Annotated in this window: 49 protein-coding genes, 1 tRNA gene, 3 pseudogenes and 1 riboswitch (2 of these 54 only partly in view); of the genes and pseudogenes, 20 read left to right on the plus strand and 33 right to left on the minus strand. The window is 70.4% G+C overall.

The annotated features are described in order from the left end of the window. On the plus strand, positions 1-572 hold the 3' portion of the coding sequence (locus BN940_RS17405; RefSeq protein ID WP_242404230.1) for an AraC family transcriptional regulator. It extends 322 nt beyond the left edge of the window; 572 of the gene's 894 nt are visible here — the last part of the coding sequence; its start codon lies off the left edge, out of view; the stop codon is at positions 570-572. Positions 573-633: 61 nt separating this feature from the next. On the opposite strand, the gene BN940_RS17410 is transcribed toward BN940_RS17405, so the two are convergent. The 3 genes and pseudogenes from BN940_RS17410 to metX form a co-directional block, all read right to left on the minus strand. Then, a complete protein-coding gene (locus BN940_RS17410; protein WP_084330767.1) occupies positions 634-1923 on the minus strand; it encodes a muropeptide transporter in 1290 nt (429 codons plus the stop codon). Then, positions 1920-2582: a methionine biosynthesis protein MetW gene (metW, locus tag BN940_RS17415; protein WP_084330768.1), complete on the minus strand. Its 663-nt coding sequence runs from the start codon at positions 2580-2582 to the stop codon at positions 1920-1922. The genes BN940_RS17410 and metW overlap by 4 nt, the downstream gene beginning before the upstream one ends. A 197-nt stretch (positions 2583-2779) precedes the next feature. Then, positions 2780-3994: pseudogene (metX, locus tag BN940_RS17420) on the minus strand (homoserine O-succinyltransferase MetX); the annotation flags it as partial. Next, positions 3983-4061: riboswitch (SAM riboswitch) on the minus strand. Its footprint overlaps the pseudogene before it by 12 nt. A 458-nt stretch (positions 4062-4519) precedes the next feature. On the opposite strand from metX, the pseudogene BN940_RS20035 reads away from it, so the two are divergent. Beyond that, positions 4520-4630, plus strand: a pseudogene (locus BN940_RS20035) (helix-turn-helix domain-containing protein); the annotation flags it as partial. 52 nt (positions 4631-4682) lie between these two features. On the opposite strand, the gene BN940_RS20040 reads toward BN940_RS20035, so the two are convergent. Further along, positions 4683-5231 (minus strand): hypothetical protein, encoded by a 549-nt coding sequence (locus BN940_RS20040; protein ID WP_242404346.1) that lies wholly within the window; start codon positions 5229-5231, stop codon positions 4683-4685. A gap of 278 nt (positions 5232-5509) precedes the next feature. Between BN940_RS20040 and gshA the strand changes: the two genes are divergently transcribed. Further along, positions 5510-7087, plus strand: coding sequence for a glutamate--cysteine ligase (gshA, locus tag BN940_RS17430; RefSeq protein WP_420864857.1), 1578 nt, complete (start codon positions 5510-5512; stop codon positions 7085-7087). 73 nt (positions 7088-7160) lie between these two features. On the opposite strand, the gene BN940_RS19140 is transcribed toward gshA, so the two are convergent. Continuing rightward, a complete protein-coding gene (locus BN940_RS19140; protein ID WP_148305004.1) occupies positions 7161-7397 on the minus strand; it encodes a hypothetical protein in 237 nt (78 codons plus the stop codon). Between the two features lie 186 nt (positions 7398-7583). After that, a tRNA-Arg gene (locus BN940_RS17435) sits at positions 7584-7658 on the minus strand. A 292-nt stretch (positions 7659-7950) separates the two neighbouring features. On the opposite strand from BN940_RS17435, the pseudogene BN940_RS17440 reads away from it, so the two are divergent. The 4 genes and pseudogenes from BN940_RS17440 to BN940_RS17455 all read left to right on the plus strand — a co-directional run bounded on the left by BN940_RS17440 (position 7951) and on the right by BN940_RS17455 (position 11453). Next, positions 7951-8855: pseudogene (locus BN940_RS17440) on the plus strand (c-type cytochrome). A gap of 467 nt (positions 8856-9322) precedes the next feature. Next, positions 9323-10300, plus strand: a complete 978-nt coding sequence (locus BN940_RS17445; RefSeq protein ID WP_043685178.1) for an NAD(P)H-dependent flavin oxidoreductase — start codon at positions 9323-9325, stop codon at positions 10298-10300. Further along, positions 10297-11025, plus strand: a complete 729-nt coding sequence (locus tag BN940_RS17450) for an enoyl-CoA hydratase-related protein (protein WP_043685180.1) — start codon at positions 10297-10299, stop codon at positions 11023-11025. Before BN940_RS17445 ends, BN940_RS17450 begins: the two co-directional genes overlap by 4 nt. Before the next feature lie 197 nt (positions 11026-11222). After that, positions 11223-11453, plus strand: coding sequence for a hypothetical protein (locus tag BN940_RS17455; protein WP_043685183.1), 231 nt, complete (start codon positions 11223-11225; stop codon positions 11451-11453). Here the strand turns inward: BN940_RS17455 and BN940_RS18130 are convergent, their stop codons facing one another. The 13 genes from BN940_RS18130 to BN940_RS17520 form a co-directional block, all read right to left on the minus strand. Further along, on the minus strand, positions 11454-13763 hold the full coding sequence (locus BN940_RS18130; RefSeq protein WP_052355996.1) for a UvrD-helicase domain-containing protein: 2310 nt from the start codon (positions 13761-13763) through the stop codon (positions 11454-11456). It lies immediately after the preceding gene. Positions 13764-13788: 25 nt separating this feature from the next. Further along, on the minus strand, positions 13789-16038 hold the full coding sequence (locus BN940_RS17465; protein ID WP_420864858.1) for a primosomal protein N': 2250 nt from the start codon (positions 16036-16038) through the stop codon (positions 13789-13791). Positions 16039-16547: 509 nt separating this feature from the next. Further along, positions 16548-17618, minus strand: coding sequence for a uroporphyrinogen decarboxylase (hemE, locus tag BN940_RS17470; protein ID WP_043685186.1), 1071 nt, complete (start codon positions 17616-17618; stop codon positions 16548-16550). 113 nt (positions 17619-17731) lie between these two features. Further along, entirely contained in the window at positions 17732-19000 is a 1269-nt protein-coding gene (locus BN940_RS17475) for an NnrS family protein (protein WP_043685192.1), read from the minus strand. Further along, positions 18997-19782, minus strand: a complete 786-nt coding sequence (locus tag BN940_RS17480; RefSeq protein ID WP_043685195.1) for an ABC transporter ATP-binding protein — start codon at positions 19780-19782, stop codon at positions 18997-18999. Before BN940_RS17480 ends, BN940_RS17475 begins: the two co-directional genes overlap by 4 nt. Beyond that, positions 19779-20606, minus strand: coding sequence for an ABC transporter permease (locus tag BN940_RS17485; protein WP_242404231.1), 828 nt, complete (start codon positions 20604-20606; stop codon positions 19779-19781). Before BN940_RS17485 ends, BN940_RS17480 begins: the two co-directional genes overlap by 4 nt. A gap of 46 nt (positions 20607-20652) precedes the next feature. Next, positions 20653-21726 carry an ABC transporter substrate-binding protein gene (locus BN940_RS17490; RefSeq protein WP_198408278.1) on the minus strand — a complete coding sequence of 358 codons (1074 nt, stop codon included), beginning with the start codon at positions 21724-21726 and terminating at the stop codon, positions 20653-20655. A gap of 66 nt (positions 21727-21792) precedes the next feature. Next, positions 21793-22233 carry a MarR family winged helix-turn-helix transcriptional regulator gene (locus BN940_RS20050; protein WP_242404232.1) on the minus strand — a complete coding sequence of 147 codons (441 nt, stop codon included), beginning with the start codon at positions 22231-22233 and terminating at the stop codon, positions 21793-21795. Between the two features lie 154 nt (positions 22234-22387). After that, the gene (locus BN940_RS17500; protein WP_052355997.1) at positions 22388-23488 is read right to left on the minus strand and encodes a porin; all 1101 of its coding nucleotides are present in this window, start codon (positions 23486-23488) and stop codon (positions 22388-22390) included. Beyond that, the gene (locus BN940_RS17505) at positions 23485-25248 is read right to left on the minus strand and encodes an acyl-CoA dehydrogenase (protein WP_043685198.1); all 1764 of its coding nucleotides are present in this window, start codon (positions 25246-25248) and stop codon (positions 23485-23487) included. The genes BN940_RS17500 and BN940_RS17505 overlap by 4 nt, the downstream gene beginning before the upstream one ends. Beyond that, positions 25245-26627 carry a spinster family MFS transporter gene (locus BN940_RS17510; RefSeq protein WP_043685201.1) on the minus strand — a complete coding sequence of 461 codons (1383 nt, stop codon included), beginning with the start codon at positions 26625-26627 and terminating at the stop codon, positions 25245-25247. The genes BN940_RS17505 and BN940_RS17510 overlap by 4 nt, the downstream gene beginning before the upstream one ends. Before the next feature lie 29 nt (positions 26628-26656). After that, complete coding sequence (locus tag BN940_RS17515; protein WP_043685203.1) at positions 26657-28792, minus strand: acetate--CoA ligase family protein; 2136 nt, start codon at positions 28790-28792, stop codon at positions 26657-26659. Between the two features lie 42 nt (positions 28793-28834). Then, complete coding sequence (locus BN940_RS17520) at positions 28835-29677, minus strand: p-hydroxycinnamoyl CoA hydratase/lyase (RefSeq protein WP_043685206.1); 843 nt, start codon at positions 29675-29677, stop codon at positions 28835-28837. A 272-nt stretch (positions 29678-29949) separates the two neighbouring features. On the opposite strand from BN940_RS17520, the gene BN940_RS17525 reads away from it, so the two are divergent. Continuing rightward, positions 29950-31401 (plus strand): aldehyde dehydrogenase, encoded by a 1452-nt coding sequence (locus BN940_RS17525; RefSeq protein WP_043685209.1) that lies wholly within the window; start codon positions 29950-29952, stop codon positions 31399-31401. Positions 31402-31526: 125 nt separating this feature from the next. Here BN940_RS17525 and BN940_RS17530 read toward each other — a convergent pair whose 3' ends face one another. Next, complete coding sequence (locus BN940_RS17530) at positions 31527-32366, minus strand: helix-turn-helix domain-containing protein (protein ID WP_043685212.1); 840 nt, start codon at positions 32364-32366, stop codon at positions 31527-31529. A gap of 347 nt (positions 32367-32713) precedes the next feature. Between BN940_RS17530 and BN940_RS17535 the strand changes: the two genes are divergently transcribed. The 4 genes from BN940_RS17535 (at position 32714) to BN940_RS17550 (ending at position 38743) form a co-directional block, all read left to right on the plus strand. Beyond that, positions 32714-34744, plus strand: coding sequence for an autotransporter outer membrane beta-barrel domain-containing protein (locus BN940_RS17535; RefSeq protein ID WP_148305006.1), 2031 nt, complete (start codon positions 32714-32716; stop codon positions 34742-34744). Positions 34745-34959: 215 nt separating this feature from the next. Beyond that, complete coding sequence (locus BN940_RS17540) at positions 34960-36315, plus strand: alanine/glycine:cation symporter family protein (RefSeq protein ID WP_043685218.1); 1356 nt, start codon at positions 34960-34962, stop codon at positions 36313-36315. 191 nt (positions 36316-36506) lie between these two features. After that, entirely contained in the window at positions 36507-37721 is a 1215-nt protein-coding gene (locus BN940_RS17545; RefSeq protein ID WP_043685221.1) for an ATP-binding protein, read from the plus strand. After that, complete coding sequence (locus tag BN940_RS17550) at positions 37718-38743, plus strand: ParA family protein (RefSeq protein WP_043685224.1); 1026 nt, start codon at positions 37718-37720, stop codon at positions 38741-38743. Before BN940_RS17545 ends, BN940_RS17550 begins: the two co-directional genes overlap by 4 nt. Here BN940_RS17550 and BN940_RS17555 read toward each other — a convergent pair. The 6 genes from BN940_RS17555 to ddpX all read right to left on the minus strand — a co-directional run bounded on the left by BN940_RS17555 (position 38722) and on the right by ddpX (position 45115). After that, positions 38722-39864 (minus strand): oligopeptide/dipeptide ABC transporter ATP-binding protein, encoded by a 1143-nt coding sequence (locus BN940_RS17555; RefSeq protein WP_242404233.1) that lies wholly within the window; start codon positions 39862-39864, stop codon positions 38722-38724. The genes BN940_RS17550 and BN940_RS17555 overlap by 22 nt on opposite strands. Further along, on the minus strand, positions 39861-40970 hold the full coding sequence (locus tag BN940_RS17560) for an ABC transporter ATP-binding protein (RefSeq protein ID WP_084330775.1): 1110 nt from the start codon (positions 40968-40970) through the stop codon (positions 39861-39863). The genes BN940_RS17555 and BN940_RS17560 overlap by 4 nt, the downstream gene beginning before the upstream one ends. Further along, entirely contained in the window at positions 40967-41800 is an 834-nt protein-coding gene (gene ddpC / locus BN940_RS17565) for a D,D-dipeptide ABC transporter permease (protein WP_043685227.1), read from the minus strand. Before ddpC ends, BN940_RS17560 begins: the two co-directional genes overlap by 4 nt. Further along, positions 41800-42822: an ABC transporter permease gene (locus BN940_RS17570; protein ID WP_043685230.1), complete on the minus strand. Its 1023-nt coding sequence runs from the start codon at positions 42820-42822 to the stop codon at positions 41800-41802. The genes ddpC and BN940_RS17570 overlap by 1 nt, the downstream gene beginning before the upstream one ends. Positions 42823-42895: 73 nt before the next feature. Further along, positions 42896-44458 (minus strand): ABC transporter substrate-binding protein, encoded by a 1563-nt coding sequence (locus BN940_RS17575; protein WP_043685233.1) that lies wholly within the window; start codon positions 44456-44458, stop codon positions 42896-42898. Positions 44459-44557: 99 nt separating this feature from the next. Then, entirely contained in the window at positions 44558-45115 is a 558-nt protein-coding gene (gene ddpX, locus BN940_RS17580) for a D-alanyl-D-alanine dipeptidase (protein WP_043685236.1), read from the minus strand. Positions 45116-45189: 74 nt separating this feature from the next. Between ddpX and BN940_RS17585 the strand changes: the two genes are divergently transcribed. The 6 genes from BN940_RS17585 to BN940_RS17610 all read left to right on the plus strand — a co-directional run bounded on the left by BN940_RS17585 (position 45190) and on the right by BN940_RS17610 (position 51893). Then, positions 45190-45585, plus strand: a complete 396-nt coding sequence (locus BN940_RS17585; protein WP_198408279.1) for an aldehyde dehydrogenase family protein — start codon at positions 45190-45192, stop codon at positions 45583-45585. Positions 45586-45941: 356 nt separating this feature from the next. Continuing rightward, positions 45942-46853, plus strand: a complete 912-nt coding sequence (locus BN940_RS17590; RefSeq protein ID WP_084330776.1) for a formate/nitrite transporter family protein — start codon at positions 45942-45944, stop codon at positions 46851-46853. Positions 46854-46909: 56 nt separating this feature from the next. Next, entirely contained in the window at positions 46910-49474 is a 2565-nt protein-coding gene (gene nirB / locus BN940_RS17595; RefSeq protein ID WP_052355999.1) for a nitrite reductase large subunit NirB, read from the plus strand. Between the two features lie 22 nt (positions 49475-49496). Further along, positions 49497-50006 carry a nitrite reductase small subunit NirD gene (gene nirD, locus BN940_RS17600; protein ID WP_084330777.1) on the plus strand — a complete coding sequence of 170 codons (510 nt, stop codon included), beginning with the start codon at positions 49497-49499 and terminating at the stop codon, positions 50004-50006. Further along, positions 49984-50949 carry a uroporphyrinogen-III C-methyltransferase gene (gene cobA, locus BN940_RS17605; RefSeq protein WP_084330778.1) on the plus strand — a complete coding sequence of 322 codons (966 nt, stop codon included), beginning with the start codon at positions 49984-49986 and terminating at the stop codon, positions 50947-50949. The genes nirD and cobA overlap by 23 nt, the downstream gene beginning before the upstream one ends. Beyond that, positions 50946-51893 (plus strand): precorrin-2 dehydrogenase/sirohydrochlorin ferrochelatase family protein, encoded by a 948-nt coding sequence (locus BN940_RS17610; RefSeq protein ID WP_052356000.1) that lies wholly within the window; start codon positions 50946-50948, stop codon positions 51891-51893. Before cobA ends, BN940_RS17610 begins: the two co-directional genes overlap by 4 nt. On the opposite strand, the gene BN940_RS17615 is transcribed toward BN940_RS17610, so the two are convergent. Genes BN940_RS17615 through BN940_RS17625 form a run of 3 tightly spaced genes read right to left on the minus strand, consistent with a single transcriptional unit; the run spans position 51844 to position 52941 of the window. Then, complete coding sequence (locus BN940_RS17615) at positions 51844-52383, minus strand: cupin domain-containing protein (RefSeq protein ID WP_338075598.1); 540 nt, start codon at positions 52381-52383, stop codon at positions 51844-51846. The genes BN940_RS17610 and BN940_RS17615 overlap by 50 nt on opposite strands. Then, positions 52376-52570 (minus strand): YqaE/Pmp3 family membrane protein, encoded by a 195-nt coding sequence (locus tag BN940_RS17620; RefSeq protein WP_043685241.1) that lies wholly within the window; start codon positions 52568-52570, stop codon positions 52376-52378. Before BN940_RS17620 ends, BN940_RS17615 begins: the two co-directional genes overlap by 8 nt. A gap of 32 nt (positions 52571-52602) precedes the next feature. Continuing rightward, the gene (locus BN940_RS17625) at positions 52603-52941 is read right to left on the minus strand and encodes a hypothetical protein (RefSeq protein ID WP_043685243.1); all 339 of its coding nucleotides are present in this window, start codon (positions 52939-52941) and stop codon (positions 52603-52605) included. A gap of 196 nt (positions 52942-53137) precedes the next feature. Between BN940_RS17625 and BN940_RS17630 the strand changes: the two genes are divergently transcribed. Together BN940_RS17630 and BN940_RS17635 are read left to right on the plus strand one after the other, a co-directional pair. Further along, positions 53138-54694, plus strand: coding sequence for a M10 family metallopeptidase C-terminal domain-containing protein (locus tag BN940_RS17630; RefSeq protein WP_043685245.1), 1557 nt, complete (start codon positions 53138-53140; stop codon positions 54692-54694). A 148-nt stretch (positions 54695-54842) separates the two neighbouring features. Further along, complete coding sequence (locus tag BN940_RS17635; RefSeq protein WP_158386319.1) at positions 54843-55265, plus strand: BON domain-containing protein; 423 nt, start codon at positions 54843-54845, stop codon at positions 55263-55265. A 7-nt stretch (positions 55266-55272) separates the two neighbouring features. On the opposite strand, the gene BN940_RS17640 is transcribed toward BN940_RS17635, so the two are convergent. The 4 genes from BN940_RS17640 to BN940_RS18730 form a co-directional block, all read right to left on the minus strand. Beyond that, on the minus strand, positions 55273-55872 hold the full coding sequence (locus BN940_RS17640) for a hypothetical protein (RefSeq protein WP_043685251.1): 600 nt from the start codon (positions 55870-55872) through the stop codon (positions 55273-55275). A 1-nt stretch (position 55873) separates the two neighbouring features. After that, entirely contained in the window at positions 55874-56059 is a 186-nt protein-coding gene (locus BN940_RS17645) for a DUF3008 family protein (protein WP_043685254.1), read from the minus strand. A 225-nt stretch (positions 56060-56284) separates the two neighbouring features. Continuing rightward, on the minus strand, positions 56285-56737 hold the full coding sequence (locus BN940_RS17650; RefSeq protein WP_043685256.1) for an Hsp20/alpha crystallin family protein: 453 nt from the start codon (positions 56735-56737) through the stop codon (positions 56285-56287). Positions 56738-56891: 154 nt separating this feature from the next. Then, on the minus strand, positions 56892-57102 hold the 3' end of the coding sequence (locus BN940_RS18730; protein ID WP_158386321.1) for a DUF4351 domain-containing protein. Its footprint extends 905 nt past the window's final position; only the last 211 of its 1116 coding nucleotides appear in the window; its start codon lies off the right edge, out of view — the gene reads right to left on this strand; it ends in the stop codon at positions 56892-56894.

Raw genomic sequence — 57102 nt, forward strand, 5'->3', positions numbered from 1 at the left:
AATCGTCGCACACCGTCATCCGCAGCCTGTACCTGGACGCCGACGCTCTGGGCCTGGACTGGCCCGCCTGCCGGGTGCTGGCCGTCAGCCCCCTGCTGCACGAACTGATCCGGCGCTTCAGCACCCTGCCCATCGAATACGACCCCGACGGCCCGGACGGCCGCCTCGCCCGGGTGCTGGTGGACCAGCTGGCCGTCAGCCCGGACGCCGGACTGATCCTGCCCTGGCCCACCGACCCGCGCCTGCAATCCGTCTGCCGCCAGCTGCAGAGCCATCCCGACAGCGCCCTGGACCTGGGCGCGTTCAGCCGCCGCCTGGGCGTGTCGGACAAGACCCTGACGCGCCTGTTCCAGCGGCAGACGGGGCTGGGATTCCGCCTGTGGCGCCAGCGCGCCCGGCTGGTGCACGCCCTGCCGCTGCTGGAACGCGGCGAGCGCATCACCGACGTGGCGCTGGCCTGCGGCTACGACAGCCTGTCGTCCTTCATCGCGGCCTTTCGCGCGCACACCGGCGTCACGCCCCGGGCGTTCGCCGCCGGCGCGCGGGAAGACGACCCGCCCCTACCCGGCTGAACCGCCGGAACACAGCGACCGGGCAGGATGAGAACCGCCCGGAAGCATGCCCGGCGCGGCCTCAGGCCGACGCATCCAGCTCCCGGATCCGGCCGCGCATCCACCACAGCAGGCCCAGCCCCGGCAGGGCGATCGCCACGGTCAGGACGAAGAAGACCGGCCAGCCGAACGCGGCCACCAGCACCGGCGTCAGCGGCCCGGCCAGATAGGTGCGGCCCACGGCCGAAAGCGCCGACAGCAGCGCGAACTGCGTCGCGGAGAATTGCGCCTGGCACAGGGCCATGAGCAGCGCCACGAAAGCCGCCGTGCCCAGGCCGCCGCACAGGTTTTCGACCGCCACCACCACCGCCATCGAATACAGGTGCGGCGGCGTCACGGCCAGCAGCCAGTAGCCGAGGTTCGAGACCGCCTGCAGCAAGCCGAAGGCCATCAGGGCGCGGTACAGGCCCAGGCGCGTCATCAGCGCGCCGCCGGCCAGCGCGCCGACGATGGTGGCGACCAGGCCGAAGACCTTGTTGACCATGCCGACCTCGGTGACGTCGAAGCCGGCGCCCCGGATAAGGAAGGTGGTGGACAGCGCGCCCGCGAACGCATCGCCCAGCTTGTAGAGCACGATGAGCAGCAGGATGGCCCAGGCCCCCCGCCGGCCGAAGAATTCCTTCAGCGGCTCGGCCACGGCTTCGCGCAGGGTGCGCGGCGGCAGGGCGGCGCGCTCGGGCTCCGGCGCCCACAGGGTCGCCAGGGACGCCAGCGCCATCAATCCGCCCATCAGCATGTACATGGCGCCCCAGCCCAGCCACTGGTCGGCCAGGATCAGCGCCAGGCCGCCGGACACCACCATCGCCAGCCGGTAGCCCATGACCTTCAGCGCCGCGCCCGCGGCGCGCTCGTCCTGGCGCAGCACGTCGGTGCTGTAGGCGTCGAAGGCGATGTCCTGGGTCGCGGACAGGAAGGCCACCCAGACCGCCAGCAAGGCCAGCACCCGCAGTTCCGAACCGGGGTCGAACAAGCCCATGGCGGCGATCGAGGCCGCCAGCAGCCACTGCGTCAGGAAGACCCAGCCGCGCCGCCGCCCCAGCCAGGGAGGCGCGTAGCGGTCCACCAGCGGCGCCCAGAGGAATTTCAGCGTGTAGGCCGTGCCCGCCAGCGTCAGGAAGCCGATGCTCTGCAGCGAGACCTGCGCCACCGTGGCCCAGGCCTGCAGCGTGCCGGAGGTCAGCGCCAGCGGCAGGCCGCTGGCAAAGCCCAGGACCAGCAGGGGGGCGACGCGCCGGCCGCCGTAGACCCGCCAGCCTTGCGTCGGAGCCCCGGCGCCGGCCACGCCCGTGTCCGCGCCCCGCACCTGCGTCATGCGCGCCCGCCGTCGGGCGATTTGAAGCGGTAGACCGCGAGCTGGCTGCGCCAGCCGCGCAGCCAATGGATTTCCCGCTCGCCGCGGAACGTCGCCAGGTGCGTCACCCGCAGCCCCAGCCGCGCCGCCAGGTCCTGGAAGTCCCGCAGGGTGCACAGGTGGATGTTGGGCGTGTCGTACCACTGGTAGGGCATCTGTTCGTTGACCGGCATGCGCCCGCGCAGGATCGACCAGCCGTGCGGCCAGTAGCCGAAATTGGGGAAGGACACGATGCCGTAATGGGCCACCCGCGCCATTTCCCGCAGGATGTGTTCCGTATGGTGCATGGACTGCAGGGTCTGCGACAGCACCACCGTGTCGAACTGGCGGTCGTCGAACAGCGCCAGGCCTTCTTCGAGGTTCTGCTGGATCACGCGCACCCCGCGCCGCACCGCCGCGATCATGCGCTCGTCGTCGAGCTCGACCCCGGCGCCGCGCACCTGGCGGGTGCGCTGCAGGTAGTCGAGCAGCCGGCCGTCGCCGCACCCGAGGTCCAGCACGCGGCTGCCCGGCTCGATCCATTCGGCGATCCGCAGCAGGTCGATCCGCAGCGGCGAATCCTTTTCCGCGGCCCCGTCCGGGGCGGCCGATTGCGGCACCGCCGCCCGCAGCGTCGTCATGCCCGCACCTCCGAGGCCGACACCCCCGAGGCCGAACTTTCGGATGCCGACATCACCGATGCCGATACTCCCGATGCCGATACTCCCGATGCCGATACGCCCGATGCCGATACGCCCGATGCCGATACTCCCGATGCCGATACTCCCGATGCAGGCGTTCCCGCCGCCAGCACCCCCGTCACGCGGCGGCGCTCGCCCAGACCCAGGCGGGCGGCGATGCCGTCGTAGTAACCCTGCACCACCGCGTGGTAGCGCCGGTCGCCCAGCAGGAAGGCGTCGTGGCCGTGCGGCGCGTCGATCTCGGCGTAGGTGACTTCGCGCTGGTTCTTCAGCAGGGCGCGGACGATCTCGCGCGAATGCTCGGGGGCGAAGCGCCAGTCGGTGGTGAAGGACACCAGCAGGAAGCGCGCCTGCGCGGCCGCCAGGGCGCGCGCCAGATCGCCGCCGTGCGCGCGCGCCGGATCGAAATAATCCAGGGCGCGGGTCAGCAGCAGGTAGGTGTTGGCGTCGAAATAGCGGGAGAACTTTTCCCCCTGGTGGCGCAGGTAGGACTCGACCTCGAATTCGACGTCGTAGTTGTAGCGGTAGTCGCCCGTGGGGCCGGGCGCGCGCTGCGCGCGGCCGAACTTCGAGGCCATGACCTCGTCGGACTGATAGGTGATGTGGCCCACCATGCGCGCCACCGACAGGCCGTTGGCCGGCACCACGCCGTGGGCGTGGTAATCCCCGCCGCGGAAATCCGGATCGGTCAGGATGGCGCGGCGGGCGACCTCGTTGAAGGCGATGTTCTGCGCCGACAGGCGCGCCGTGCTGGCGATCACGATGCAGTCGCCCACCCGTTCCGGGCAGGTGATCGCCCAGCTGAGGGCCTGCATGCCGCCCAGCGAGCCGCCCATCACGGCGGCGAAGCGCTCGATGCCGAAATGGTCGGCCACGCGTGCCTGGGCATGCACCCAGTCTTCGACCGTCAGCAGCGGGAACGACGCCCCCCAGGGGCGGCCGGTGGCGGGATCGATCGTGGCCGGCCCGGTGGAGCCGAAACACGAGCCGAGGTTGTTGATGCCGATGACGAAGAACCGGTCGGTGTCCACCGCCTTGCCGGGGCCGACCATGTTGTCCCACCAGCCGATCCGGTCCGGGCGCTCGGCGTCCATCCCGGCCACGTGGTGCGAGGCGTTCAGGGCGTGGCAGATCAGCACCGCGTTGCTGCGCGCGGCGTTCAACTGGCCGTAGGTTTCCACCGCCAGGGTGTAGGACGGCAGCACCTGGCCGCTGGACAGCGTGAGGGGATCGGAGAAATGCAGGAACTGCGGGGAGACGAAGCCCACGCTGCCTTCCGGCACGGTGCGCGGGTCGATGGCGGGGGCGGCCGGCTCGCAGGCGGGCACGGGGGAAACGGCGGTCGTGGTCATGGGACCTCTTTAGCTGGATTTATGGAGCGCCCGCAAGCGGATCAGGCAAATCGGCGCCAATTCGTGTTTCATTCTAGCACCGCGGCCTGCCACGCTGGCAAGCCTGGTCAGCCCTGTCATGCCCGCCGGATCATGCCCGACTGATCATGTCCGCCGGATCATGCCCGGCCACCGGTGCCGCGCCAGCGGCGGCGCCGGGCCGCCTGGGACCGCCGTACTCCGCGCCGGGCGGCGTCCGGGGCGTGTTTCCGCACCACGGACCGGCCGGCATCGACCTCAAACCAGCCTCAAACCGAGCCCGGAAGGGCCTCAAAGCCGCATCGAATCCGCCTCAACAGATTCCAAACCGACCCCAAGACACCCCAAAACCGACCCCAAAACGCGCCCAAAACAGCCTCAAGCCAGGCCAGACTTAAGGCACATCAACGTTTTCCACATTCCCTATTCGACAAACGCGACGATGGTGATACATTTGCTCACGATAACTTTCATTAGGGCATATAAGAAACAAGGGGGGCGCGTCACATGAAGCGGCTGACCGAGCGGGAACACGAGTGCCTGTACTGGGCGGCACAGGGCAAGACCAGTTGGGAAATCGGGCGCATCCTGGGCATCAGCGAGCGAACCGCCAACTTCCACATCGCCAACACCTGCGACAAGCTGGACGTGCGCACCCGCCAGGCCGCCATCACCGCGGCAATGCGCCAGGACCTGCTGAGACCGCCCCGTCCGGCCAACGCAGCGACAGCCAGAAATCATCCACCGGCGCGCGCGCATGGTCATCGGGGCCGGCAATCACCACGGCCTCCAGCCATTCGGTCGACGTCACCCTGACCTGCGCTTCGACCCGCACGGGGCCTTGCGGCCCCCGCCCCTCGAATGAAAACCGCCGCTCCGGATCGGCGTCCGGGCCGGGCGGCTCCGCGCCGGCGTTGCGGTACAGGGCCTCGACCGCCCAGCGGGCCAGGCGCCGCCGGGCCGGCTCGTCGGCGGCCCAATCGGGCGGCAGGGGCGCCGCCCCCAGCGCGAACAGCACGCCGCCGGCCTGCGCCGAGCGCATCGTCAGATCCAGCGTCCGGCCCTCGAAGGCCACCGGACGCGTCTGCGCCTGCGGCGTATCCGGCAGGACCCCGGCCGCGCCGTCCTGGCCGAAAGCCACCGGCCGCCAGTCGAAGGTGGGCGAACAGGCGGCCAGCAAGGCCGCGCAGCAACCGACCACCGCCAGAATCCTGAACACGAGCCGCCCCCCTCGCCGATCGCCCGGTCCCGCGCCGGGCCCCATCGGCCGCATTGTACGTCGCGCGCGCCGGCCCCGCGGCGCGCCATCGAGCCGGCGCGGGCCGCCGCACCGGGACAGGGCAGCGATTCCAGGCGGGATGCCGTACCGGGGCAAGGCGGCGATTCCAGGCGGAATGCCGCACCGGGGCAGGCCTGCGATTCCGGGCGCACCTCCGGACCGGGCCGTCCGGCGATGCAGCTAAAATCCTCCTATTCAGACCAACCCGGTACCCATTCATCATGAGCCTGGCCTCGGAACGGCGCGCCCACCTGGCGGCGCAACCAGAACTGTTGCGCGCCATCCGGCGCGGGATCGAAAAAGAAGGCCTGCGGGTGGACGCATCGGGGAACCTGGCCATGACGCCGCACCCGTCCGCGCTGGGATCGGCACTGACCAACCCCCGCATCACCACCGACTATTCCGAATCCCTGCTGGAACTCATCACCCGCCCCCTGCCCGATGCCGAGTCGCTGATCGGCGAGCTGACCGACATCCACAGCTTCGTCGCCCTGCGCAATCCCGGCGAGCCGATCTGGAACCAGTCCATGCCGGCGCACCTGCCGCCGGAAGCCGACATCCCCGTCGCCTGGTACGGCACGTCCAACACCGGCATGCTCAAGCACGTCTACCGCCTGGGCCTGGCCTGGCGCTACGGCAAGGTCATGCAATGCATCGCCGGCGTGCACTACAACTTCTCGCTGCCCGAGGCCGCCTGGGACCTGCTGGCCGACGGCGACACGCCGCAGGACCGCCGCAATACCGGCTACATGGCCCTGATCCGCAATTTCACGCGCCACGCCTGGCTGCTGATGTACCTGTTCGGGGCCTCGCCCGCCGTGTCGCGCAGCTTCCTGCAGCGCGCCGGCTACGAAACGCGGCTCACGCGGCTCAGCCCGGACACCTACTGCATGCCCTGGGCCACCAGCCTGCGCATGAGCGACCTGGGCTACAAGAGCCCGATCCAGTCCGACCTGCAGCTCTGCTACAACGACCTGGACACCTTCACCGCCCGCATCCACCGCGCCGTCACCACCCCCTGGCCCGCCTACGAGGCCATCGGCACCCACCGCGACGACCGGCGCATCCAGCTCAACACCAACATCCTGCAGATCGAGAACGAATACTATTCCAGCATCCGGCCCAAGCAGGCCACGGGCCGCTGCGAACGGCCCAACACCGTGCTGCGCCAGCGCGGCATCCAGTACATCGAGGTGCGCTGCATGGACATCGATCCCTGGGCGCCCGCCGGCATCGCGGTCCAGACCAGCCGCTTCCTGGACGCCTTCCTGCTGTACTGCGCGGTCGAGGAAAGCCCGCTGTTCCCGCCGCCCGGCTTCTGCCAGGAAAGCCAGGACAACTTCGCCCTGGTCGCCCGCGAAGGCCGCCGCCCCGACCTGCTGCTGCAGCGCGACGGCTGTGCCACCAGCCTGCGCGACTGGGCCGAAGAGGCGCTGGACCGCATCGAGCCCTATGCCCGGCTGCTGGATGCGCATTCCGGCGACGGCGGCCACGCCGCCGCCCTGGACCCGCAGCGCGCCAAGGCGCGCGACCCGGACGACACGCCCTCGGCCCGCCTGCTGGCCGCGCTGCGCGAGGGCGGCCGGGAATTCCACGACTGGACCCTGGCGCAAAGCCAGAGCCATTGGGAATTCCTGCGCGCGCGCGGCCTGCCGGACGACACCCTGGCGGCCTACGACGCGGCCGCCCGGAAATCCATCGCCGACCAGGCCGCCATCGAGGCTGCTGATACGATCTCGTTCGAGGACTACGTGGCGCGCTTCCACGCGGCGCTGGGGCCGGCGCCGGTGTGCTGAGGGGGATTTATGGGCAGTGCCCGTGCCGGGCGGCGCGGCGCGATCACCCGCACTGTGCGGAAGAATGCCGGGCTCATTGCGGCTCCACCGTGCGCGGCGCCACCGGAACCAAGGCACAGCCGGGCCAGGTGACCCTCAATGCCTCGCCGAGCATCGAGACCAGACGGATGATGTCGTCACCGGCGGCGTCGTGCAGGGCCTCGGCGACGATCAGCGCACGGCGCGTGTCCGGACGGATGGCGGATGCGCCGCTCTGGCGGTTCGTCCATCGGCGCGCATGCGCGCAACCCGAGGCATGTCGGTCGCTCAAGCGTGTTTTGAACCACTGTGCACCACGCGCTTGCGGCCGTCTTGAACAAAACACCGATTCCGTACTGGTCGTGCGTATGGCGGCCGAACGAATGCGCCGTGTCGGCCGTCACGGCCTCTATGCCTTTCATGCCGCAGCGGGTGACTTGGAATTGTCCTGGCTTTACCCGGTACCCGGACTCATGCGTGGCGCGCCCGACAGGAATCGAACCTGTATCAGAAGCTTCGGAGACTTCCATTCTATCCATTGAACTACAGGCGCGCAGTGCGCCGGCGGGGGGCCGGCGAATCCGCCCGGGCCAGGGCCCCAAGGAGCCGACGCGAGCGCCCGCGCCATTGCGACACGGGGACGCCATTGTATCGTGTTTGCGCATCCGCTGCTGACTCCGCGGAAATGCATGGCGACATCGGCCGCGAATCGCCCGCGCCCCGGCGCGGTCCCTGCCCGCACGCGGCTTGCTCATGCCTGCCGGCCCGCACCATGCAGCCGCACAGGCCAGTCGCTATAATCTTCGGTTGAAGCCTGTAACACGAACGATTATCAGGATCCCATCATGAGCCTCCCCGAACACGCCCACGGACACGAAAGCGCCATCAAGACCCCGCGTCAGCTGCTGATCACCGTCATCCTGGCCTTTCTGATCCCGATCGCGATCATCATCCTGCTGGTCAATCTGGTCGGCACGTCCATCCGCACGGGCGCCGGCTCGGACAGCCAGTCGGAAGAGGCCATCGCGCGGCGCATCCAGCCCGTGGCGGGGTTCAAGCTGGTCGACGCCGACGCGCCCAAGGTCTTCAAGACCGGCGAGCAGGTCTTCCAGTCCACCTGTTCGGCCTGCCACGGCACGGGGGTGGCGGGGGCGCCGAAATTCGGCGACAAGGACGCCTGGGCCAAGTACATCAAGCAGGGCTACGAAGACCTGGTGAAGAACGCCATCCACGGCATCGGCGCCATGCCCCCGAAGGGCGGCAACGCCTCGCTGGACGACTTCGAGGTCGCGCGCGCCGTGGTCTACATGACCAACCATTCGGGCGCCAGCTTCGACGAGCCCAAGGAGCCGGCCGCCGGCGACGCCGCCCAGGCCGAAGCCGCCCCGCCGCCAAGGCCGAAGCGGCACCCGCCGCGCCGGCCGCCCCGGCGGAAGCTCCCAAGGCCGCCGAAGCCAAGCCGGCCGAGGCCCAGCCCGCGCCCAAGGCCGAAGCCCAGGCCGATGCCGGCAACGCCGTCGGCAAGAAGCTCTACGAGTCGGTCTGCATCACCTGCCACTCGATCGGCCTGGCCGGCGCGCCCAAGTTCGGCGACAAGGCCTCCTGGGAACCCTTCGTCAAGACGGGCCTGGACACCATGCTGAAGAACGCCATCTCCGGCGTGGGCGCCATGCCCCCGCGCGGCGGCTCGCAAGCCTCCGACGAAGAGCTCAAGGCCGCCATCGAATACATGGTGAACGCCGCGAAGTAAACGTCCCCCGGACGTTCGGCGCCCAGCGCCACCGGCCGCCTCCAGGGCGGCTCCGCGCCCCGGCCGCAGCGCCGGGGTTTTTCATGTTCCAGCCGGCGCGGCGCTCCGGCCCGATCGACCGCACCGACCGCACCCCGGCTTTCCCCATACCGCAGGCATCACGGGATCGAAACACGCGCACATGCGCGAGTTGCGCGTTCAGCATGAAGGCCAGCCCTGCAGGATTCTTTACGCGTTCGAGCCGGCCGGATGATTCTTCCGCAGCACCGGGCCTGTCGCAGCACCCGTATCTTTGCCGCTCCGATCTCGGTATATCCACTATGTTTTCAAACAATCGTTTGATTTAGAATGGGGCACCACCCGGCGGATCGGCCGGGGTCCGTCCGCCCGCAACGGCGCCGACGGGCGGCGTCACGGCCGCCCCGGCCGGCGGGGCGGCCTCATCCTCACGCGGGAGACACATCCTCATGCCCCACCCCATCGTCACGGCGCTGCACCAATCCATGACGCTGCCCGTCATGGCGGCGCCCATGTTCATCGTCTCGAATCCGGAACTGGTGATCGCCCAGTGCGCCAGCGGCATCATCGGCTCGATGCCGGCGCTCAACGCGCGGCCCCAGGAAAAGCTGGGCGAATGGCTGACGCAGATCGAGACCAGCCTGGCGGCCCTGCGCGCCGCCGATCCGGACCGGCCGATTCCGCCCTACGCCATCAACCACATCATCCACCAGTCCAACGACCGGCTGCAGCACGACCTGGAAGTCTGCGCCGAGCACCGCGTGCCGCTGATCATCACCAGCCTGCGCGCGCCCAACCAGGTGGTGGACGCGATCCACGGCTGGGGCGGCAAGGTCTTCCACGACGTGACCACGCTGCGCCACGCGCAGAAGGCGCTGGACGCGGGCGTCGACGGCCTGATCCTGGTGTGCGCGGGGGCCGGCGGCCACGCGGGCACGCTGTCGCCCTTCGCGCTGCTGGGCGAAGTCCGGCGCATCTTCGACGGTCCGGTCTGCCTGTCGGGCGCCATCAGCCGGGGCCAGGACGTGCTGGCCGCGCGCGCCATGGGTGCGGATTTCGCCTATGTCGGCACGCGCTTCATCGCCAGCGCCGAAGCCAACGCCCAGCCCGAATACAAGCAGATGATCGTCGACACGGCCGCCGCCGACATCGTCTACACCCCCTATTTCACCGGCATCCCGGGCAACTACCTGAAGCCCTGCGTGCGCAACATCGGCCTGGATCCCGACAATCTGCCGGCCGCCCACAGCACGAACTTCGGCAGCGACAGCAAGAAGGCCTGGCGCGACATCTGGGGCGCCGGCCAGGGCGTGGGCAACATCGACAGCGTGCTGCCCACCGCGGACATCGTCGCCCGCCTGCGCGACGAATACCGCGAGGCCGCCCAGGCGCTGCGCGACGGCTTCGTCGAGGAGGTGCGCGCATGATCCGCGTCGAGCGCCGGGACGCCGTCCTGGAAATCCTCATCGACCGGCCGGAGCGGCGCAACGCCCTGACCGACGCCATGTACCGCGACATCGAGCGCGCCCTGCGCGAGGCCGACGCGGACGCAGCCTGCGCCGCCGTGATCCTGCACGGCGCGGGCGGGCACTTCACCGCCGGCAACGATCTGGCGGAATTCCAGATGCCGCAGGACAGCCGCGACGTGGGCTCGATCGCGTTCCTGCACGCGCTGGCGTCGGTGGATGTGCCGGTGATCGCCGCCGTCCAGGGCCAGGCTGTGGGCGTGGGCGTCACGCTGCTGCAGCACTGCGATTTCGTCTACGCCGCCCCCGACGCGGTGTTCCGCCTGCCCTTCGTGTCTCTGGGCCTGTGTCCGGAAGGCGCCTCCAGCTACCTGCTGCCCCGGCTCGCGGGCGACCGCAGGGCCGCCCAGTGGCTGCTGGGCGCCGAGCCCTTCGGCGCCGAGGACGCCCTGGCCGGCCGGCTGCTGACCGCTGTGGCGGACGACCCGCTGGCACAGGCGCGCGCCTGCGCCCAGGCGCTGGCCGCCCAGCCGGTCCAGGCCGTGCGCGCCAGCAAGCGCCTGCTGCGCGAGCCCCTGCGCGCCGAGGTCCACCGCGTCCTGGACGCCGAGGCGGCCGTGTTCTTCGAGCGCTTGAAATCGCCCGAGGCCCAGGCGGCCTTCCAGAAGTTCTTTGCCCGCAAGTGATGAGGCTGGACACGCAATCGTCCCTTGCGGACTATTGCGTGCCGGGCGAATCGGGGCGGCCCGCAGGCCGCCCCGTTGTTTTTCGGCAGCGGTTTCGGGCGCTTTTCTCGTATTAGGGTTTTCCCCTATCTTTAACCTAGGGTTTACCCTATACTGACTCCTGTTGAAATCTGAAGCTTCTGAAACAGGAGTCAGTCATGTACGCCACGCAAACCCCGAATCTGCTGTCCGACGCCCTCGAACGCGCCTACAGCCGCTCCCTCCTCGACGCCACGCAGCAGCCGCTGCAACTGGGCAAGGCCATCCGCAGCCTGGGCCGCCTGATCGGCCGCGGCGCCGCCGCCACCGGCCGCTTCCTGGCCAACGTCATCAACGCCCAGGCCGAGGCCCGCGCGCGCGACATGCGCTACAGCCGCACCCCCTGGTAATCAGCGCTTCTTAAGCAAAGCCTTCAGCCGGTCCAGCGTCCGGTCCGGGTCGGTGTCGCCGACCGGACGGGGCGCTTCGGCCTGCAGCCCCATCTCCGCGATGAAGCGCGAGGGCTCGCAGATCACGTCCTCGCGCCCGCGCCGCCGCTTGCGGCACCAGCTGATGCGCAGCGTGCGCTGCGCGCGCGTGATGCCCACGTACATCAGGCGCCGCTCTTCCTCGATGCGGCGCGCCCGGGCCGCCACGGCGGCCTCGCTGACGTCCCCCTCGTCATCGCCGCCCCGGTGCGGCAGCAGCCCTTCCTCGACCCCGATCAGGTAGACGTGGGGGTATTCCAGCCCCTTGGACGCATGCAGCGTGGACAGCTTCACCGCGTCGGGCTCCTCGTCGTCGGCGCGCTCCAGCATGGTGACCAGGGCAACGTGCTGCACCAGCTCCAGCAGGGTCATGTCGTCCTCGTCCGCCTTGCGCTTGAGCCATTCCAGCAGTTCCAGCACATTGGCCCAGCGGGACTGCGCCTGGCGTTCGTCCAGCGTGTCGTACAGGTGGCGCTCGTAGTTCATCGCCGCCAGCAGGTCGTCCAGCACCCGCGCGGCATCGTCGCCGCGCAGGCCATCGACGCCGGTGGCCGCCCCCGCCAGGCCGTCGGACGCGCCGGTCTGGGCAGCCTGCGGCAGGGGCACAAGTCCCGCCCCGCCCACGCCTCCTCCGGCCGCCCCCGCCGCCGGCACGGCATCCGCGTCAAAGGCCGGCGGGTCTGCGTCAAAGGCCGGTGGATCCGGATCGAAGGCCAGCAGGTCGCCCTGGACCGCCGCGCCCGGCAGGAGCGGCACCGCGCCGCCGCGCCGCGCCGCGCGCGCCTGGAAATGGTCCACCAGCCGGACGAAGTCGCGCACGGCCTCGCGCTGGCGAGGCGCCGGTAGGACGGCCTCGGACACGTCGGCGGCCACCGCGTACAGCGACACGCCGCGCCGGGCGGCTTCGGCCCCCAGGGCCTGCAGGGTGCCCTGGCCGATGCCGCGCCGGGGCGTGGTCGCCGCGCGGATGAAGGCGGGGTCCTCGTCCTCGTTGGCGATCAGCCGCAGCCAGGCCAGCACGTCGCGGATCTCGGCCTTGTCGAAAAAGCTCTGCCCGCCCGAGACCGTGTAGGGGATCCGCAGCGTGCGCAGGGCCTGCTCCATCACCCGGGCCTGGTGGTTGCCCCGGTACAGCACGGCGAAGTCCTTCCACTGCGCCTGGCGCTCGAAGCGCGCCGCCGACAGGCGCATGGCGATGGATTCGGCCTCGGCCAGGTCTGAATCCATGGGCGTGACCACGATGGGCTCGCCCGCCCCCAGGTCCGACCACAGGGTCTTGTCGAAGGTCTTGGGGTTGTGGCCGATCACCCGGTTGGCCGCCTCCAGGATGGTCTGAACGGAACGGTAGTTCTGCTCCAGCTTGATCAGCCGCAGCGAGGGATAGTCGCGCGCCAGCTGGGCGAGGTTTTCCACCGTGGCGCCGCGCCAGGCGTAGATGGCCTGGTCGTCGTCGCCCACCGCCGTGAACATGGCCCGGTCGCCGCACAGCATGCGCACCAGCTGGTACTGGCAGGCGTTGGTGTCCTGGTATTCGTCCACCAGCAGGTACTGGACCCGCGCCTGCCAGCGCGCGCGCAGGGCCTCGTCGGCCGCCAGCATCCGCGCGGGCAGGCGGATCAGATCGTCGAAATCCACCGACTGGTAGGCCCGCAGGGTCGCCTCGTAGCTGCGGTAGACGCGCACGGCCTCGGCCTCGTCGGGTCCCTGGGCCACCCGCGCCGCGCCGTCCGGGTCCAGCAGGGCGTTCTTCCACAGGGAGATCGTCTGCTGCACGGCCCGCAGGCGGGCGCGGTCGGTCGTGGCCAGCAGTTCCTGGACGATGCCCTGGGCGTCGGTCGCGTCCAGGATCGAGAAGCCGCGCTTCAGGCCCGCGCCGGCGTATTCCTCGCGCAGGAAGCGCAGCCCCAGGGAATGGAAGGTGCCCACCGTCAGTCCGCGCAGCAGCCGCGGGTCCACCAGGGTGCGGACCCGCTCGTTCATTTCGCGCGCCGCCTTGTTGGTGAAGGTCAGCGCCACCACGTGGCGGGCCTGGTAGCCGCACTCGCGCAGCAGATAGGCCATTTTCTGGGTGATGACGCGGGTCTTGCCGCTGCCCGCGCCGGCCAGCACCAGGCACGGGCCGTCCAGGTAGAGCACGGCCTCGCGCTGGCGGGCGTTCAGGCCCTGCGGCAGGGTGGATCCCGGCGGGAGGGCGGCGGACGCGCGCAGCGCGGCCTCGGCCGGTGCGTGCATGCGGGGCGGGACCGGGGCCACGGCCTCAGATCTCCTGGGGATCGATCTCGATCCCCCAGTGCTGGACGGCGCCCCGGGCCAGTTCGTCCAGGCCGGGCAGCAGCGCCCGCAGCAGCCGGTGCAGCGCGCCGCGCCCGTCCGACTCGAACAGCAGCTGGGCGCGCTCGACGCGCGCCACGCGCACGATGCGCAGCGGCACCGGATCGTGGATCCGCACGCCGGCGGCCTCGGGCAGGAGGCGCGCCCGGGCGCGCGCGGCCGCCAGGAAGTCCAGCGCGTCGCGCACCCGGACCGCCTGCGCCGTCAGCAGCGCCTGGCTGGAAAACGGCGGCAGTCCGAGGTCCCGGCGCTCTTCCAGGGCGTGGGCGGCGAAGCGCGCGTAGTCGTGGCGCAGCAGCGCCTGGTAGACCGTCTGCTCCGGGTAGTCGGTCTGCACGATCACCTGGGCGCCGCCCTCGCGCCGGCCGGCGCGCCCGGCCACCTGCATCAGCTGCGCGAACAGCCGCTCCGGCGCGCGGAAGTCCTGGGAAAACAGCATGGCGTCTGCGTTCAGCACGCCCACCAGCCCCAGGCGCGCGAAATCATGCCCCTTGGACACCATCTGCGTGCCGACCAGGATGTCGGCCTCGCCGGCATGCGCCCGGGCGAACAGGGCCTCGGCGCTGCCCTTGAGGCGGGTGGCGTCGGCATCGATGCGCAGGACGCGCGCGCCGGGAAAGCGCTGCGCGAGGAATTCCTCGACCCGCTGCGTGCCCCGCCCCATGGGCTGGATGTCGGGGTCGCCGCAGTCGGGGCAGGCGCGCGGCACCGGCATGGCGTCGCCGCAGTGGTGGCATTGCAGCACGTGCCGCCCGCCCAGGCGGTGCAGCACCATGTGCGCCGTGCAGCGCCGGCACTGGCTGACCCAGGCGCAGGACGGACAGCGCAGCACCGGCGCGTAGCCGCGCCGGTTGATGAACACCAGGCTCTGCCCGCCCCGCGCCAGCCGGTCTTCCAGCGCGTCCAGCAGCTGGGGCGTGAAGCCCTGCTCCAGCCGGGCGCGGCGCGTGTCCACCAGGCGGATTTCCGGCAGCGGCTGGGCTTGGGCGCGCTCCGGCAGCGACAGCAGCCGGTAGTCGCCTTCCTGCGCGTGGCGCCAGGTCTCCAGGGACGGCGTGGCCGAGCCCAGCACCACCGGGACGCCCAGGTCGTGGCCGCGCCACACCGCCAGGTCGCGCGCCGAATAGCGCAGGCCGTCCTGCTGCTTGTAGGACGCATCGTGCTCCTCGTCGACCACGATCAGGCCCAGGCGCGGCAGGGGAGTGAACAGAGCCAGGCGCGTGCCCAGCAGGATGTCGGCCTGTCCGCGCGAGGCCCGCAGCCAGGCGCGCAGGCGGTCGCCCTCGGACAGGCGGCTGTGGATCACCGCCAGCCGGTCGCCCAGGCGGGCGCGCACGCTCTGTTCCAGTTGCGGGGTGAGATTGATTTCCGGCACCAGCAGCAGCGCCTGCCGCCCCGCCGCGATCACCTGCTGCGCCAGGCGCAGGTAGAGTTCGGTCTTGCCGCTGCCCGTCACGCCATGCAGCAGCGCCACGCCGGCGCCGGCCGCCAGCAGTTCGCGCAAGCCGGCCAGGGCGCGGGTCTGGGCCTCGGTCAGGGCCGGGCCCGCGTCGTCCCGTACCGGATCGGCAACCTGAGGCGCGGCGGCGTCCGCGCCAGCGGCCGTTTCGGCCGCATCCGCCGCATCGGCGGGCACGGCCTGGGCGGCGCCCTTGCGCTTGCGGGCGGCGCGCGAGGCTCCGGGGCGCCGGTCGGCGCGGCACACCGGCCCGCCCGCCGAACGCGCGCCGGTGTAGGCGGCGGGTCGGCGCAGGGACGGCGGCAGCACCGGCAGCAGCACTTCGCCCAGCGGCCGGTGGTAGTAGTGGGCGGCGAATTCGGCCAGGCGCAGCCAGTCGGCCGGCATGGGCGGCAGGTCGTCCAGCACCGCCTCGATCGGCCGCACCCGGTCGGCCGCCACGCCGGGAGCCTCGCGCACGGCCCACACCATGCCCACCATGGCGCGGCGGCCGAAGATCACCCGCACGCGCACCCCGGGCGCCACCGGCCGGTCGTGGGAATAATCGAACAGGCTGGGCAGGGGCACGTCCAGCGCCACGGCCAGATAGACGGTACCCGTCCCGGCGGAAGCCCCGGAGAGCGGAACGGCGTCCGCAACGGTGGCCGGGACCGCGGCGCCGGCATCGCCCGCCTGCCCGGAACCCTGTCCGAAACCCGCGTCCGCCGGGCGTTTCACGGCCACGGCCGGACCGCCGCCGCACTGTCGCGCCCGGCCTGTGGATAACTTTGTGGAGAATCGCAGCGCAATGGGGTCAACACCAAGCCGCCCAAATGGTCAAGTCTCTTTAAGATCTGTAGCAAAGACTAATTCATTCTTTAAAAACAATGGATTACGACACATAGCAAGAATCGGTCTGCAATGATGCTCGTAAACCCTGATGCCGGATTTTTTTGTGCATAAGCACAAAACCTGGAATCCGCCGCAGGCCGCGTCAGGCGGGATTTTCGCCTTCAAACAGGCCGCTGCGCCCCGCTTTCGGGACGCCGCGCGGCGCAAAACCCCGGCTCCCGGGAGCCCGGCGCGGGCCGCGGAAAGAACACGGACGCAGCGAGGGCCCAAGACGCCGGAAGAACTCCGGACGGAAGCATCCGGACCACGCCTTTGGCGTGCCTGCCTCGCAGCCTGCCTGCCAGCCGGACCCGGCAGGCACGGGGAAATCCGCGGGGACTCTCGCGCGTCCCGCCTCAGCCCTCATGATACGCGCGGCTGGCGGCGTGGACCTCGTCCACCAGGACGGACACGGCCTCCGGCGGCGTGTATTGGGAAATCCCGTGGCCCAGGTTGAAGACGTGGCCCCCGTCCCCGACCGGGCCGAAATCGGCCAGCACCCGCCGGACCTCGGTGCGGATCGCCGCATCGCCGCCGAACAGGGCCATGGGGTCCAGGTTGCCCTGCAGGGCGACCCGGTCGCCGACGCGGCGCCGGGCGGCGGCCAGGTTGGCCGTCCAGTCCAGCCCCACGGCGTCGCAGCCGGTGGCGGCGATGTCCTCGATCCATTGTCCCCCGCCCTTGGTGAAGACGATGACGGGCACGCGCCGGCCCTCGTGCTCGCGGATCAGGCCGTCAAGCACCTGGCGGGTGTAGGCCAGGGAAAACTGCTGGAACAGGCCGTCGGCCAGCACCCCGCCCCAGCTGTCGAATACCATCACGGCCTGGGCGCCCGCCTGGATCTGGGCGTTCAGGTAGGCCTGCACGGCCTGGGCGTTGACCGACAGGATGCGGTGCAGCAGGTCGGGCCGGCCATACAGCAGCGTCTTGATCCGGCGGTAGTCGGAACTGCCCGCGCCTTCCACCATGTAGCAGGCCAGGGTCCAGGGGCTGCCGGAGAACCCGATCAGCGGCACCGCGCCGGCCAGTTCGCGGCGGATCAGCGACACCGCGTCGAACACGTAGCGCAGCCGGTCCAGGTCGGGGACCCGCAGGGCCTCGATGGCGGCCTCGTCGCGCAGGGGGCGCTCGAAGCGCGGCCCTTCGCCCGCGACGAACTGCAGGCCCAGCCCCATGGCGTCGGGCACCGTGAGGATGTCGGAAAACAGGATGGCCGCGTCCAGGTCGAAGCGTCGCAGCGGCTGCAGCGTGACCTCGCAGGCGTATTCCGGATTCTGGGCCAGCCCCATGAAGGATCCGGCCTGCGCCCGGGTCTGGTTGTATTCGGGCAGGTAGCGCCCGGCCTGGCGCATCATCCACAGCGGGGTGTAGGCCACGGGCTGGCGCAGCAGGGCGCGCAGGAAGGTGTCGTTTTTCAGTTCGGGCACAGCGGATCCTAGAAGAGCGGCACGGGATCCGGTGAAAGTCCACCACGGATCCGGGAAATCGTCCGTGCGGGGACGCTGCGGGGATTTTACCCGGCCCGGGCGGGCATGCAGTCTCAGCAGCCCGATTCCGGGCCCGAGGTGGGTCCGGGCTGCTTGCCGGGGGGCTCGGCGCAGCCCGCGCGCCCGTCGGTGCGCGGCCCGGCCAGGGCCGGCCAGGCGTGTCCCAGGTAGACCGCGTAGGCGCCCGCCCAGACCGCGCCGGCCGCCAGGATCAGCACGCCGGACCACGGCGCCAGCGCCGGCAGGCCGGCGGCGGCGCGCGCCAGGGCAGCCGCGACCAGGGCGCAGGCCGCCGCGGGCAGCCACGGCCTGCGGTCGAGCCAGCGCCCCGAATGGATGCGCCCCGCCAGGTTCATGATGGCGAAGATCGACAGCCCCATCGCCCCCGCCGTCAGCAGGTGACGGGCCGCCGACACCGGCCAGGCGTCCAGCAGCCAGGCCAGCCCCATGGCGCCGTAGCCCAGGGCGATGAACCAGAAGCAGGCGTACAGCATCAGCGCCCAGCGCGTGAACAGCGGCCGCCCGACGTGCCAGTCGTTCAGCACGTTGAGCACCGCCGCGCTGGCGGCCAGCGCCGTCCAGCCGACCACGGGGCCGTCGCCCAGGCCCGCCTGCGCCGCGCCGCACAGCCCGATGGCGAAGATCGCCAGGTAGCGGCGCGGCGGCCGGGCCAGGTAGCTGTCCGTCGGCGGCGGCGCGCCCGGGCGGCCGGCTTCGATGTAGCCGTTGAGCACGCTCATGGAGACCCGGCTGCCCGCGAGCAGGATCAGGATCATCGTCAGGTCGATGGCGCCGTGGATCCAGACGAGCCCGTCGCCGCCCAGGGCGAGCGCGGCGAAGAAGCCGGCCTGGGCCAGCAGCAGACCGCCCAGGACCCAGGCGAAGCCGAGGTGCGCGCGGCGCGGGTCGCGCCACAGCGCCGGCGCCAGGCGCCCCAGCAGAAGCGCCGTGAACAGCAGATTGGGCGCTCCCGCCAGGACGGCGGCCGCGGCGGGCGGCAGCCACTGGCCCAGCACATAGGCCGCCCGGGCCGCCAGCCACAGGAGCGCCAGCGCCGCCAGCGGACGGGGCGCGATGGGGGCGGCGCCGGTGAATTCGGGAATCGCCGTCAGCAGGAACCCCGCCGCGGCGGCCATGCCGAAGCCGAACACCAGCTCGTGCGCATGCCACAGCAGCACGCCGCCCGGCGGCTGCCAGCCCGACGGCCCGGCGCCGCTCAGGAGCAGCAGCCAGACGCCCAGGAAGCCGGCGGCGCTCGCGGCCGTCAGCACGAAGAACGGTCGGAAGCCGCAGAACCACAGGGGGTGGGAAGCGAGCTTCATGCCCCGGCCTCCAGGGCGGGAGGCCGGGCCGGCGACACTGGGGGCCGGGCCGGCGCCAGCCCGAAGCATTCCCGCACCGGCGGGACATCCATCAGCTCGGCCGTGGTCCGGTGGATCCAGGCCTCGTCGCGCGCGCTGCGGGGCCGGTCGACGGCGAATTCGTGCAGCACGCGCCCCGGTCCGCTGCCCATCACGGCGATGCGGTCGGCCAGCCGCACGGCCTCCATCAGGTCGTGCGTGATCATCAGCACCGCGCTGCCGCCCTGCTCCACCTGCTCGCGCAGCACGGCGTAGAGCTCCAGCTTCAGGCCCACGTCCAGCGCGGAGAACGGCTCGTCGAGCAGCAGCAGTTCGGGCGCCACCGCCAGCGCGCGGCCCAGCGCCACGCGGCTCTGCATGCCGCCGGACAGCTCGTGGGGATACTTGTGCCCGTCCTCGGCGGACAGGCCCAGGCGCGCCGCCCAGTCCAGGGCCTGGCGGCGCCGCGCCACCGCCGGCACGCGCTGCGCCTTCAGCCCCAGGGCGATGTTGTCCAGGGCGTTCTTCCAGGGCATCAGCCGGGGCTGCTGGAACATGCAGCCGATCCTGCCGAACGTCGAGCGGACCCGCCCTTCGTAGGGGTCGAGCAGGCCGGCGACGATGTGCAGCAGCGTGCTCTTGCCGCAGCCCGAGGGGCCGACCAGCGCCAGCGTCTCGCCCGCCTTCAGGTCCAGGCTCACGTCCGACAGCACGGTCGTCAGGCCGTAGCGGTGGCCCAGGCGGCGGATGCTCAGGGCGTTCATGGCGCGTCCGCCGCGCGCCAGCGCTCGATCGTGCGCTTGAGCGGCTCCAGAAGCAGGTATTCGATGGCCAGCAGCAGCCCCAGGACCGCCACGATCCAGCCCATCGAACCGGCCATGTCCAGCTGCGCGCGCGAGACCGCCAGGGCGGCGCCCGCGCCGTCCGAGGCCGCCAGCAGCTCGGCCATCACCACCACCTTCCAGGAGATTCCCAGGGCCGTGATCCAGGCCGGCAGCAGGTACGACACCACGTGCGGCAGGTGCACGTCGAACAGCGTCGTCCACCAGGGCAGCCGGTAGACCCGCGCCACGTCCGTGAGCTGGCCGTCCAGCGTGCGCGCGCCCTGCATCGCGCCGGCGAAGACGATGGGGAAACAGGCCACGGCCACCGTGAACACCGGCGTGGCGTCGCCCATGCCGAACCACAGCATGGCCAGCACCAGCCAGGCGATGGGCGGCATGCCCAGCAGCAGCGTCACCAGCGGGCGGGACAGCAGCGCCGCCGTCACGGAGCGCCCCGCCAGCATGCCGAGCACGCTGCCGGCGAGCACCGCCGCGCCCAGGCCCGTCAGCGTGCGGCGGGCCGAGATCCACAGTTCCGGCGCGGCCAGGCCCGAGGCCAGCATGTCGCCCAGCCGCTCGAAGGTGGCCAGCGGCCCGGGCAGGATCAGCGGCCCGTAATACTGGCCGCCCCATTCCCAGAGCGCGCAGAACAGCAGCAGGCTCGCCACCGCGCCCCAGCCGCTCCACAGATAGGCCAGGGCCGCGCCCGCGCCATCGGCCAGCCGCCGCGGCACGGCGGCCAGCCCTTCGGCGGATGCGGCCAATCCTTCGGCGGATGCGTCCGGCCGCGCGGCCGCATCCAGCGGACCTCTAGGCGTAGAAGCCATCGTCGGGCAGCCGTCCGCCGACCAGCGCGGGTTGTCCGTCCAGCAGGCAGCGGAAGAAATACTCCAGTTCGGGCCGGGCCTCGCGCGCGTCCACCGCGCGTTCGCGCGCCTGCGCGATCGAGTCGGCCACCGCCTCGGGCGTCAGCATGGGAATGTGCCGCGCCACGGCTTCGCCGCATTCCTGCGGATGCGCCAGGCACCAGGCGAGCGAATCGGCATAGCCGCGCCGCAGCCGGTCGGCCAGGCGCGCATCCGCGTGCAGCGGCCCGACGGCTGCCAGGCCGGCCTGCGGGATGCGCGGCTCGCGTTCCAGGATGCGGCCCCAGGCCTGCGACAGGTCAACGCCGCGATACAGCGTGGGCGCCACGATCGACACCGGGAAGGAATCGCTCTTGCGCAGCGCCATCGACACCGCCGGCTCGGGCAGCAGCGCGTGGTCCACCCGCCGGGTCAGCAGCAGCTGGATGGCGTCGAAGGGCGTGGGCACGTGGCGCAGCGAGAAATCCCGTTTCGGATCCAGCCCCAGGCGGGTCGCCAGCAGGCCGAACAGGATGTCGGGCATGTCCGCCCGGAAGGGCATGGCGATTTCCTGGCCGCGGAAGTCTTCCAGCGTCCGGCGCGACGCGTCGCGCGTCACCAGCCACAGCATCCCCCAGGTGGAGACGTTCAGCAGGCGCAGCGGCACGCCCTGGTTGTACAGGTTGGCGGCCACGTTGGAGGGCATGGCCATGAAATCCGCGCCGTCGCGCACCGCCCAGGCGCGCAGCTGGTCCGGGTTCTGCCACAGCTGGAAGCGCGCGCCGGGCGCCACGTCGTTCAGGGCGCCGGAATCGACCAGATGGACCAGGGGGTAGGAGACGGTGGCGGGCGGCCCGGACAGCACCAACGGACGGTCCAGCGGCGCCGCGGACGCATCGGCCGCCTGCTGCGCGCGCGCCGGCGCGGCCGACAGCAGGCCCAGGGCGGGCGCCAGGCCCAGCAGGGCACGGCGCCGCGCGCCGCGAACGGACAGGCCGCCGGAAGGCGGGATGGAGGTCAGGGGAGAACGGGAAGACATATGCGGCAGCCGGAATCGATCCTTTGGATTGTGGACATGGAAGCCGGCAAACGCAAATGATAATTATCAAGCTCCAGCCTGATTCGGATCGTCCCGAGGATCGCCCGAAGGTTCGCCCGGAGGATCGGCGCGGGGCGGATCGAACGCGGCGAGCTTCTTCAACGCGGAATCCAGGCAGCGCCGCTCCGCGGCCGACAGCGACTGCTCCAGGCCGGTTTCAAACATTTCCACCTGGGCTTCCGCCCGTGCCAGCAGATGGCGCCCCGCATCGGTCAGGTGCAGTTCCTGCAGGCGGCGGTCCTCCGCGCTGGGCAGGCGCGCCAGGACCCCGCGCTGCACCAGCCGATCGACCACGGCCACCAGATTGGGGGGGGAGACATCCAGCGCGGAACCCAGCTGGCGCAGATAGACGCCGGGATTGGCGCCCACCAGCACCAGCACGGAAAATTCCGTGGCGCTGAGTTCCAGGACGGACAGGCGGCGCAGGAAGATCTTGTGGACCTGCACTTTTGCCCGTGTGAGGCGAAACCCCAGAAAACGCGTCAGGCGCGACTGATCGATTTCCGAATGCGAAACGGGGGACACGGCGCGAGTGGGGAGGGGGGCATGGATGACGGTTGAGCATAGCACAGCCCCCCGCGCGCGCCGGGCCGCCCGCGGATCAGAACTGATGGCGCAGCCCCGCCATGAGGCCCGTCTGGCCTTGGCCCACCCCGGGCGATGCGGGCACCGCGCTCCCGCCGGAAACGCTGTAGGCCACCCGCGAACCATTGAACACATGGCCGGCCAGCGCATACACGGCGGTGCGCCGGCTGAAGCTGTAGGTGGCGCGCACGGACAGAAGCTGGGCATCGGCGCCGGAGCGATCGGCATCCAGATAGGTGTAGGTGGCGTCCAGCGTCACCGCCCGCGTCAGCGGGTGGCTCACCGCGGCGTAGTACTGGCTGCTGCGGTAGGTCTCGCCCACCGCTTCGAGCTCGCGGCGGATGATGCCTGCGCCCAGCCGCGTCCCGCCGACCATCACGTAGCCCGTCAGATAGGTATGGTCGTCCCGGCTGCCGTCGCCGATCGTCAGGCCGGCGGGCTGGCCGAAGAAGCCCGAACCCTTCACCCCCTTGAGCCGGTCGTGCGCCAGCGCCACGCCCCATCGCCGGTTGTCGTATTTGACCAGGGCCGAATAGGCGGCGCACGCGCTGCCGTGCTGCGGTCCGCAGTTCGACGGGGCGCTGCCGTCGCGGGCATTGGAGTAGGCCGCGCCCAGCGTCCAGGCGCCGAACGTCCCGCGATAGGTGAAGGCGTTGTCCAGGCGCTGGTTGGGCAGGTAGGCGTCCAGGGAGCCCAGGCCGTACACGGCGGGGCCCATCAGATCGGACCCCATCATCGCGTACAGGCCCATGGCGTACTGCCGGCCCAGCGCCAGCGTGCCCCAGTCGCCGCTCAGCCCGAGATAGGCCTGGCGGCCGAAACTGCGCCCGCTCTGCATGAAACTGCCCGTCCCCAGGGCCATGCCCGTCTCCAGGACGAACACCGCCTTCAAGCCGCCGCCCAGGTCCTCCTCGCCCTTGAACCCCAGGCGCGACGGCATGTGCCCCGCCGTGACCGCCGGCATGCGCGTGAGCGTTCCGCCCTCGGCGATGTGATCGAGATATTCGATGCCGGTGTCGGCCACGCCGTAGATCTGCATGCTGCCCTGCGCGGACACGGCGGCCGCGCCCAGGAGCGCGCCGGCGGCCAGTGTCCATCGAACCCCTTGATGCATCATGGATGTCTCCTTTGTATTTCAGGATCGCGGGCCGCCTGGATGCGGCGCAGCCAGTGCTCGGCATCCAGGAGCCCGTAGCGGAAGAAATGGCGGGCGCTCTCGCGCTTGTCCTCGAACGCAGCCGTGGCGACCCGCGCGGCGCGGCACCAGGCGAAGGCCAGGGCCACCGTCCCCACCAGGCGCAGGTAGTCCTCCGCGGCCCGCGCGGGAAGGCCGGGATCGATCGCGGCATCCGCGGCGAGGGCCCGCGTGGCATCGTCCAGCCGTTCGCACCACGCCTGCAGCGCCTCGGCCAGGGGGCGCGCAGGGGCGCTGGCGCGCGCGGCCGCGGCTTCCGCGCGCAGGACCTCCAGCAGGGGCTCCAGGCCCGCTCCGGGCGCCAGCACCTTGCGCCGCAGGAGATCCATCGCCTGAATCTGGTTGGTGCCTTCGTAGATCATGGCGACCCGGCTGTCGCGCACGATCTGCTCGATCCGGTATTCGCGCACGTAGCCATAGCCGCCGAACACCTGCAGGGCCTCGCTGGCCAGGGAGAAGCCCCGTTCGGTGAAAAAGGACTTGATCACCGGCGTCAGCAGGGCCGCCAGGTCGCGGGCGCGCGCGCGCCCGGCCTCGTCGGGCGCATGCGCCGCCTGGTCGAGCAGATGGCCGGCCCAGTAGCCCAGCGCCCGCATGCCTTCCGTCCAGACCCGCAGGTCCGCGAGCATGCGGCCCACCGGCGCATGGAAGCCCGCCGCGCCGGCCGGCCCGCGGGCGCCTTCGGCGCGCGGCAGCGCCCGCGCCTCCAGGCGTTCCCGCGCGTGGTCCAGCGCCAGCCGATAGGCCATCTCGGCATGCCCGAGCCCCTGCAGGCCCACATGCAGGCGCGCCGAATTCATCATGACGAACATGGCCGCCAGGCCGCGATGCGGCTCGCCGACGAGCCAGCCGCGGGCATCCTCGAACCGCAAGGTGCAGGTGGCGCTGCCCTTGATGCCCATCTTGCTTTCGATGCCGTCGCAATGGACGGCGTTGGGCTCCCATCCGCCCTCGTCCCGCGGGATCCGCTTGGGCACCAGGAACAGCGAAAGCCCCTTGGTGCCGGACGGCGCGTCGGGCAGGCGCGCCAGCACCAGGTGCACGATGTTCTCGGTCAGGTCGTGGTCGCCGCCCGAGATGAATATCTTGCTGCCCTCGATGCGATGGCTGCCGTCTTCGCAGGCACGCGCCCGCGTGCGCAGCAGCCCCAGGTCGCTGCCGGCCTGCGGCTCGGTCAGGCACATGGTGGCCAGCCAGTCGCCGCGCACCAGATGCGGCAGATAGGTCTCGCGGATCCATTGCGGCGCATGGGCGCGCAGGCACAGGCAGGCGCCTCGCAGGAGGCCCGGATACATCGCCCAGGCATGATTGCTCGAAACGATCATCTCGTTGAGCACGGCATCCAGCAGCTCCGGCAAGCCCTGGCCGCCGTCGGCCGGATCGCACGCCAGCGCGGGCCAGCCCGCCTCGACGTAGGCCCGGTAGGCCGCGGCGAAACCATCCGGCGTGCGCACCGTCCCGCCGTCGAACGCGCAGCCCTGCAGATCGCCGCCGCCGTTGAGCGGCGCGAGCACGTCGCCGCAGAACTGGCCGGCCGCCTCGCAGATCATGCGCGCGGTCGGCGCGTCGAGCGATTCGTAGGCGGGCATGCGCTTCCAGTCCGAAGGGGCGTCCAGCCACTGCTCCAGGACGAAGCCGATGTCGCGCAGCGGCGCCTCGTAGCGGGGACGGCCGGCGCTCATGCGGCCTCCGGCGCGGTCGCTTCCAGCCTGGCCATCAGCTTGCGGTAGGGAATGATGGCGGCCGCCAGGCAGACGGCCCCCAGCACGGCCGCCAGCGCGCAGACCAGGCCCAGAGACAGGCCCACCTTCATTTCGTCATGGAAGACGAAGTCTGTGAAGAAGGCCACCAGGAACGGACCGCATCCCAGGCCGATGAGATTGACCAGCAGCAGGTAGATGGAAGTCACCTGGCCGCGCAGCTGATTGGGCGTGACGGCCTGCAGGATGGGCGGCGCCAGCGCCACCGGCATGCCCAGGAAGAATGTCGTCAGCGCCACGGCGGCCAGCGCGACGGTGGGCGAATCCGTGAACGCCAGCAGCAGGCCGGCCGGGATCAGCACCAGGGTGGCGGCCAGGGAGATGACCACGGAGCCCACCAGCCTGCCGCTGCGGGTCAGCCAATCCGCCAGGAATCCGCTGATCAGCATGCCGCCGATGCCGCACGTCAGGATGATCAGGCCATAGGCCGGCCCGATCTCGCCGGGCGTCCAGCCCCACTGGCGGATGAAGGTCGCGGGCAGCCAGGCGGTGATCCCGAAAGTCACCATGGCCGTCACGCCCGGGGCCAGCAGCAGCGGCACGTAGACGCCCGGGTGCCGGAGCACGTAGGCCAGGCTCGGCGCGGGTTCCGCGGGATCGCTGCGGGGCAGGGCGGCGCGCCCGTCCTTCAGGGCCGCGAGGCCCCGCCGGATCGGCTCGCGCACGGTGGCGATCAGGATCAGCGCCGGAATGCCCGGCAGCGCCACGTAGATGAACGCCGCCTGCCAGGGCTTGAACACGCCCAGCAGGGGAATCGCCACCTGGCCGGCCTGGCTGGCCGCCTGGATCACCACGCCGCCGACGATGAACGCCATCGCCGAGCCGATATACACCCCGGAGGTATAGATGCTCATGGCGCGGCCGCGTCCTTCGGGGGGGAAATAGTCGGCCAGCATGGAATAGGCCGCGGGCGACAGGGCCGCCTCGCCCACGCCCACCAGCATGCGGACGAGGAACAGCGTGGCGAATCCCGTGACGTAGCCGCCCGCGCCGGTGGCCAGGACCCACAGCACCATGCCGATGACGATGAGATTGCGGCGGTTCCAGCGGTCGGCCACGCGGCCCAGGAAAATGCCCATCAGGGCGTAGAAGATGGCGAACGCGAACCCATGCACGATGCTGAAGGCCCAGTCGGCCAGATGCAGGTCCTGCTTGATGGGCTGCACCAGCAGCCCCAGGATCTGGCGGTCGACGAACGACAGCGTGTAGGCGAACAGCAGGACGAAAGTGACGTAATAGGCGTAGCCCAGGCGAGGCGAGGCCTCCGGCGCGACCGCGCCGAAAGTGGCGGATTGGCTCATGACGTTTTCCTGTATCTGAGATGGCGCGGTCAGGCGTGCCGGGGTTCGGCCAGCATGAGGGCGTCGAGCGCCACGACGCCTTGCCCTTCGGGGTGGACCACGACCGGGTTCAGGTCGATCTCGCGCAGGGCGGGCGTGCCGCGCACGATCCGTCCCAGCCGGCCGATCAGCGCGGCCAGCGCGGCCGTGTCCAGCGCGGGGGCTCCCCTGAATCCATGGAACAGCGCGGCGCTCTTGAGCTGGTCGAGCTCGGCCAGGATGCCGGCTTCGGACAGATCGGCGTCGAGCAGGCGCATGTCCCGGACGACCTCGGCGGTCACGCCGCCGATCCCGGCGAGGAGCACCGGTCCCCAGTGCGGATCGATCCGGGCGCCGACGATCATCTCCAGCCCGCGCCGGCCCATGGCCTCGACCAGGATGCCCTCCAGCACGATGGAGGGATCGTGCCGCCGGACGTCGGCCACCATGCGCTCCCAGGCCTCGCGCAGCCCCTGTTCGTCCGCGATGCCCAGGATCACCCCGCCCGCGTCGCTCTTGTGGCTGAGCCGTTCGGACTGGGCCTTCAGCGCCACCGGATAGCCCAGCGCGCGGGCGGCGTCGGCCGCCTCCTGCACGCCGGCGGCGAACCGGCCGGGCGCGAATGCGATGCCCGCGGCGCCCAGCAGCGCCTTGGATTCGTATTCCGGGATCACCGTGCGATGCGCCGGCAGTTCCAGCGCCACCGGCGCCTCCGTGGCGCGATCGAAACGGCGGGAGGAAAACTCGATCAGGCGCCGCACCGCGCGAAAGACCCGCTCGGTGCTGGGAAAATAGGGGATGCCCAGCGCCCGCATCTCGGCGATGAAGGATGCGGGCACCTCGGCGCCTTCGTCCAGCCCCGCCACGATGACCGGCTTGGCCGGCTTGCATTCGCGCACGGCGCGCAGCACCGCCGGTATCTTGATGCCGCTGGTGACCGGATCGCCCTGGATCAGGCCCACCACGATGGTGGAAAAACGGTCGTCGCCGAACAGCGCCGCCAGGACGCGGCAATAGAGATCGGGCTCCACCAGCCCCTGCGCGGTCAGGTCCAGCGGATTGCTGACGGCCACGAAGGCCGGCATGGCCTCGCGCAGCGCCGGCGCGTCGTCCTCGCCGATCGGCGGCAGCGCGATGCCCAGGTCCTCGGCCAGGTCCAGGCACAGCGCCTTGAAGGCGCCGGACTCGCCCACGACGGCGGTGCCCGGCGAAGGCAGCTGCGGGCAGCGCACGGCGATCTCGGCAATGTCGCCCAGCTCTTCCAGCGTCTCGGCGAAGATCACGCCGGCGCGGCCCAGCTTGAGGCGCATGACGGCATGGTCGCCCGCCAGGGCGCCGGTATGGGTGGCCGCCGATTCGCGCGCGGCGCTGCTGCGCCCCGGATGCAGCAGCACCACGTGCTTGCCCAGGGCGCGCGCGCGTTCGACGGCGGCGAGCATGCGCCGCGGATGGCGGAACTGCTCGACGATCATCGCGATGACGCGGGTATCCGGATCGTCGAGCAGAAACTCCACGTAGTCCTCGGCATGGCTGGCCGCCTCGTTGCCGGTCGATATCGCATAGGACAGCGGCAGGCGGCGGCTGGAGAGCGTGGTGCACAGCACCGTCATCATCGCGCCGCTCTGCGACACCACGCCGATGGACGGCCCGCGCCGCGCCGGCGCCGGCCCCATGTCGACCTCCACGAAGGTCAGGGGCACGCGATCGACGTAGTTGATGCAGCCCAGGCAATTCGGGCCTTCGACCACCATGCCGTGCGCACGGGCGATTTCGGCGATCTCGCGCTGCCGCGCCTGGCCCTCCGGGCCGGCTTCGGCGAAACCGGCGGAAAAGATCACCGCCGCGCCGACGCCGCGCGTCGCCAGGCCGCGGATCGCCTCGTTGACGGCGGGCTGCGGAATCGCCAGCACGGCCACGTCCACGCCGTAGGGCAGCCGGTCCACCGAAGGCAGGCAGGGATGCCCGCCGATCTCGGCCCGCCTGGGATTGATCAGGTGAATGTCGCCCGCAAACCCGTTGCGCTCCAGGTTGCCCAGCAGCGAAGCGCCGAGCGACCCGCGCGTCGCCGAGGCCCCGACGATCGCCACCGACCGGGGCCTGAGCATGCGCTCTATATCAGCCGCCTCCTGGACGGCTTCCTTTGCCATTGTCACGCTTGTCTCCCATTGATTGTATTTTTGTGCCGCGGCTCAGGCGCTCTTCTGCCTGGAACGATCGTATGCGCCCAGGCCCGGCTTGTAGGTCTTCTCGTCCAGGAACTGGCGCAGGCCTTCCTTGCGGCCCTCGCCATCGAAGCTGTTGGCCGCTTCCTGCGCGCGCACGAGGAAATCCTCGGCATTGTCGTAGGTCATTTCGCGCACGCGGCGGATCGCGTCCTTGGTCGCCTTCAGGGCCACCGGATTTTTCTTGAGCAGGCTTTCCGCCACTTCCGTCACGCGCGCCCGCAGGCGGTCGGCCGGCATGGATTCGTTCACCAGGCCCCACTCGGCGGCCGTCCTGCCGTCGATGTTCTCGCCCAGCATGGCGTGGTACATCGCGCGGCGGAAGCTCAGCAGCTCCGCCGCCACCTTCGAGGCGCCGCCGCCGGGCAGGATGCCCCAGTTGATCTCGGACAGGCCGAACCGGGCCTCGTCGGCCGCGAAGGCCAGGTCGCAGGCGAACAGCGGGCCGTAGCCGCCGCCGAAGCACCAGCCGTTGATCATGGCGATCGTGGGCTTCTGGTACCACCGCAGCCGGCGCCACCAGCCATAGCTTTCCCGCTGCGCCTGGCGGGTGCCGGCCAGGCCCCGGGCCTCGGTTTCCCGGAAGTATTCGTTCAGATCCATCCCGGCGGTCCAGGCCGTGCCTTCGCCCGTGAGCACCAGCACGCCCACGTCATCGCGGAATTCCAGTTCGTCCAGCGCGCGCATCATCTGGCGATTCAGGGCGGGGCTCATGGCATTGCGCTTTTCCGGGCGGTTGAACTTCACCCAGGCGATGCGGCCTTCCACGGTGCAGGCCACGGTCTGTTCTTCGGTACGAGCGACGGTCATCGTCATTTCCTCTGTGAATGAATGTCTGTGAATGAAGGAGTACGGATGGGTATGGGGTATGGATCGGGGTATGGGGATCGGTCCCGGGCTTTCCACGCTGCGGCACCCGCCTTCCGGCAGCCACCGCGTGAAACCCCTACTGCCGGCGATTTTCGTTATGATAGATAATCATTATTGATCATAACAATATAGGGGTTTCCCTGACTGCCGCTTTCTCCCCAGAGGCTTTCTCCCCAAAGGCTTTCTCCCACCCATTCCAACGGAGGCTTTCCATGCACACCCTTTCCCTGCTGATCGGCGACCAGCGCCGCCCCGCAAGCAACGGCGCGACCTTCGAGCGCCGCAACCCCCTGGACGGCGCCGTGGCCACGGTCGCGCCGGCCGCCACGCCGGCCGATGCCGTCGCCGCCGTCGAAGCGGCGCACCGCGCATTCGCGTCCTGGTCCCGCCTGGGGCCCGCCGCCCGCCGCGAGCACCTGCTCGAAGCCGCGGAAGCGCTCGCCGCGCGGGAAGCGGATTTCATCGCAGCCATGGCGGCCGAAACCGGCGCAGCCGCCTCATGGGCCGGCTTCAACGTACAGCTCGGCGCCGGCATGCTGCGCGAAGCCGCCGCGCTGACGACGCGGATCGGCGGCGAAATCATCCCCTCCGACGTGCCCGGAAGCCTGGCCATGGCCGTGCGCCAGCCCGCGGGCGTGGTGCTGGGCATGGCGCCGTGGAACGCTCCGGTGATCCTGGGCGTGCGGGCGATCGCCACGCCGCTGGCCTGCGGCAACACGGTCGTCCTGAAAGGCTCGGAACTGTGCCCTGGCACCCACGGCCTCATCGTCGAGGCCTTGCGCGAAGCCGGCCTGCCCGCCGGCACGGTCAATTTCGTGACCAACCATCCCGACGAAGCGGGCGCGGTGGTGGAAGCCATGATCGCCCACCCGGCCGTGCGCCGCGTCAATTTCACCGGGTCCACCCGCGTGGGCGCCCTCATCGGCCAGGCCTGCGCCCGGCACCTGAAGCCGGCGGTCCTGGAGCTGGGCGGCAAGGCGCCGTTCCTGGTCCTGGACGATGCCGATCTCGATGCCGCCGTCGCGGGATGCGTCTTCGGCGCCTTCGCCAATTCGGGCCAGATCTGCATGTCCACCGAACGCATCATCGTGGACGAAGCCGTTGCCGAGGCGTTCCTGTCCAGGCTCGTGGCCCGCGCCGCCGCGCTGCCGCTGGGCGATCCCCGCAAGGGGCCCGCCATCCTGGGATCGGTGGTGGACATGGCGACCGTGCGCCGCGTCAACGAACTGATCGACGACGCGCTGGCGAAAGGCGCGCAGCTGCTGTGCGGCGGCAAGGCCGCGAACACCCTGATGCCGGCCACGCTGATCGATCGCGTCACCCCGGAGATGCGCATCTTCCGCGAAGAGACCTTCGCGCCGGTCAAAGCCATCGTCCGGGTGCGCGGCGAGGAAGAAGCCATCGCCGTCGCCAACGACAATGAATTCGGCCTGTCCGCGGCCGTCTACACCCGCGATGCGGCGCGCGGCTGGCGCGTGGCCGCCCGGATCGAGTCCGGCATCTGCCACATCAACGGACCGACGGTGCACGACGAGGCCCAGATGCCGTTCGGCGGCGTGAAGCGGTCCGGCTACGGCCATTTCGGCGGCAGGGCGGGCATCGATGCGTTCACCGACATCCGCTGGATCACCCTGCAGACCGGGCCGCGGCATCTTCCCTTCTGAGGGGCCTTCCGCGCCGGCGGCCCTTCTGCGGAAAACGGGGGCGGGCGGCAATGCCGGGCGGCGGGGCGGGCGGCGTCCGGGTCGGTGTCGCGGTCCGTATCCCCCTCCGTGTCGCGGTCCGCGCCTCAGTCCGCGTCCGAGGCCGGCGCGCGCCGGTAGGGCGCGGGGTCGATGTCGTGCTTGCGCATCAGGGCCCAGAACGCGCGGCGGTGTTTCTGGGCCATGCGCGCCGCCAGGGTGATATTGCCCGCGTGCCGGCCCAGGGCCGCGCGGATGTAGGCGCGCTCGAACCGGGCGACGACCTGGCATTTGGCGGCGCGGAAGGATTCGCGCGAGGTGGCCCGCTGCATGGCCACGGCCACCGCGTAGGCTTCGAGTTCGTTGCCGGAGCGGTCCAGGATCGTATTGCAGAACGCGATCTCGGACTCGGTGACCGGGGGCTCCGGCGCACCGGCCACCGGTGCGCGCGCTCGCAGCGGCGCGGGCCCGGAGCCCGAGCCGAAGCCGGAACCAGAGCCCGATCCCGGCAGGCCCGCGCCGTAGGCCGGCCCGTGTTCCGCGATGCAGGCGGGGGGCAGGCGATTCAGGGCGTGGTCCAGCCGGGCGCGCAGTTCCTCGGGACAAAAGGGCGGCCGCACGAAATCGGCCACGCCCAGCGCCATCAGGTCGCCCACCGCCTGCGCCCGCAGCGCCACCGCGTAGACCAGCAGCACGGCCGGCAATCGGCCCGCCAGGGCGGCCAGCGCCGTGCGCCAGTCGCGGATCGAGGATTCGTCCACGTACAGCAGGCCGGCATCGTAGCGGCCCCGCGTCATGGCCGGATCGGCCAGGGCGTCCCTGGCCGTGCCGTGCACGTGCGGCGAGGTGTGCAGCACCAGCCGCCCTCCCAGGTGCGGGCCGCGCAAGGCGCCCGCCCAGTCTTCCCTGCCCGGCGCCAGAATCGCGCAATCCAGTCGTTCCCGCATCTCGCCTCTCCCGTTCGTGTGGAGACGACAGGATAGGAAAACGGCCGCCGTGCGGACAGTCGCAAAACTACGTCAGTAGTTTCCCTGATTCGCTGCCCTGATTCGCTGCCCGGATCCGTTTCCCCGACGTGCCGGCGATCCGGGCGCGATTCCGGAGCGCGGGCGCGGCGCCCGGCACACGCGAAGGGTGTGCCATCGAGATCTGGCGACCAGAAGCGGAAATTTCCCCACAATTTCCTCAAATTGACAAACAAACGTTTGTTTTACAAAATCCCAGGCAGGGTGCCACCGCGTTCGAGCGTCCGAAGCACCCGGGAAAAACGAGATCCGACCCATCGAGGAGCCCCATGAGACATCCCGCACTGACCGCCATGGCGTTGTCCGTCGCCCTGGCCTTGCCCGCCTTGCCCGCCGCGGCGCAGTCTTACAGCAATGTTTACTTTTTCGGCGACAGCCTGTCGGACGTCGGCGCCTTCGGCGGCCTGAGCGGCCTGCCGTCCAACGCCCGCTGGACCACCAACTACGGCGCCAACTGGACGGACGGCCTGGCCGCCCGCCTCGGCTTCGTCTCGCGCCCCAACAATCCCGCCAACCCCCATGTCACGCCCGGCGGCAACAACTACGCCCAGGGCGACGCCGAGGCGAACCCGGCCGCCAGCGCGCGGCAGCCGGCCGATCCGGCGGGCGCCCCCACCAGCGAAGCCATCGCCGTCACCCATCTGCAAGGGCAGCTGGGCACGTATCTGGCGCAACACGGCCAGGTCGACGCCAACGCCCTGTATTCCGTCTGGATCGGCGGCAACGACGTCATCACGGCCGTCGGCCGCGGCGCGGGAGTGACGAGCTACCTGACGGCATCGGCCACCAGCACGGTCGGCGCCGTCGCCGCCCTGAAAGGGGCGGGCGCGCAGACCATCCTGCTGCCCAACCTGCCCGACGTCGGCGCCGCGCCCCTGGCCGTCTTCGCATCCATCCGGACCGCCGTGCCCCCCGCCGGCCTCGCCACCGCCTGGGGCGCGGCCTGGGCCCGCCTGGCCGCCGCGAATGGCGCCTACGATCCCGCTGCCGTCGCCCAGGCGCTGGCGGCGGCCGATGCCGCCGCGGGCCTGCCAGCCGGCACGCTTGCGGGCGTCTACGCCCTCGTCCGGCCCGGCCTGGAGCAGGCATCGTCCGGCTACAACCAGCTCGTGGACATCGGCCTGAACGCCACCGGGCAAACCCACGGCATCATCCGCGCGGACATCGGCGGCCTGTTCCGGGAGATCCTGGCGGACCCGGCCCCCTACGGATTCACGAACGTCGTGGGCGCCGCCTGCCCGTTCAATGCCCTGTATTGCAGCGACCCCACCGGCGCGACGGCCGGCTACGTTTTTACCGACCAGCTGCATCCGACCCCGGGCGCCCACGCCCTCATCGCCGATTACGTCGCCGGCCTGCTGCAGGCGCCCTACTTCGCCGGCGGCCTGCCCGAGGCCGGCCTGGGCAATGCGCGCCAATTGAGCGCCGGCCTGGGCAGCCGCCTGGCGGCCCTGCGCGCGCAGCCCCGTCCCACCGGCACCGCCAGCCTGTTCGTCCAGGGCGGCTTCGACGGCACCCGAACCGAATTCGGACCCACCGGCCTGGACAACCACGGACAGCTCTACACCCTGGGCATCGACCTGCAGGCTTCCGAAGCCTTTGCCGTCGGCCTGGCCGTGTCGCGCCAGGCGGGCGACACGGACCTGAGCTACCGCGGAACGCCCGGCAGCGTGAAGGACCGCAGCACGCTCCTGAGCGCCTATGCCAGCTATGCCCCCGGCGCCCTGTGGATCGACGGGACGATCCACGCCGGCAGCGGCAAGCTGCACACCCGCCGCCAGGTCGTCCTGGGCCCGCGCACCCTGACGCTGGAAGGCAGCCCGAACCAGCGCCAATACGGCCTGGGCCTGCATGGCGGCTACGATGCGGCGTTCGGCAGCGTCCGGACCGGACCGGTGATCGGCCTGGACTACGCCCGCGTGAAGGTCTCCCATTTCACGGAGGAAGGAGACAGCAGCAGCCGCATGCGTTTCTCGGACCAACGGCTCGAATCCCTGATCGGACGCCTGGGATGGCAGGCGCGCATGGACATCGCGGGCCGCTACGTTCCCTATGTGAAAGCGGCGTTCGCCCACGAATTCAAGCGGGACGAACGCACCGTCACCAGCGGCGTCGCCTCCACGATGGGAAGCTGGACGACCCGCCTGGAGGCCCCCGACGACAACTGGATGGAATGGACGGCCGGCGTCACGGCCAGCCTGAGCAAATCCGCCGTCCTCTATGGGCAGGTGACGGCCACGACGGGACGCGACGGCGGCAACCAGGCGGCGGGGAACATCGGCCTGGCCATCTCGTTCTGAAGCCCGCCGGGCCGGAGCGGCCGCGCCGATTTCGGCGGTCCGCCGCTCCGGCTCCGGAACGAGCACTCTCTTTTCGGTCTCATGGTTTACCCTTAGCCGGGCCTTTTTCCTCTCTCGTCAGGAAGTTTTCCTGTTTGTCCAGGAATTTTAGGCGTTTCACCTAAAACCACGGTGTTAGCATTCCCGCAATTTCTGCACTGAGGGGTGTTTTAACCATGGAATTCCTGAACGAGCTCGTCAACCAGATCAACGGCCTGGTATGGGGGCCGCCGATGCTGGTTCTCATCCTGGGAACGGGTTTCTTTCTGATGATGATCCTGAAGCTGATGCCGCTGCGGCGCATCGGTACCGGCTTCGCCATGATCTGGCGCGGCCGCCACCGGGGCGACACCGCCACCGGCGAGATCAGCCCCTTCGAGGCGCTGATGACGTGCCTGGCCGCCACCGTCGGCACCGGCAACATCGCCGGGGTGGCGACCGCCATCGCCGTCGGCGGCCCGGGCGCCCTGTTCTGGATGTGGTGCACGGCCCTGGTCGGCATGGCCACCAAGTATTGCGAAGTGGTGCTGGCCGTCCATTTCCGCGAAAAGGACGACCGCGGCGAGCACGCGGGCGGCCCCATGTATGCCATCAAGAACGGCCTGGGCCGCAAATGGCTGTGGCTGGGCGTGGCGTTCGCGGTCTTCGGCGGCTTCGCCGGATTCGGCATTGGCAACATGGTCCAGGTCAACAGCATGGCCCAGGCCCTGGAATCGGCCTTCGCCATCCCGCTGTGGGTGACCGGCGTGGTCACCATGGTCCTGATCGGCCTGGTGATCCTGGGCGGCATCAAGCGCATCGGTGCGGTCGCCGCATCCCTGGTGCCCTTCATGTGCGTGGCCTACGTGCTGGCCGGCCTGGTGGTGCTGGCCGTCAACGCCGAGCGCATCCCCGAATCCCTGGACCTGATCTTCACGCACGCCTTCTCGCCCATCGCCGCCACCGGCGGCTTCGCGGGCGCCGCCGTCATGGCCGCCATCCGCTACGGCGTGGCGCGCGGGATCTTTTCCAACGAGGCCGGCCTGGGGTCGGCCGGGATCGCCCAGGCGGCCGGCACCACCACCAATGCCGTGCAATCGGGCCTGATCGGCATGATGGGCACTTTCATCGACACCCTCATCATCTGCAGCATCACCGGCCTGGCCATCGTGTGCTCCGGCGTCTGGAGCAGCGGCGCCAGCGGCGCGGCCCTGTCGGCCAGCGCCTTCGAGGTTTCCATGCCGGGCATCGGCGGCACCATCCTGACCCTGTCGCTGGTGGTGTTCGCCTTCACCACCATCCTGGGCTGGAGCTACTACGGCGAGAAGTGCTGGGAATTCCTGCTGGGCACGAAATCGACCCTGCCCTACCGCATCGTCTGGGTCCTGGTGATTCCGTTCGGCGCCATCAGCCAGCTGGACTTCGCCTGGCTGCTGGCCGACACGCTGAACGGCCTGATGGCGCTGCCCAACCTGATCTCGCTGATCCTGCTCAGCCCGCTGGTGGTGAAGCTGACGCGGGAATATTTCCAGAACCCGGGCCGCGCGGAATGAGCCGATCGCACACGCAAGCGGACCCGCATCCCCCTTGGACGACCTCTCTATAATGGAAGGAGAATAACGCGGCATACGGCTCGGCCCTCCAGGCGCATCAAGCAAGTCTGCTCGCCGCGCCCTGGGCTCGCCATCCTCTCCAGACGGAGGCTTTTCTGCCTCGGGATGTCCTAGCGGAAAAAAGGATACGCATGCAACATCTGAGCGACGACGCGCTGCTCTCTCTTCTCCGCGACCTGGAATCCGATCGGGTAGAACGAAAGGAATCTTTCAAGGGCGACGTCCCGAAAAAAGCCCGGCAAGCCGTGTGCGCTTTTGCGAACGACCTGCCCGGCCACAACGCTCCTGGCGTCCTGTTCATTGGCGCCCGGGACGATGGCACGGCCAGCGGCCTGGATATCAGCGACCGGCTTTTGCTCGCCCTGGCGGACATGAAAACGGATGGCAACATCCTGCCGCTTCCCGTGCTGTCAGTCGAAAAGCGCATCCTGGACGGCTCCGCCATGGCCGTCGTCATCGTTCAGCCTTCGGACATGCCCCCCGTCAAGTACGACGGCCGCATCTGGATTCGCACGGGCCCGCGTCGAGCCATCGCCAACGCCCAGGAAGAACGAATCCTGACTGAGAAACGGCGCTACAAGAACCTGCCGTTCGATCTGTATCCGGTGCCGCCCGCCAGCCTCGATGACCTGTCGCGCGTCATCTTCGAGACCGAATACCTGCCCCAGGCATTCGCGGACGACGTCCTGGAGGCAAACCACCGCACCTACGCAGAAAGGCTGGCATCCTGCCGGATGATCGTATCCCCGGACGACGCCACCCCGACCATCCTCGGCCTGCTGTCCATCGGCAAGGCGCCTCAGGATTTCCTGCCGGGCGCGAGCATCCAGTTCCTGCGGATCGACGGCACACGCCTGACCGACCCCGTCATCGACGAAGCCCGGATCGGCGGAGCCCTGGTCGAAATGCTCAGGCAAGCCGAAGAAAAGCTCAAGGCGCACAACCGGATCGCCTTCGACATCCTGTCCGCTCCCACGCACCGAAAAGACTCGCCCTACCCCCAGGCGGCCTTGCAGCAGATTCTTTACAACGCCGTCCTGCACCGCACCTACGAAGGCACCAACGCTCCGATCCGAATCTATTGGTTCAATGACCGGATTGAAATCCACAGCCCCGGAGGCCCCTACGGCAACGTCACTCCGGAGAATTTCGGCCGCCCCGGCATCACCGACTACCGCAACCCCAATATCGCGGACGCACTGAAGGTCTTCGGCTTCATCCAGGCCTTCGGACGGGGCATCGCCATCGCGCGGCAGGAAATGGAAAAAAACGGCAACCCGCCGCCTGTATTCGACATCAGCCCCAGCATGGTGGCCTGCACGCTGCCCGGCAAACGAAATCCATGACGCCCGTACTGACGTTCTTCAACAACAAGGGCGGCGTCGGCAAGACCTCGCTCATCTACCATCTGGCCTGGACATATGCCGGCCAGGGGAAGCGCGTGGTGGCCGCCGATCTCGATCCCCAGGCCAACCTGACGGCGGCCTTCCTGGACGAAGACCGGATCGAAAAGATCTGGGACCGGAAGACCGCCGGCGCCACCATCTACGAATGCGTCAAGCCCCTGGCGGGCGTAGGCGATATCGCCAGGCCCCGGCTGCAGCGCATCACGCCGGATTTGCACCTGATGCCCGGCGACGTGGCTCTTTCCAGCTACGAGGATCTGCTTTCCACGGAATGGCCCAACAGCATGGGCGACCACAACCTGTATCGTCCCATGCGCATCCTGAGCGCTTTCTGGCAAGTCATGCAAATGGCCGCCAAAACCGCCAAGGCCGACCTCGTCCTGGTGGATATTGGTCCCAATCTGGGCGCCATCAACAGGTCCGTCCTGCTAGCGACCGACTACGTCATCATCCCCCTGGGCGCCGACCTGTTTTCCCTGCAGGGCCTCAGCAATCTCGGCCCCACGCTGCGTCAATGGAAAAACCTGTGGCAAAAGCGCCTGGACAACTGGAATTCCAGTCGTGAAAAGGCGGAATACCCGGACTTCGATCTGCCGGCGGGCCGTATGCAGCCCCTCGGCTATCTCTGCCAGCAGCACAGCGTCCGGCTGGATCGTCCCGCGCAGGCCTATGACAAATGGGTGCAGCGCATCCCGGCGGTCTACCGCGAAGCCATTCTCGGTGAACCGCCCGTTCCCGACATGCGTCAGCAGGACGATCCCTACTGCCTGGCCACGATCAAGCATTATCGCAGTCTCATCCCCATGGCCCAGGAACGCCGCAAGCCGATCTTCAAGCTGACGTCCGCCGATGGCGCCATCGGCAGCCATGCGGGCGCCGTCCTGGACGCCAAGAAGGATTTCCAGAAACTGGCCGACCGCATCATGCGGCAAATGACCCTTCAAGACCCCTCGGAAGCCTGACGCACTGAAGCCTGCTGCCCCGCCACGTGGCAGCGGTAGGCGTGCTGGGGCGCGCCGGGCCGGGCCAGCAGCGCCTGGGGCCGCTCGCAGCCGGCCGTCGCCCAGGGGCAGCGGCCGCGAAAGAAGCAGCCCTGCGGCAGGACGACGTTGCCGGGCAGTTCGGCCGGGGCCGCGGGGGCGTCCTCGGGCCAGGGCCGGTCCAGGCGCGGCACGGCGTCGAGCAGCTCGCGCGTGTAGGGATGGCGCGGGGATTCCAGCACGTCGGCGGCCGGGCCCTGCTCGACCACCTGGCCCAGGTACATCACCGCCACCCGGTCGCACAGGTAGCGCACGACCGACACGTTGTGCGAAATCAGCACGTAGGTCAGGCCGTGCGCGCGGCGCAGTTCCCGCAGCAGATTCAGGATCTGCGCCTGGACGGACACGTCCAGCGCGGAGGTGGGCTCGTCGAGCACGATGACGTCCGGCTCCGTCGCCAGCGCCCGGGCGATGGCGATCCGCTGGCGCTGCCCCCCGGAAAACTCGTGGACGTAGCGGTCGAGCTGCTCGGGCCGCAGGCCCACCCGCAGGGCCAGAGCATCGGCCCGCGCGCGCAGGGCGGCCTTGTCCATGCGGCCGCGCCGGACCGCACCGTTCCGGCCCCGCGGCCCGGCGGCCGGCGGCGCTCCCCCGTCCCGCGGCCATGCCGCGGCCCCTCGGCGGCCCGCGGCCACCAGCGGCTCGATGATCACTTTCCAGGCGGGCAGGCGCGGATCCAGCGAGGACTGCGGATCCTGGAACACGATCTGGACGTCGGTCCGGCGGCCGTCGGCGCGCGGCAGGCGCCGCAGCTCGCCCCCGGTGGGCCGCAGCAGGCCCATCAGCACGGCCGCCAGCGTGCTCTTGCCGCAGCCGGACTCGCCGACGATGCCGAAGGCCTCGCCGCGCCGCACCTGCAGGCTGACGCCGTTCAGGGCGTGGGCATGGCGCACCGCCCGCCCGCGCCAGTCGCGGGCGAGGGGGAAGCGCACGTGGATCTCGCGGGCATCGAGCACCGGCGCCTCCGGCACGGTGCCCGGTGCTGCGTCCGCCACGCCCGCCGAGGGGATTTCAGCCCCATTCGCTCCATCGATCGGCATCATGCGTCTCCCGCGGCCCGCGCGGCCGGGTCCGGGTCCGGGCCCAGGGGGTGCCAGCAGGCCACCCGGCGCTCCTGCGCGTCGGCCACGGGCCGCAGTTCGGGCCGCTGGCGACAGGCCGCGTCGGCGTAGGCGCAGCGATCGAAGAACACGCAGCCCTGCGGCGGCCGGCGCATGTCCGGCACCCGGCCCGGGATCGAGGCCAGGTCGGCGCCGGGCGCGGCGCGCTCCGGCAGGCCGTCGAGCAGGCCGCGCGTGTAGGGATGGCGCGGCGCGCGCAGCACCCGGGCGGTCGGCCCCTGCTCGACCACCGTGCCGGCGTACATGACGTACACACGGTCGCAGAACTGCGACACCACCGCCATGTCGTGGGTGATGAACAGGATCGCGGCGCCGCGCTCGCGCGCCCGGTGGCGCAGCAGCTGCAGCACCTGGCGCTGCACGGTCACGTCCAGCGCGGTGGTGGGCTCGTCGGCGATCAGCAGCGCCGGATCGCAGGAAAACGCCATCGCGGCCATCACCCGCTGGCGCATGCCGCCGGACAGCTCGAAGGGATAGGCGCGCAGCGTCCGGGCCGGGTCGGGGATCATCATGTCGCGCAGCAGCGCGGCGGCGCGCTCCACGGCCTCGCGCCGGCCCAGGCGATGGTGCGCGCGCAGCACGCCGGTCAATTGATCGCCGATGCGCCGGGTCGGATTCAGCGCGGTCATCGGCTCCTGGAAGATCATCGCCGCGCGGCGTCCGCGCCATTGCCGCATGCGCGCTTCGGACGCGGCCAGCACGTCCTCGCCGCACAGCCGCAGGCTGCCGCCGGTGACGCGGTAGCCGCCCGGGGGCAGCAGCCGCAGCGCCGCCATGGCGGTGACCGACTTGCCCGAACCCGACTCGCCCACCACGCCGACGATCTCGCCCGGCATGACGCGCAGGCTGACGCCGCCCAGCGCCCGGACCGCGCCGCCGAAGACGGGGAATTCCAGCGACAGGCCGCGGATGTCCAGAACGGGTTCGGCTGCGGCGCCGCCGTCGGGGTTCCCACGATCCAGGACGCCCGCCGGCCGGCCCGGGCCGGAGCGCCGCGCGCTGGACGGATCAGGCCGGCCCGCGCTCATTTCGCCCTCGACTTCGGGTCCAGCAGGTCGCGCACGCCGTCGCCCACCAGGTTGCAGGCCAGCGCCGTCACCAGGATCGCGCAGCCCGGCGTGACGGTGTACCACCACTGGTCCAGCAGGAAATTGCGGCCCGTCGCCACCATGGCGCCCCATTCGGCGGTGGGCTGCTGCGCGCCCAGGCCGATGAAGCCCAGCGCGGCCGCCATCAGGATCGCCCCGCCGATGTCCAGCGTGGCCTGCACCACGATGGGCGAGGCGGCGTTGCGCACCACGTGCCAGCGCACCACGTGGCGCCGCGTCGCGCCGAAGGTCCAGGCCGCCTGCACATAGGCCATCTCGCGGATGCCCAGCGTCTGGCCGCGCGCCAGGCGCACGTAGAACGGGATGCGCACCAGGGTGATCGCCAGCATGGCGTTGAACAGGCTGGGGCCCAGCGCCGCCGCCAGCGCCATGATCAGCACCAGCGAGGGCACCGACAGCACCACGTCCATGGCGCGCATGACCAAGCCGTCGAAGCGGCCGCCCACGATCCCGGAGAAACAGCCGATCACGGCGCCGGCCATGCTGGCGCAGCCCGCGACGAACAGCCCCACCCCGATGGACTGGCGCCCGCCGTGGAGCACGCGGCTGAAGATGTCGCGGCCGACCTCGTCGGTGCCGAACCAGTGCGCCGCCGACGGCGCCGCCAGCCGGTGCACCAGGTCGATGCGCTCGGGATCGTAGGGTGCCACCCAGTCCGCCAGGAGCACGGCCAGCCCCACCGCCGCGAGGATCGCCAGCCCCAGCAGCATCAGCGGGCTGCGGCGCAGCTGGTACAGCAGGTAGCGCATCAGCCGACCTCCCGGATGCGCGGATCGAGGCGCCGGTACAGCAGGTCCACCAGCAGGTTCAGGATCACGTAGGCGAAGGACACCACCACGGCGAAGCCCATCACCGCCGGGAAATCCAGCGCCTGGATCGAGTCCACCACATAGGCGCCCATGCCCGGCCAGCCGAACACGGTCTCCGTCAGCACCGCCCCGTACAGCAGGTCGCCCAGGGCCAGGCCGAGCACGGTCACGGAAGGAATCAGCGCGTTGGGCAGGGCGTGGCGCACCACCACGGTCCAGGCGTCCAGGCCGTAGGCGCGGGCGGTGCGCACGTAGTCCTCGCCCAGCTGTTCCAGCATGGACGAGCGCACCTGCCGCGCCACCACGCCCAGGTGCACGAAGCCCAGCGTCAGGGCCGGCAGGATCATGTGTTCCAGCGCGCTGCGCCAGACGACCCAGTCGCCCGCCAGCGCCGCGTCGATCAGGTACAGGCCGGTGATGCCCGGCGGGGGCGACAGGCCCTGGTCGATGCGGCCGCCCCCCGGCAGCCAGCCGAGCTCGCCGTAGAACACCACGATCAGGCCCAGTCCGAGCCAGAAGGCCGGGGTGGAGATGCCCGTGACGGCCAGCGTGCGGGCGAGGTGGTCGATGAAGCGGTTGCGGTACACCGCCGACAGCACGCCCAGCGGGATGCCCAGCAGCGTCGCCAGCAGCAGGGCGACCAGGGCGAGTTCGAGCGTGGCGGGAAAGAAGGCGGCGATGTCCTGCAGCACCGGCCGGTGGGTGCGGATCGAGGTGCCGAGATCGCCCTGCAGCAGCTGCCCCATGTAGCGCAGGTACTGCTGCGGCAGGGGCAGGTCCAGGCCCAGCTGCGCGCGGATGTGGGCGACGATTTCCGGCGTGGCGCGGTCGCCCGCCACCAGGCGGGCCGGGTCGCCGGGCACCAGGTGGGAAATGGCGAAGGTGATCAGGGACACCCCGATCACCACCCAGACCAGGCTGGCCAGCCGGCGGCGCACCACGGACAGCCAGGACGTGTTCATGCGATGCCCTCGTCCGCCGGGCGGCGCCGCCCGCGGCCGGCCCGCGAGACCCTTCCACGCCGTTCGCCCATGCCTACTTCGTCATGTCGGCGACGTTGAACACGCGCTCCAGCATGGGGTTGAAGACGAAGCCCTTGACGTTCGCCCCCAGCCCGGCCTGGTAGTTCTTCTGGTACAGGTAGGCGTAGGCCGCGTCCTTCACGACCTGTTCCTGGACCTGCCGGTAGAGCGCCACGCGCTTGTCCTGGTCGCTGAGCGTGGCGGCCTCGCGCAGCCACTGGTCCACCTGCGGGTTGGAATAGAAGGACCGGTTGCCCGCCAGGCCCTTCTTGTCCGAATCGAACCAGTAGCTGGTGAACATGTAGGGATCGGCGAAGTCCGGGCTCCAGTTGCCGATGGAGATGTCGAAATTGCCCTGGCCCAGATTTTCGCGCAGGGTGGCGTTGGCCAGTTTTTCGAGCTTGACCGGCACGCCGACGGCGGTGAGATTGGCCTGCACCGTCAGGGCGATGGGCTCCCAGGCGGGGTCCTGGGTGGAATAGCGCAGCAGCAGCGGCGACTTCACCCCGCCGGCCTTTTCCACCAGCGCCTTGGCCGCCGCCGCGTCCTGCTTCGGCAGGGGCAGATCGGCGTCATGGCCCCACATGCCTTCGGGGATCGGGCCGCGCATCTGCTTGGCCTGGCCCATCATGATGCCATCCACGATGCCCTGGTAGTCCAGCGCGGCCACCACGGCGCGGCGCAGATCCGCGTTCTGCAGCGGCCCCTGGGCGTTGTTCAGGTACAGGTAGGTCACCCGCAGCGACGGGAATTCCGCCACGCGCACGGCCTTGTCCTTCTTCAGGGCCTGGAGCTGGTCCACCGGCAGTTCCTCGGCCACGTCCAGGTCGCCCTTCTGCAGCTGCAGGCGGCGCGCGGAAGATTCCGGCACGATCTTCACCACGAACTTGTCCAGCGTGGGCTTCTTCGAGCCGGCGTAATGCGGATTGCGCTCCAGCACCAGCGACTGGCCCTTCTGCCAGGACACCAGCTGATAGGGTCCGGAGCCCGCCGTGTGGCCCGACAGCCAGGCGTCGGCGTCGTCGCGTTGCATGGCCTTGGGATTGACGATGGACGCGCCATTGTTGGCGAGCGTGTAGAGGAACGGCGCGAAGGGCTTCTGCAGCGTGAAGCGCACGGTGCGCGCGTCCACGGCGTCGATCTTCATGTCGGCGGGGAAGGCTTCCGAGGGCCCCTGCTTCTTCGCCAGCAGCCGCTCGAAGGACAGCTTCACCGCCTGGGCATCCACGGGCGTGCCGTCGGCGAATTGCTGGCCGTCGCGCAAGACGAACGTCCAGACCAGGCTGTCCGGCGAGGCCGACCAGCTGGCCGCCAGATCGCCCTCGACCTCGGTCGAGCCCTGGCCGTCGGCCTGCTTGTAGCGCATCAGGCGCTGGTAGGCCGGGTAGGTGACCGTCCAGTCGTTGTTGTCGATCGTGATGGCCGGGTCCAGCGTCTGGGGATCGGCCGGCTTGCCGATCACCAGCGTATCGGGCGGCGTCGCCGCGAGCGCCCCGCCCGCCAGGAGACAGGCCCCCGCGCCCATCGCCGCCGCCATCAGGGCGCGGCGGATTCCCGTTTGAATCGTGGATTGCATATCGCCTCCGTCCAATGAACATCCCGTCGGCGGGACGCCTGGACCCCCACGGGGCCACGCCCGCCCGTGCGGCCGGTCCGCGCGGGACCGGCCCATCGCTCAGTCCGAGACGACCCGGACCATGTCGCTTTCCGGCAGTAACGCATATTCCCGCGCGTCGGGCAATTCGTAGTGCCACCACTCCGTCGGGATCGAACGGAAACCGGCCTGCAGCATGATGCCCAGCAGCAGGTGGCGGTTGCGCTGCACGGCGGGCGGCAGGTCGTCGCGGTCGTGGTGCGACTGGTCGCGCATGTCGTCGAAATCCGTGCCCATGTCCAGGGGCGCGCCGCCGGCGTCCAGCAGCCCCACGTCCACCGCCACGCCGCGCGTGTGGTTCGACCCCTGGGCCGCGTCGGCCACGTAGCGCGGATCGGGCAGCATCCGCCAGAACACCGCCTGGGCCGCCGCCGGGCGGTAGGCGTCGTAGACGAGCAGGCCCAGGCCCGCCCGCCGCGCCGCGCGCGCCGCGCGGAGCAGGCAGTCCGCCGCGGCCGGCCGCAGGGCGCAGCGGGCGCCGGGCGCGTAGACCGGCCGGCCGGTCAGGTTGCCGGCCGTGGCGTAGGCCAGCGCGATGCGCAGGCCGTCGGCCGGGGGGATTTCGATCAGGTCCGCCATGCGTGTCCCTGTCCATCCGGGCCGGCGCGGGATCCGCCGCGCCGGACGATGAGCCGGACGATGAAGAATGAGGAATGGGAGGGACATTCTACCGACATTCCATCGCGCTCCGGCACGGGATGGGCGCGGCCCGCCTGGAGGATGCCCTGGCCTACATCAACCAGCGGCCGCGCCCGCTGGCCCTGTACTACTTCGGCTACGACCGGGCCGAACAGCGCCACGTGCTCGCCCGGACGCATTCCGGCGGCGCCTGCCTGAACGACACGCTGCTGCACGTCGCCCAGGACGACCTGCCCTTCGGCGGCATCGGGCCGTCGGGCATGGGCCACTACCACGGCCGCGAGGGCTTTCTCGCCTTCAGCCAGGCCAAGGGCGTGTTCGTCCGGCAGCGGTTCAACGCCACGCGCCTGATCTACCCGCCCTACGGCCGCCGGCTCCAGCGGCTGGTCTACCGGCTGTTCGTCCGCTGAGGACGGCGGGACCGCCGGGGCCGCTGGCGCTTTCGCTCACACCGGTGCGCGCGGCTCCCGCCGATCATTCAATCCTGAAGCATGGCCGGCACCCCCGCACCATCGCGGCCGCTCCTCCGCGTCCCATGGTGCATCGCGGCACCGCATCGGCGCAGGGCGCCCCTCGCGGACCGCCCCGCCGGCGACCCTGCCGGCCCGCCTGGCTGGCGCACCCTCCCTCCCCGCGCATGCCGGCGCCCCGCCCCGCCGCCCGGGCCTCGCGCGCGCAGCGCAAGCCTTCCCGGCCGCGTTCCGAAAAGTTGGCACATGAATTGCTTGATCCTCGATGAAGACCTTTCATCGACCGGGAGAGCACCATGTACGACGACACCATCGACGGCTTCGTGAAGGCCGGCAACGCCAAGCTCGCGCTGCTGCGCCGCGCGCCCCTCGGCTTTTTCGTGGGCTGCATGCTGGCGGGCGCCTACATCGGCCTGGGCATCATCCTGATCCTCACCCTGGGCAGCCACGCGCCGCCGGACCTGCGCCCGCTCGTCATGGGGACCGCCTTCGGCATCGCGCTGATCCTCGTCGTCATCGCCGGCGCGGAACTGTTCACCGGGCACACCCTGGTCATGGCGCTGCGCCGCTACCGGGACCAGGGGAGCTGGGCCGAGGCGGCCTCGGTCCTGGGCGTGAGCTGGGTCGGCAACCTGTGCGGCGCCGCCGTGCTGGCGGGCCTGTTCGCCCTGGGCGGGGGCGGCGGGCTGCTGGACGACCCGCGCGGCCTGCTGATGGACGCCGCCGCGCACAAGATGAACGGCGCCGCCGCCAGCCTGTTCGCCCGCGCCGTGCTGTGCAACTGGCTGGTGTGCCTGGCGGTCTGGATGTCCGCCCGCGTGTCCTCGGACAGCGCCCGCTGCATCGTCATTTCCTGGTGCCTGCTGGCCTTCGTCGCCAGCGGCTACGAGCACAGCGTGGCGAACATGACGCTGTTGCTGCTGGCCCTGATCGGCCATCACCCCGACACCGTGAGCCTGGGCGGCATGGCCTGGAACCTGGCGTGGGTGACGCTGGGGAACATCGTCGGCGGCGCCGTCTTCGTGGCCGGCGCCTACCGGGCGGCCTCGCCCGCGCCAGTGCCCGTCCCACTGCCCACGCCATCGCCCACGCTATCGCCCGCGTCATTGGCCGGCCACGCCCTTGCGCCTGCGTCGCCGCCCGGCGCAACGGCCGGCCGCGAGACTGGCACGCAGCCGATCCTGGACGCGCCCGCCGCGCGGCCCTGAGCCCTGAGCTCCGACCCTGAGCCCCGACCCACCACCGGATTTTCCTGGAGCGAACCATGAATCCCCACGACCTTCCCGCCGCCGCCGCGGGCCCGCACGCCGCGCCGCGCCTGGTCGTCATCGGCCACGGCATGGTCGGCCACCGCCTACTGGAAGAACTGGCGCGCGAAGCGCACGGCTACGCCATCACCGTGCTCTGCGGCGAACCGCGCCTGGCCTACGACCGGGTGCGGCTCAGCCAGTGCTTCGATGGCGCGAAGGCGCAGGACCTGGCGCTGGCCGACGAGAATTTCCTCCGCGAACATGGCGTCACCGTGCTGCGCGGCACACGAGCCGCCTGGATCGACCGCAAGCGGCGCCGCGTCCACGTGTCGGACGAGCAGTTCCATCCCTACGACAAGCTGGTCATCGCCACGGGCTCCAACCCCTTCATCCCGCCCATCGAGGGCGCGGACCGGCCCGGCTGCCTGCCCTACCGCACGCTGGAGGACGTGGAGGCCATCCGCGCCTGCGCCGCCGGCAGCCGGCGCGGCGTGGTCATCGGCGGCGGTCTGCTGGGGCTGGAAGCCGCCCGCGCCCTGCGCGGCCTGGACCTGGAGACCCACGTCGTCGAGTTTTCCGCCCACCTGATGGCGGCGCAGTTGGACGAGCCCGGCGGGCGCCTGCTGCGCACGAAGATCGAGGCCCTGGGCATCCACGTGCACACCGCGAAGATGACCTCGGCCATCGGCGGCGGCCTGCGCGCGCGCCACCGCCTGCGATTCTCGGACGGCGATTTCCTGGAAACCGACATGGTGGTCTTTTCCGCCGGCATCCGCCCCTGCGACCGCCTGGCGCACAACTGCGGCCTGGTGATCGGCGAGCGCGGCGGCGTCGTGATCGACGAGCACTGCCGCAGTTCCGACCCCGCCGTCTATGCCATCGGCGAAGTCGCCAGCTGGCGGGGCGGCACCTTCGGCCTGGTGGCGCCCGGCTACGAGATGGCGCGGGCCTGCGCCGCCCACCTGCTGGGCCGGGACGCGCCGGTCTTCCGGGGCGTCCTGCCCGGCACCAAGCTCAAGCTGCTGGGCGTGGAGGTCGGCTCCATCGGCGACGCCCACGGCCGCGCGCCCGGCAGCGTCAGCTGCGTGTTCGAGGACACGCTGGCCGGCACGTACCGCAAGCTGGTCATGGATCCGCAGGGCAAGCGCCTGCGCGGCGCCGTGCTGGTGGGCGACACCGGGGCCTTCGGCCTGCTGGACCAGTACTTCAGCAATGGCCTGGACCTGCCCGCGCAGCCCGCCGCGCTGATCGCGCCGCAGGCCGGCGCCGCGCCGGCGCTGGGCGTGGACGCGCTGCCCGACACGGCGCAGATCTGTTCCTGCAACCAGGTCAGCAAGGGCGCCCTGTGCGGCGCCATCGCCGAGGGCTGCACGACCCTGGGCGAGCTGAAGGCGCGCACCCGCGCGGGCACCACCTGCGGCGGCTGCGTGCCCCTGGTCAAGCAGGTGCTGGACGGCGAACTGCAGCGCCGCGGCATCGCCGTGGACCGCAGCCTGTGCGAACACTTCCGCCACAGCCGGCAGGAGCTCTACCACCTCGTCCGCGTCAACGGCATCCGCGACTTCGGGACCCTGATCGCCCGCCACGGCACCGGCCGCGGCTGCGACATCTGCAAGCCCGTGGCGGCGTCGATCTTCGCCTCGTGCTGGAACGAATACGTGCTGTCGCCCAGGCACGCGCCCCTGCAGGACAGCAACGACGCCTACCTGGGCAATCTGCAGAAGGACGGCACCTACTCGGTGGTGCCGCGCATCCCGGGCGGGGAAATCACGCCCGACAGGCTGATCGTCATCGGCGAGGTCGCCCGCAAGCACGGCCTGTACACCAAGATCACCGGCGGCCAGCGCATCGACCTGTTCGGCGCGCGGCTGGAACAGCTGCCGGCGATCTGGCGCGAGCTGGTCGACGCCGGCTTCGAGTCCGGCCACGCCTACGGCAAGGCCCTGCGCACGGCCAAGTCCTGCGTGGGCAGCACCTGGTGCCGCTACGGGGTGCAGGATTCGGTGGGCATGGCGATCCGCCTGGAGCAGCGCTACCGGGGCCTGCGCGCGCCGCACAAGATCAAGATGGCCGCCTCGGGCTGCACGCGCGAATGCGCCGAGGCCCAGAGCAAGGACGTGGGCGTGATCGCCACCGAGAAGGGCTGGAACCTGTACGTCTGCGGCAACGGCGGCATGCGCCCGCGCCACGCGGAACTGCTGGCCTCGGACCTGGACGGCGACACCCTGGTCCGCCTGATCGACCGGTTCCTGATGCTCTACATCCGCACGGCGGACAAGCTGCAGCGCACCGCCGCCTGGCGCGAAAGCCTGGAAGGCGGCCTGGACTACCTGAAGGACGTGATCGTGCGCGACAGCCTGGGCCTGGGTGCGGAGCTGGAGGCGCAGATGCAGGCCCTGGTGGACGCCTACGAATGCGAATGGGCCGCCACCCTGAAGGACGAACGGGCCCTGCGCCGCTTCCGCTCCCTGATCAACAGCGACGCGCCCGACGAACACATCGTCCACGTGCAGGAGCGCGGCCAGCCGCGCCCGGCCACCGTGCGCGAACGCGCGGCGCTGGCCGCCCCGGCCGAATGAAGGCGAACGGAAGGAGAACGCCATGAAGCCATCGACCCACCGCCGCGCCAAGGGCGCCGATCATCAGTCCATCCCGTACGGCACGCCACGGCTCCCGGAGCCGTTCCAGCTCGGCTCCGCCACAGCCGGCGACGCGCCTGTCCAAGACGGCGCGACGGACGCCGATTGGCAGCCCGTCTGCCGCCTGGAGGACCTGATCCCGGACGCCGGCGTCGCGGTCCGCGCCCATGGCGCGCAGGTCGCCGTGTTCCTGACGGATGCCGGCCCGTTCGCCCTCGACCACGTCGATCCCTTCTGCGGCGCGGCCGTGCTGGCGCGCGGCATCGTCGGCGAACTCCAGGGCCATCCGGTCGTCGCCTCGCCCATGTACAAGCAGCATTTCCGCCTGGACACCGGCCAGTGCCTGGAAGACGAGCGCGTGCGCGTGCGCCGCTGGCCGCTGCGCATGGACGCCGACGGCGTCCTGCGCGTCGGCCGCCCCGAAACCATCCACCCCCTGGAGGCCGACCATGCGTCCGAAACCACCGCATGAATCCCCGCCGGACGCGGCCGCCCCGCGTCCGGCCCGGGCGAACGGCTCCATCCCGGCGGCCGCACCGGCATCCGGCCACGTCTGGCTGGTGGGCGCCGGCCCCGGCGACCCGGACCTGATCACGCTGCGCGGCCTGCGCGCCCTGCGGGCCGCCGACGTGGTATTGCACGACAGCCTGGCCGCCGCCGGACTGCTGGACCACTGCCGCTCCGACGCGCTCAGGATTCCGGTGGGCAAGCGGGCCGGCCGGCACAGCATGCCGCAGGAAGACATCCACGCCCTGCTGGCCGCGCACGCCCGGGCCGGCCGCGCCGTCGTGCGCCTGAAGGGCGGCGACCCCTTCATCTTCGGGCGCGGCGGCGAGGAACTGGAATTCCTGCGGGCCCGGGGCATCTCCGTGACGGTGGTGCCCGGCGTCACCGCCGCTTCGGGCTGCGCGGCGGCCACCGGCATCCCGCTCACGCACCGCGACCTGGCGGCCGGCGTCTGCCTGGTGGCCGCCCATCGCCAGGAGGGCGCCCCGGCGCCGGACTGGGCCGCCCTGGCCGCTGACCGCCAGCGCACCCTGGTGTTCTACATGGGCCTGGCCCAGGCCGGGCGCATCGGCACGGAACTGATGCTGCATGGCCTGCCCGGCGCGACGCCGGCCGCGTTGATCTCCCAGGGCGCCACCCCGCGCCAGCAGGCCGTACGCTGCACGCTGGCCCGCCTGGCCGACGCCGTCCGTCACCCGGGCCTGGACTCGCCCTGCCTCATCGTGGTCGGCGCGGCCGTGGCCCTGGCCGATCCGGCGCGCGTGCCCTGGGCGGAAGTCCCCCCGGAACACGGGACTGGCCATCCCGGAGAGGCGCCGGCGGACCGCGCATCCGTCCCCGCCGGCGCGATCCCCGCTCCCGGCCGGGACGCCCGCCCAGCCGCCAGCCCCCTGGCCTGCCCCGCATGAAGGCCCTGTACCCCCTATTCGCCGACCTGACCGGCCGCGCGGTCCTGGTCGTGGGCGGAGGCCCCGTCGCCGAGCGCAAGGCGCGCGCCCTGCTGAACTGCGGCGCCGCGGTGCGGGTGGGCGCGCCGCGGCTGACCCGCACGCTGCGGGCCTGGGCCGCCGAGGGCCGCCTCGCGCACCTGACGGGTCCGTTCCAGGAGGACTGGCTGGAATCCGCCTGGCTGGCCGTCGCCGCCACCGGCGACCGCGCGCTCAATGCCCGCGTCAAGGCGGCGGCGGACGCCCGCCGCATCCTGGCCAACGTCGTCGACGATCCCGCCCTGTCGTCCTTCCAGGTGCCGGCCATCGTCGACCGCGCACCCCTGACCATCGCCGTCTCCTCGGGCGGCACCGCGCCGGTCCTGGCCCGGCGCCTGCGCGAACGCATGGAAGCCCTGTTCGACCCCGCGCTGGGATCCCTGGCCCGGCTGGCCGGCGATCACCGCCCCGCCATCCGGCGCGCCTATCCCGATCCCGGGGCGCGCCGGCGCTTCTACGACTGGCTGTACGACGGCCCCGTCCTCGCGCACCTGCGCGCCGGCGACACCGGCCGGGCGCACGGCGCGCTGCTCGCCCGCCTGGACGGCGCCGCGGCCGAACCACCGCCGGAACGCCGCCTGGTCTGGATCGATGCGTGCCCCGACGACCCGGGCAGCCTCACCTTGAACGCACTGCGGGCCCTGAACGAGGCCGACGTGCTGGTGCACGACGCGCGCGTGAACGAAACCGTGCTGTCGCTGGCGCGGCGCGACGCTGAGCGACGCATGCTGGACACGGACGGCCGGGAGGATGCCGAAACGCTGGCAGCGAAGGTTCTGGCGCTGTGGGGGGGAGACCGCAACGGCGTGGCGCTCGTCAGCCGGCCGGCCCGAGCAGGCGCCGGATCCAGCCGCCATGGCGGCTGACGGCATCGGCCAGATCCGCCTCGGCCGCCAGCCGGAAGCCGGCAAAATCGAAGCCGGGCGCCACGACGCAGCCGGCCAGCACGAAGGCGTCCGGGTCGGACAGCTCCGCCGCAAACCAGCAGCCCGCGGGCGCCACCGCCTGGTACACCGCGCCCGGATGGCGCAGGGGATCGCCCAGCCGATGCGTCAGCAGGCCGCCATCGGGCAGCACCACATGCAGATCGAGGGCGCCGCCGGCATGGAAGCACCAGACCTCGTCGGCATCGATGCGGTGCCAGGCCGAATGGGCGCCCTGCGCCAGCAGATAATAAATGGACGTCCCGGCGCTGCGCTGCGCCCCCTGGAACGGCACCCGCAGATCCGACCGGAAGACCTCGCGGTAATGCCCGCCTTCCGGATGCGGCTGGAGATCCAGCGCGGCCACCAGAGTCCGCCAGGCTTCGGGATCGGCCTCACGGGCGGCCGCTGCGTCGGGCCGGGAATCAGGCACGGCCGCCCATCGCCTTTTCGATCTTCTTGTCGGTGTTGTACTGGCTGAGGGCGTAGACCGCCCAAATCGCCGCCGGGATCCAGCCGATCAGCGTGATCTGGAGAATCAGGCAGATGATGCCCGAGATGGGGCGGCCGATGGTGAAGAACGCCAGCCAGGGAAGCAGCAGGGCAATGATGAGGCGCATGTCGCAGGCTCCGGTCGTTGAGGGGTGAAGGGTCATTCTACCGGGAGACTGCCGGAAGACACGGTCCGATACCGCAGGGCCTGCAGCTGCGCCATGATCACCACGGCAAACGGGTTCGTGCGCGCCAGCGATTCCAGCTCGCTCCAGCGGCCCAGCCACTGGGACAAGTGTACGGCATGAAAGGAAAAATACACACCCTGGCCGAGGAACTCGCGCCGGTATTCCAGGCGTTCGGGGCCCGAGCGGCTGGCCACCAGGATGGCCAGGCTGAACAGCGCCGGCGGCGCGCGCCCGGCGCGGGCGTTCAGGCCTTCGTGGCGGTGTTCGATGCGCGTCCTGTAGCGATACATGCGCTGCGCGATCCGGGCCATCACTTCTTCCGGACCACCACCTTTCCAAACAGCTTTTCCGGCCGCTGTCCGAATAGCAGCCCCGGCCGCCCGTCTATCCGCAACACGCGCCAGAAGCCGGCTTCCCGTGTTCTTTTCCGCCGATTTCCGGATAGAATGACCTTGCAAGGAATAAGTTTTACAAAATGTACCGTAAAGAGACTTGAAAGGAACTCGCATGGCCCTCCCACAGTGGACCGACCAACAAGTATTCAACCAGATGTACAGCGGCCAGAAATGGGCGCAACCTGTCATCACCTACACCTTCCCGCAGCTCAGCAGCCAGCTCCAGGCGAACTTCCGGAATGGCGAGGACGCCGGCTTCTCGCCGCTGAACGCGACCCAGCAGTCCCTGATCGAGCTGGGCATGGCGCTGTGGAACGAACTCATCGTGCCCACCCTCACGCCGGGCGCCATCAGCCAGTCCGACATCGAATTCGGCAACACGAACACCGGGATCGAATTCGCCCACGCATACTACCCCCCGACCGGCAGCGTCTGGTTCTCCTCCCTGTACTCGAACCTGCAGAATCCCGAGGTGGGAGAATACGGCTTCGTTACCTTCATCCACGAAATCGGCCACGCGCTGGGGCTGAACCACATGGGGGACTACAACGGCGCAGACGACGACGGCCCTTCGTCCTACCAGGACAGCACCATGCTGTCGATCATGTCCTACTACGGGCCCAATATGGACCGCGGCCAGGGCCAGGTCGCCTGGGCCGACTGGATGGGCAGCGACGGCCACATCTACTCGCCCCAGACGCCCATGCTGAACGACATCATGGTCATCCAGGCCATGTACGGGGCGGCCGTCACCCGCGCGGACGATACGGTGTACGGGTTCGGTTCCACGGTGAAAGGCGCCACGGCGTCGATCTACGATTTCACCGTCAACCTGCATCCCATCCTAACGCTCTACGACAGCGGCGGCACCGACACCCTGAATCTCAGCGGCTGGTCCACCGAAAGCGACGTGGACCTGCGCGACGGACATTATTCCTCGGTCAACGGCATGACCAACAACCTGGCCATCGCCCACGACGTCGTGATCGAGAACGCCATCACGGGCGCCGGCAACGACACCTTCATCGGCAACGCGGCGAACAACTACCTGGATGGCGGCGCCGGCCAGGATCGCGTCTATTTCACGGGGAAATTCTCCGACTACCAACTCAACTACGACCTTGGCGGTCGGGAATACACGGTCCACGACTCCACCGGCGCGGACGGCACCGACACCCTGCTGAACATCGAATATGCCGCTTTCGCGGACTTCGGTGGCAAGCTGAACGAGCTGACACCGGAGGTATACCGTTTCTTCAACGCCGACATGGGCATTCATTTCTTCACGTCCAACAACGATGAAGCGACGGCGGTCCTGCAATCCGGCGATTTCCAGTTCGAGGGCGTGGCTTATGCGCGCAATGTGGTGGACAACGCCAATCTCGTGAGCGTGTACCGCTTCTTCAACCCCGCGACGGGCGACCACGTGCTGACGGCCGACGTCGCGGAAGCCCAGCACCTGCGGGAATTGAACGGCGCTTTCCAGGACGAAGGAACCGCCTTCTATGCCTACGGCAAGAAAGCCGCCGACACGACGGAGCTCTACCGCTTCGTCAACGAGGAGACCGGCACGCATTTCTACACCGCCAGCGTCTCCGAAATGGAAAGCGTGAAGCTCATCGACGGCTTCAGCTACGAAGGCGTGGCCTTCTACGTCGCCATGGCCTGACCGGCACGCAAAGCCGGTCCGCAGGCCGCGTGCTTGCGGACCGGGGCCGGCCAGCGCTCCGCCTTGCCGTGGACGGGCCGGCATGCGGCTTGCTGATGTTTCCGCAAGCCCGCACCCGGGCCCTCTTCCATTCCTGACGGAGGCCACCATGATCCATCAAAACAGATTGCTGCCCGCGTTGATACTGAGCGCCGCAACGCTGACGCTCGCCGCATGCGTCGCGCCGAACCACTCCCCTTATGAAAACGTGTCCGGCGACGAACCGGGCGACGCCGCCATCACCGGGCAGACCCACTATCAAGGCACGGCAAGCGGCGTGACGGTCGTACAAGGCACGACAGGCGGCGTGACGGTCGTGAACAGCCAGGACGCGGTCATCAACGCCAACGTCATCAGCGCCTTGACGGCCATACCGGACCTGCGCACCTCGAACCTGCAGGTCGGCACCTTGCAGGGAATCGTGTCGTTGCGCGGCACGGTGGAAAGCAAGGCGGCGGCGCAAAGCGCCGTCCAGGCCGCCCAGCAGGTGCCCGGCGTGCGCAGCGTCAACTATGACCTGCAGATCATGTAGGCGGGCACTAATAGTCCCGCGTGCCCGCCACCGGTTCGGAAGGCGGTTCATCGCGGGGTTCGCGCTGCTCGGGAAGGTCGAGTTCCTCCCATTTGCCCTCATGCCACCGCCCCCGCGCGCGGCCGGGGCTGTGGCCGCCCGCCTCGCGCAACAAGGCGCACGCTTCTTCTTCGCGCTCCGGCGCCACATGCAGCACCAGCAAGGCGCCCGGCCCGTGGACGCTGGGCGCGGCATCCGCACGCTCACGCGCGCGCTGGCGCGCATAGGCGCGTGCGCGCCTGTCCGTCACCCACAGGCCGCCCCAGAGCGATCCCACATACCCGCCGGTGCCCGCGCCCGCGACGGCCATCACCTCGACATGCGTGAACTGCCAGGCCAAAAAGCCTCCCACGACGGCGCACACCAGCCCCATGCCGGCGGCAGCGGTCACGGCTTCCCGTTCGCTCGTCCGGGGAACGTGATCGGAGCCGTGCGACTCGGCCAGCGTCTCGCCATTGATGTAGAAGGTCGAGATGTCTTCTCCGGGAAAGCCGTGCGCGTGCAGTTTCTCGACGGCGCGCTCGGCGTCGGGAAAGGTGTCGAACTTTGCGGCCACGATCGTCGGCATGTCAGTCCCCTTTGTGCTCGGGCTTGTCCCGGGTCTTGGTCTTGGCCAGTTCCCGCAGCTCCTTTTCGTCCATGGATTCGTACATGGACCTGGAAGCGCCCTTCAGTTCGCTGACTTTCTTGTCGCCGTGCTTGGCGGCCAGGGCGATGCCCGCCGCCTGTTGCTGGGATTTCGATTGTGCTTTCATGCCGGTCTCCCGAGTCGATCAATCGGACCTCGGGTAGCCGCAAGCGCCGTTCCCGGGACGCGGCGGCGATGTGGCGGCCGGGATGCAACTGTCGTGATGTGGCTGCCGTGACATGGCTGCCGTGATGGGGTTGCCGCGAAACGGGCGTCGGCGGATGCAAGGCGGACGCAAAAAGGGCGGTACGGCCCGAAGGCCGCACCGCCCTTGCGTCCGAGGAAGCGCCGTCTACTGGATGTCCAGCTGCCTGGCGCCCTGGGCACTCGCCTTCTTGGGCAGCGTCAGTTCCAGCACGCCGTCCGTGCAGCGGGCGGTCGCGCCGGACGCGTCGATGTCGTGGCCCAGGCTGAAGCGGCGCATCTGCACGCCGTGATAGCGCTCACGGCGCAGCACCGTCTCGCCCTCCTTTTCCACGTCTTCCCGCGTCTTTTCCACGCGGATGGACACCACATTGCCCTCGAGCGAAACCTTGATGTCCTCCTTGCGGGCGCCGGGGACTTCGGCCTTGACGGCATAGGCCTGTTCCGTTTCGGTCACGTCGATGTTCAGGCGCGGCTCGTCGCCCCGGCCTGCGAAGGAGGAGGCGAGCGGGAAGCGTCCGAAGAAATCATCGAGGCCCCGCAGGCTCTCGAAACCAGCCAGATCCCCGAACGGATTGAAACGTGTCAGATGATTTGCCATATCGAACCTCCAAATGCGATCAGCCATGGAAAGCAGGCCGGACAGCAATGGACTACACCATCCAGCCCATGCTTTCAATATGGGTTTTCTCGTACTGGAATTCAAGCAGGCCGGACTGGAAAGAGCCGACTCATTGACGGCGATCAAACGCGGCTCAGCCGCGGAATACGTTTTCCAGGGTGGTGGCGTCGAGGATGTTCAGCGACCAGGCTTCCAGATCGTCCGCGCCGGCGGTGCGGATGCGTTGCTCGACGGCGGCATCCACCGCCCCGAAGCGGCGCTGGATCTGGCGCAGCAGCAGATCGGCCTGGCCCTCGGTGCGGCCCTTTTCCACGCCTCTTTGCGTATACAGCCGCTCGGCGATC

The organism is Castellaniella defragrans 65Phen, from assembly GCF_000612685.1.
GTDB classification, from domain to species: Bacteria; Pseudomonadota; Gammaproteobacteria; order Burkholderiales; family Burkholderiaceae_B; genus Castellaniella; species Castellaniella defragrans.

Bases quoted from the DNA above. Each gene is read 5' to 3' on its own strand.
- BN940_RS17410 (WP_084330767.1), bottom strand. From the start codon at position 1,923: ATGACGCAGGTGCGGGGCGCGGACACGGGCGTGGCCGGCGCCGGGGCT.
- metW (WP_084330768.1), bottom strand. From the start codon at position 2,582: ATGACGACGCTGCGGGCGGCGGTGCCGCAATCGGCCGCCCCGGACGGG.
- BN940_RS17445 (WP_043685178.1), top strand. From the start codon at position 9,323: ATGCCCCACCCCATCGTCACGGCGCTGCACCAATCCATGACGCTGCCC.
- BN940_RS17450 (WP_043685180.1), top strand. From the start codon at position 10,297: ATGATCCGCGTCGAGCGCCGGGACGCCGTCCTGGAAATCCTCATCGAC.
- BN940_RS17455 (WP_043685183.1), top strand. From the start codon at position 11,223: ATGTACGCCACGCAAACCCCGAATCTGCTGTCCGACGCCCTCGAACGC.
- BN940_RS18130 (WP_052355996.1), bottom strand. From the start codon at position 13,763: ATGCACGCACCGGCCGAGGCCGCGCTGCGCGCGTCCGCCGCCCTCCCG.
- BN940_RS17475 (WP_043685192.1), bottom strand. From the start codon at position 19,000: ATGAAGCTCGCTTCCCACCCCCTGTGGTTCTGCGGCTTCCGACCGTTC.
- BN940_RS17480 (WP_043685195.1), bottom strand. From the start codon at position 19,782: ATGAACGCCCTGAGCATCCGCCGCCTGGGCCACCGCTACGGCCTGACG.
- BN940_RS17490 (WP_198408278.1), bottom strand. From the start codon at position 21,726: ATGTCTTCCCGTTCTCCCCTGACCTCCATCCCGCCTTCCGGCGGCCTG.
- BN940_RS17500 (WP_052355997.1), bottom strand. From the start codon at position 23,488: ATGATGCATCAAGGGGTTCGATGGACACTGGCCGCCGGCGCGCTCCTG.
- BN940_RS17505 (WP_043685198.1), bottom strand. From the start codon at position 25,248: ATGAGCGCCGGCCGTCCCCGCTACGAGGCGCCGCTGCGCGACATCGGC.
- BN940_RS17510 (WP_043685201.1), bottom strand. From the start codon at position 26,627: ATGAGCCAATCCGCCACTTTCGGCGCGGTCGCGCCGGAGGCCTCGCCT.
- BN940_RS17515 (WP_043685203.1), bottom strand. From the start codon at position 28,792: ATGGCAAAGGAAGCCGTCCAGGAGGCGGCTGATATAGAGCGCATGCTC.
- BN940_RS17520 (WP_043685206.1), bottom strand. From the start codon at position 29,677: ATGACCGTCGCTCGTACCGAAGAACAGACCGTGGCCTGCACCGTGGAA.
- BN940_RS17525 (WP_043685209.1), top strand. From the start codon at position 29,950: ATGCACACCCTTTCCCTGCTGATCGGCGACCAGCGCCGCCCCGCAAGC.
- BN940_RS17530 (WP_043685212.1), bottom strand. From the start codon at position 32,366: ATGCGGGAACGACTGGATTGCGCGATTCTGGCGCCGGGCAGGGAAGAC.
- BN940_RS17535 (WP_148305006.1), top strand. From the start codon at position 32,714: ATGAGACATCCCGCACTGACCGCCATGGCGTTGTCCGTCGCCCTGGCC.
- BN940_RS17540 (WP_043685218.1), top strand. From the start codon at position 34,960: ATGGAATTCCTGAACGAGCTCGTCAACCAGATCAACGGCCTGGTATGG.
- BN940_RS17545 (WP_043685221.1), top strand. From the start codon at position 36,507: ATGCAACATCTGAGCGACGACGCGCTGCTCTCTCTTCTCCGCGACCTG.
- BN940_RS17550 (WP_043685224.1), top strand. From the start codon at position 37,718: ATGACGCCCGTACTGACGTTCTTCAACAACAAGGGCGGCGTCGGCAAG.
- BN940_RS17555 (WP_242404233.1), bottom strand. From the start codon at position 39,864: ATGATGCCGATCGATGGAGCGAATGGGGCTGAAATCCCCTCGGCGGGC.
- BN940_RS17560 (WP_084330775.1), bottom strand. From the start codon at position 40,970: ATGAGCGCGGGCCGGCCTGATCCGTCCAGCGCGCGGCGCTCCGGCCCG.
- ddpC (WP_043685227.1), bottom strand. From the start codon at position 41,800: ATGCGCTACCTGCTGTACCAGCTGCGCCGCAGCCCGCTGATGCTGCTG.
- BN940_RS17570 (WP_043685230.1), bottom strand. From the start codon at position 42,822: ATGAACACGTCCTGGCTGTCCGTGGTGCGCCGCCGGCTGGCCAGCCTG.
- BN940_RS17575 (WP_043685233.1), bottom strand. From the start codon at position 44,458: ATGCAATCCACGATTCAAACGGGAATCCGCCGCGCCCTGATGGCGGCG.
- ddpX (WP_043685236.1), bottom strand. From the start codon at position 45,115: ATGGCGGACCTGATCGAAATCCCCCCGGCCGACGGCCTGCGCATCGCG.
- BN940_RS17585 (WP_198408279.1), top strand. From the start codon at position 45,190: ATGGGAGGGACATTCTACCGACATTCCATCGCGCTCCGGCACGGGATG.
- BN940_RS17590 (WP_084330776.1), top strand. From the start codon at position 45,942: ATGTACGACGACACCATCGACGGCTTCGTGAAGGCCGGCAACGCCAAG.
- nirB (WP_052355999.1), top strand. From the start codon at position 46,910: ATGAATCCCCACGACCTTCCCGCCGCCGCCGCGGGCCCGCACGCCGCG.
- nirD (WP_084330777.1), top strand. From the start codon at position 49,497: ATGAAGCCATCGACCCACCGCCGCGCCAAGGGCGCCGATCATCAGTCC.
- cobA (WP_084330778.1), top strand. From the start codon at position 49,984: ATGCGTCCGAAACCACCGCATGAATCCCCGCCGGACGCGGCCGCCCCG.
- BN940_RS17610 (WP_052356000.1), top strand. From the start codon at position 50,946: ATGAAGGCCCTGTACCCCCTATTCGCCGACCTGACCGGCCGCGCGGTC.
- BN940_RS17620 (WP_043685241.1), bottom strand. From the start codon at position 52,570: ATGCGCCTCATCATTGCCCTGCTGCTTCCCTGGCTGGCGTTCTTCACC.
- BN940_RS17625 (WP_043685243.1), bottom strand. From the start codon at position 52,941: ATGGCCCGGATCGCGCAGCGCATGTATCGCTACAGGACGCGCATCGAA.
- BN940_RS17630 (WP_043685245.1), top strand. From the start codon at position 53,138: ATGGCCCTCCCACAGTGGACCGACCAACAAGTATTCAACCAGATGTAC.
- BN940_RS17635 (WP_158386319.1), top strand. From the start codon at position 54,843: ATGATCCATCAAAACAGATTGCTGCCCGCGTTGATACTGAGCGCCGCA.
- BN940_RS17640 (WP_043685251.1), bottom strand. From the start codon at position 55,872: ATGCCGACGATCGTGGCCGCAAAGTTCGACACCTTTCCCGACGCCGAG.
- BN940_RS17645 (WP_043685254.1), bottom strand. From the start codon at position 56,059: ATGAAAGCACAATCGAAATCCCAGCAACAGGCGGCGGGCATCGCCCTG.
- BN940_RS17650 (WP_043685256.1), bottom strand. From the start codon at position 56,737: ATGGCAAATCATCTGACACGTTTCAATCCGTTCGGGGATCTGGCTGGT.